This window comes from Alcaligenes sp. NLF5-7, from assembly GCF_024266725.1.
GTDB classification, from domain to species: domain Bacteria; phylum Pseudomonadota; class Gammaproteobacteria; order Burkholderiales; family Burkholderiaceae_B; genus Alcaligenes; species Alcaligenes phenolicus.
The window spans coordinates 2870240-2924394 of sequence record NZ_CP100755.1; the positions used below are offsets into that span (position 1 = coordinate 2870240).

Here is a 54155-nt window from a genome sequence, read left to right on the forward strand (position 1 = left end):
AGTTTTGGGTTTGCCTACGCCTTGGGTTTTCTGATTTTTGGACCGCTGTCGGATCGCTTGGGGCGCTGCAAGGTCATGGTTGGCGGCTTGCTGGCTTTGGCCGGACTGACTGCTTTGCTGGCGGTGGTGCAGTCACCTGCCGCCATTGTTGTTGGCCGGCTGTGTCAGGGGCTGGCTGCTTCTTCATTTCCTCCGGTGGCGATTGCCTATCTGGCAGGGCGGGGCAGTCCACGACAGAGGATGTGGAGTGTTGCCTGGATGAGCACCGCCTTTTTGTCGGCAGGCCTGCTGGGGCAAATATATGGCGGCTTGATTGCCGGTCGTTGGGGGCTAGGAGCGGCTTTCTTGCCCTTGAGTGGCATTTTCATGCTGACGGCATGGCGCTTATGGCGCAGAGCGGCTGATGAGATGGAGTCGCAGGGCCTGCACGGTTTTCTGCGCAATTACCGATCGGTGGGCCGACTGCTGGCCAACCCCGGATTGCTGCGTGTCTATGTGCCGGCCTTCTTTCTGCTGCTGTGCTTTGTTGCCTTTTATATGACGCTTGATAGCAAGCTGGCTGCGCAGTTCACACAGTTGGGCCTGTCTCCCATGATGACGCGCGCTCTGGTTGCCCCTGCCTTTTTGATGCCTTTATTGGTGGCGCTGGTCATGCCCAGAATGGGGCCTCAGCGAGTACTGAGCGCTGGCCTGGTGTGTGCTGCCACCGGCCTGGCACTCAGTGCGTTAGCCGGACAGGCCCATCCTTTGGGACTGCTTGGAGCCAGTTTCATCTTTGTGGCTGGGATTGGTATCAGTGTGCCGAGCCTGATCGCTCGAGTAGCCGGGCTAAGCGAATTGTCAGTGCGAGGTTTGGCGGTATCGCTTTACACCTTTGTGCTGTTCATCGGCGCAAGCCTGGGGCCTTGGGTGGCTCAGCAGATTGCGGCCTGGCCTTTGGAGGATACGTATTTATTGCTGGCTGGCTTGCTGGCAGGATGTGCGATCTATGCCCTTAGTGGATTAAGGCGCAGTGAGGTGCTCGTTAACAAGCAATAAGAAAAAAGACAGCTATCACGGAAAGATGAGAAGGGCTCAGTTAATAAGTGCCTTTGCAAAACATCAGCGTCAAGAATTTTTAAGGGAGAGTAGAAAAATGGAAGTACTTATTGTTGTTCCGAAGGGCTTTGACCGCTTTGCTCAGAATGAAAATTTATTGCTGTATGAGCGTCTGATGAAGCTGTTGCATGACGAGTCTCCTGAACGTGGACCGTTGGCTGGCCGGCAGTTGATCGCTGGCCAGGGTTTGAGTCAGGAGCAGGTCAGTCATGCCTGGTTTGTAGGTATCAGTAAAGGCCTGCTTCAGGAGTTCAAGCATTGGCACACATGGCGAGGGAAGCGCCTGGCTGCCAAGCCCCTGGTACATAAGCATCGCCCGGAAAACACTCTGATTTCCGTACCTGAAGTTGCGCAAGATGGTGGCTTTATTGCGGACTTGATGCTGGATGATCGGAACGAGCTGATGCTGGACCATCTGACTGGACAGCATGTGCAGGGAATGGTGCTGACAGAGGCGTGCCGTCAGATGTTTTTGGCGGTAACGGAGCGGTTTTGCCTGGAAGACTACCAAGCACCCAAGCGCTACTTTGTGATCAACACGATGACGATGCGGTTTCAGGCGTTTGCGTTTCCTTTGCCCGCTCAAATCCGCTATCACGTTCTGGAGCAGAAAAAGCTCAGGGCGGATCGGGTCTGGTTCCATGCTGACATGAATATTTATCAGGGCGGTGCAGTCGTTGCAGGTATGGAAGTCAAGTTCACGGTCTTTGATGATGTGCTGATTACTCAGAAGGAAAACCAGTTGGCCGCCAGTGTTGTCCAGCAGTATGTCAATGAGTTGGGCATGCTCAATGCCCAGAGCGATGTCACGGATGATGTCTCTGCCTTTCTATCGAATCAGGCAACGGCTTCTTGCCCAGAGCAAGCCTTGCTGTAGAGCGATTACGGTTTTTTGAAAGATCGTCGACCAGGATTTTGTCCTGGTCGAACTTAAGGAAAGGCAGGGGATGGGAACAATTCAATTTGCATTTTTTGATGTTGATGAAACTCTCATCAACATGAAAAGCATGTTCAGTTTTCGCAATTACTACTGGTGCAAAACGCTTGGACAAGAGGGCGGTGAGGCTGCTAGTCAAGAAGCTGAGCGGCGAATGCGTGGACAGATTGCCGATGGTACATCCAGAGACGAAATTAATCGCTTGTTCTGGCATGTGTTCAAGGGCTGCAGACAAACTGATTTACAAGCAGCGATAGCAGACTGGCATCAGCAAATGCGCCAGCAAGAGAACTACTACATTCAGCCAGCCATCCAGGCTTTGCGGGAGCATCAGCGCAATGGCGTTCAGCCTGTGTTTGTATCTGGCTCCAGTTGCGACATTCTGCAGCCCCTGGCTCGAGATCTGGACGTGCGCTATGTGCTGGCTAATCAGTTGGAGATTCTCGCGGGCAATTACACCGGTGAAATCATGGGAATACAGACCATTGGCGAAGGGAAGCGGCGAGCCGTTCAACGGTTTCTGGAGCGTCAGGCAGGATGCGCTGCGGATTGTTATGGGTACGGCGATCACATTTCTGATCTGCCCATGCTGGAGCTTGTCGGTTTTCCGCGGGTGATAGCAGGAGACCCGAATTTGATGGGTATAGCACAAGAGCGTGGCTGGCCCATCTTGAATCATTATTCCTTGTGATGAGGTAGGGATTATGTCGATACGTCTTATTGCGTTTAGTCGTTTGCTGATCCTGGGTGGCTTGGCTATGTGGTTGTCGATTGCCGTCATTAACAACGTCACGGATTCCGGGACTAATCGTTTACTGCTGAGCCATACGCTTTCTATGGATTTGGTGATGGCGGAGGAGCTGCTGGGTGCAGGCTTGTTGTGGAGGGCTTGGTCGGCGCAGTGGGCTCCGGTGGTTTTATATGTGGTGGCTGCTGTCCAGCTGACTTGTGCCATCTTGCTGTGGTGGGCCGCCCTCTCTTATGCAAAGGCTTTCTGGGTGCAAAAGGCTTGTGTTCTTTTACGTGCTCGCAATCGCGCGGTACTGGCTTTGAGCCTGTTTGTTTTTTTGTGGTTGTTTTTCATCTGCGGCGGTTTGTGGTTTGGGTATTGGCTCAAGCAGGGGCCAGTCCAGATGGTGCACTTTAGCTTGATCGTGATTGGCTTATGCGCTCTGAATTATGTTCAGACGCAAGCTGTAGAGCAAGGCCGCGCGCTCTAGCTCTTTAGACCTGTCTTGGTTTTACGGCCTTGAGTTACCAGCTGGAAAACTTGGCCGTTTTTCTGAAAGCTGATTTTGAGAACGGGCCCATGAAGTTCGTTTTCTCTAGCGTGATGCTTTCTTTTCACAGGAGTCCGCCTTATGCGAGTCCATCTTTCTTTGCCATCCTTGTTTGCCGCTTTGATGATGCAAACGGCCTGGGTTTTTCCTGCTCAGGCTCAACAGAATGTCCTTTCCATTTCGGAGAATGCCATGAGCACGCTTGCCAGCCCTTCTATTGATGCCTTTATTCCGGAAACCCATGCCCAGGTCATGAGCCGTCAGGTCAGTGCGGATGGTGAGGCCGTTGTGTTGACGCGCTATGAGCGCAAGGACGGACGTAATGCCGGTCTGGAAGGCGAGCACTTTAGTTCGGTAATTGCGCCGTCAGGTCGCCTTAAAGGTTTTGCCAATATCTCTCTGGACCTGGTGGGCCGTCCTTTGCCAGACAGCCAGCGCAGTGAGGAAATCGCACGTGCGTTCCTGCAGCAGTATGCTCCTGACTTGTTGCCTCGCATGGAAATTCATTGGATCGACAAGCATGACGAGCCGATTCGTGTGGAGCGTAATGGCCGTATGGAGACGGTCACCTTGACCGGGATGAAGGTGAAGGCTCGCAATCTGGAGGATCGTCTGTGGTTCTGGGTGATTGTGGGCCCGGATGAGCAACCTATGATCTTTGAACGTGACATCACATGGATTACCTTTCCCGGGCATAGGCAAACTGAAAAATGGCTGCATGACAGCTGGCTGAAGAAGCAGCCCAAGGAGAGTTCGAGTGGTTCCAAAGTGGGCTAAGGGCCTGCGCGGTGGGATCTGAATAGAACAGGGCGCGACTGCTTGCGGTCGCGTCTTTTTCGTCGGAGTACGTTTTTTTTTGCAATAAAGGCAGACAGCCAGCCCCGGACTTTTCCTGCGTGCCTTGGCAGGCTTTATTTCATATATGGAATATCGTTTCTTACAGCTTTTTTAGCTTGATGCCTTTTTAAGCGGACAAAACTGTCCGTATAATTTCGGAATGAAAAACCGGAATTTACCTAATCGTTCTGATGCCTTGGAACGCCGGGAACTGTTGCTGGACGCAGCTAACACGGTCTTTAGCAAGTGTGGTGTCACGGCCCCTTTGGATCAGGTTGTGTCGCAGGCAGGGGTAGGACGGGCGACGCTCTATCGCAATTTCCCAGACCGGGCTGCCTTGATGGAGGCGCTGCTGATACGGGCAGCAGACCGGATTGAAGAACGCTTTTCAAGCAAGCGCAAAGGCAATGCTCAGGATTTCAAGGTCTTGATGCAGGTGCTGGCAGGGTTCGCGCTGGAGTCGGCTCCCATGTCCGATTACTGGAAAGCGATTGATCCCAATCACCCCACCATTGTGGGGGTGCGTGCCCGTTTGGTTGATCTGGCGCGCGAACCCTTGGCAATGGGGCAGGCCGCCGGGCAGTGCAACCCGGCCTTGCAGCCCACGGACATTCCCTTGTTGATTGGCATGCTGGCTGCCAGCTTGCGGGGGCGCACGGACAAGGAAAGGCTACTGTTCGTAAAACGCTCGCTGAAGTTCTTGTGTGAAGGCGTGTTGTTGCAGGTGGACCGTAATGCTCCTGATTGGGAGCCTGAATGAGTCAGTACATCAAGCCGCATCCACATTGGGAAGAGCATGAAAAGCCCTTCATGCCGGGCTCGCCATCGGCACCTCATCATGAATCGCATATCCGTATGGCTTATGGTCTGGTTGCGATTCTGGTTGGTTTGACAGGTGGTTTGGGTAATGCCCTGGTGTCGGTGAATTTGCCGACGCTGCAAGGGGAGCTGGGGTTGACGCCCTCCGAGGCAGCCTGGTTGCCCGCAGCCTATGCCATGGTCAATATCACCGCCAATTTGCTGGTGTTCAAGTTCAGGCAGCAATATGGCATGCGCCTGTTTGCCGAGATAGGCCTGGGTTTGTATGCCGTTCTGGCTTTGCTTCATTTATCCATTAATAGTGCTGAATCGCTGATTTTTCTGCGTGGTGCCAGCGGGTTTTCTGGTGCGGCGGCTAGCACCCTGGGCGTCTTGTATATGCTGCAAGCTTTCCCCAGACGCCTGCTAGGTAAGGCTCTGGTGCTGGGAGTGAGTATCACGCAAATGGCGACGCCCTTGGCCTGGGTGCTGTCGCCGTCCTTGATAGAGCTGGGGAATTGGCACGGCCTGTATAGCTTTGAGGCGGGCATGGCCTTGTGCTCCTTTGCGGCAGTAGTGCTGCTGAAGTTGCCCCCCGGCTATCAGATCAAGGCGTTTGAAAAACTGGACTTCCTGGCTTTTGTCTTGTTTGCTCCGGCTGCCGGTTTGCTGATCGCATTCTTGACGCAAGGCTATATCCGCTGGTGGTTCAACGACACAAGCCTGGCTTGGATGGCGATGGCGTCCTTGTTCCTGTTCACCGTCTGTTCGTTTCTGGAATATCACCGCGTCAATCCTTTGCTGAAAGTGCGGTGGTTGGCGCAGGGTTCCACCATTTACTTTGCCGTCGGGGCCATGATTTTGCGCTTCATCACGACCGAGCAGAACTACGGCATGGTCAATATGCTGCGCAGTTTGGGCATGGGCTCGGAGCAGATGCAGCCTTTGTTCTGGGTGGTGTTTGTGGGCATTGTGTGCGGCATTGTGCTCAGCGCCATCACCTTTGGGCCCAAGACGATTCTGGTACAGGTGTTTGCCGCGATTTTGCTGATTGGCGTGTCCAGCTTCATGGATTTTGGGCGTACCAGCCTGGACCGCCCGCAGGATTTTTTCTATAGCCAGTTTGTGCTGTCCATTGGCGCGGGCATGTTCATGGGGCCCTTGGTGATGATTGGCTTCAAACAAGCCTTCAAGTATGGCCCCGACCATATCGTGACTTTTATTGTGCTGCTCAATGTTACCCAGACCTTGGGCGGATTGATGGGCACCGCGACCTTGAGCACGTTTCAGCAGCAGCGCCAGCAGCATCATTACGCGGCCATTGTCAGCCATGTGAATGTGGCTGAGCCTTTGGTGGCCAATCGTCTGAAACAGCAGCAACAGGCTGTAGGGCCAACGGTGACCGATCCGATGTTGAGGGCGGCGACGGGCACGGCTCAGTTGGCACAGATTGCCCGCCGCGAGGCCAGTGTCAGGGCGTACAACGATGTTTTTCTGTTGATTGGCATTCTGGCGACGGGCTTTTTGCTGTGGCCCGTGTTGCTGGCCGCTGGCCCCGCTATTCAGTCCAGACGAGCGCAAGCCGCTGCTGGCACTTCTTCGAATTCTTAAACCTGGTCCGTATTTATGAGTCAAGACACTTCATCTGAAAATCAGGATCGCAATAGTGAGCTTGCCGCGCCGACAGACTCGGATAACGATGGCAAGCTGGGTCCGAATACTGAATCTTCTCTGCCGCCCAAGATCATCAAACCCAGCAAACGCAGTGTCATTGCGATGGCCTTTGTATTGTTGGGAGGTTTGCTGTTGATCTTGTGGGCTTGGAACCTGGGGCCGTTCAACACCACTCGCGTCACTACCGACAACGCCTATGTACGTGGGCAGATGACGGTGCTGGCACCGCAGGTAAGCGGTTATGTGTCCGAGGTACTGGTGCAGGACTTTGAGCGAGTCCAGGCGGGCCAGCCTTTGGTGCGCATTGATGAGCGCATTTATAAAGAAAAACTGCATCAGGCGCAGGCTCAACTGGATGCGGCTTTGGCTGAGTTGGCGAATCTGGATCAAGCCCAAGCACAGAACCGCGCCAGCCTGGATGCTCGCAAGGCGGCCTTGGTGTCTGCTCAGGCTGAAGCCCGTCGCTCCGAGGCGGATCGTAATCGTGCCAGGGAATTGGCAAACAAAGGTTCGATCTCGGTACGAGAGCGAGATCAGGCTGTAGCGACTGCCGAGCTGGGGCGCGGCAATATGCTGCAAGCCAAGGCAAACATTGCGATTGCCGAAGAAACCATCAAGTCCACCGAGGTGGCTCGGGCGACCTTGCAGGCCAAGGTGAAATCCGCTGAAGCCGCCTTGGGTTTGGCTCGCATCGATATGGATAACACCGTGGTGACCGCGCCTGCAGCCGGTCAGGTCAGCGAAGCGTCTGTGCGTCAGGGGCAGTATGTGACGGCAGGTTCGCAACTGCTGTTTCTGGTGCCGGATACCCGTTGGGTAGTGGCGAACTTCAAGGAAACGCAGACGGCGGGTATTCATGTGGGGCAGTTGGCCCGATTCACCGTTGATGGTCTGGATGGCACAGAGTTTCAAGGTCATGTAGAGCGTATTGCCCCGGCCACGGGCTCCGAGTTTTCCGTGCTGCGCGCGGATAATGCCAGTGGCAACTTCACCAAGGTTGTTCAGCGCTTGCCGGTACGCATTGCTATCGATGCGGATCAGCCCGGTATGGAGCGTTTGCGACCTGGCATGTCCGTGATTGCCAAGGTGGATATTTCCGATAAGCCTGATCAAACAAAACAGGAGCGTGAACGATGATCCTGTTTGCAAGAACGTATGGCATGGCCATCTTAAGTGGCGCGGCGCTGTTGTCCGGCTGTATGCCTGCTTACCGGGTCGTACCCGAGCAGGCGCAGGTAGCTGTGCCATCCGGGTGGATAGGAGCATCCTCTGAAGGCACTGTGGTCGATTCGGCCTGGTGGAAAGCCTTTAACGATCCCGGCTTGAGTGCGCTTGTGGAAGCTGCCTTGGCACGCAATAACGATATCTTGAGTGCTGCTACCCGCATCGAACAGGCAAGGGCCGCGGTGCAGCTGGCGGATTCGTCCTTGGGCCCTTCCTTGTCCTTTGACACAGGCGCGCATGCAGAGCGGGCCCTGGGGCCTGGCGGTATGGCAATCAGCCGTGCGGTACAGCCTGCCGTGCAATTGAATTGGGAGCTGGATCTCTGGGGGCGCTTGAGTTCGCAGGCGAAAGCGGCTGAACTCAAACTGTCTGCTACGCAGGCGGATTATGATGCCATTGCCTTGAGCGTCGCCTCCGAGACAGCACGTACCTATATTGCCTTGCTGGGTCTGGATGCACAGTTGCAGCAGGCCAAGGCCACCTCTACCTCCCGGACAGAAGCCTTGCGCCTGGCGCAGGAAAAGTTTGATGCGGGCTATATCTCCCAGCTGGAGTTGACCCAGGCCCAGTCCGAGCTGGAAGCGGTAGCGCAGCATATTCCGCAGCTGGAATTGGCGATTAGCCGTCATCACAATGCTTTGCGCCTCTTGTCCGGGGAGTTGCCTGCGGCTTATGAACAGAACGCCAGTTCCACCTTGTCGGCTTTAGAGCTGCCTGCACCGGGCTCTGGCTTGCCGTCCGAGCTGCTACGCCGCCGTCCTGATATTGCGCGAGCAGAGCTCGGTTTGGCTTCCAAGGATGCGTCCATGGCAGCCAGCCGGGCTGCCTTTTTGCCACAGGTTTCCTTGTCGGCACGGGCAGGGGCTTTGTACGTCAGCGCCTTGAGTTATGACCCGACCAAGATCTGGAGTTTGGGTGGCAGCATTCTGGCACCAATTTTTGACCGTGGTCGTTTGCAGGCGCAGTTTGATTCTGCAACAGCCCAGCGCGATGAGGCGGTCTTTGCGTATCGCGGCGTTGTTTTGACGGCCTTTTCCGAAGTGGAAAACGCCTTGGCGGGCCAGCGTCGTTTTGCGGAAGAGTTAAGCCACGTGACCGCGCGTCGGGACGTCTTGAAGCGCTCCTTGGAACACGCCCGCAATCGCTATGAGGCTGGCTATGCGTCTTATCTGGAACAACTAGATGCGCAGCGGAATCTGTACGAGGCAGAAAACCAGGTCATCGCCGTGCGGGAAAACCAGTTGCAGAATATGGTGGATCTGTACAAGGCGCTGGGTGGCGGCTGGGATTATGAAAAGGCGATGAAGCGGGAGTAACGTGAAAGGGACGGTAGTGGGGCTTTGTCAGGTGGAACATGTGTTTTGCTGCTACTGCTCCCGCAAAATCCGCCGAATTTCCAGAATTGCCTCGGGCGTTTCCTGTACGCTGTGGGAGAAGGGAATCACCAGTTCCGAGGTCGCACCAGGTAGATGGGAGCTTTGATAGGGCACCAGCCCATCGTCCGAATACAGCAGGTCTTTTTTGGGCGTGTAATTGGCAATAATGCTGTGATACCGCACTTGCGTGGAGATCGGCATTTTGGAGGTGATCTGCATGAAGGGATCGCTGTCGCGCAGGCTTTCCACGCCATTGGGCAGGATCAGCATCTCGTCTTTGGCGGGCGTATTGCCAACCGCCACCTGGCTAAGCTTGTTGAGTTGCGTCACCACCGTAACTGGCAAGGTAATCAGCGCCGCTGCCAGACGTGAAATACGGTTTCCCGCAAACGGTGTGCCCTTGTGAGGCGCAGCAATAAAGATCGCTGTCGTCACCCCGGGCAGAGGAGAGAAGTGCACCACATTGCCAAACTCCCGATTCATTTTGGCGATGCTGACATCATCCATTTGATAACGGTCGCGGGCTGCGTCTTCCAGTAGATTGTCGGACGAGGACACCAGCAAACGTCCCAGCACACCGCCCATGCTATGGCCGATCACCACGATATTGTTTGAGGCAATGGCCTTCCTGTCCGGATCAAAATGCCGGAAGGTTTCTGTCAGGGCTTTGCGAATCTCGGCATTGTTGTAGGGCAGGGGCAGATTGGTTGGATAGTAGACCTGCCAGATCTGATAGCGATCCCGTAACTCCTCATCGCCCAGCACCTCATTGGCGACGTTAATCCAAGCTTCCGGGCTGCTGGCCAGGCCGTGCAGCATGATGATGACGCGGCGATTCGGGTCATAGGGTTGCAGCAGGAACACATGCGGGGATTCAATACCACCGTCCCGTCCCAGGACGGTGCGTAAAGCCTGGGTCGAGAAGTCCGAGCGCGCCAGCCATAGCCCGTAGGCAGAGGTGTAATTGGCCGCCAAGGGCACTTGCACGTCTTTCAGCTTGACGCTGGTTTGCTGGTACGGATCGTAGCCAATAATGGTGGCGTCGCGAGTTTGCAGAACCTGGGACAGGGTTTCGCCGGGGAAAGTAATAATCCCCGTGACAGCCTGGAAAGGCGGTTCGCTGTAGGTGCTTTGAAAGCTGTTTGGCGTGACATCCTTTGACTCGTTCACGACCACCATCTCGGCTCCAAAACCGTCGCGCCGATAAATGCTGCGCACCCCGCGGAATGTTAATTGGGAGGCCGGAATCAGCTCATGGGGCTGAGGGGCGGTGGCATCGCGTACCTGGGACAGATCACCACGAATACGCCACCGACCAATCTCGATAGTTTTCTGGAAGGCGTAGCTGGTGTCGTGATACTTGGCAAACAGCAGCATGGTCGCTTGCTGCACCGCGTAGTTGTAGTAGTCACGCACCTGGGTCTGGCGGTCTTCAAATGCCCGGTCTCCTGGCCTGCGATCCGTGAAGAACAGATAGGCGTAGGCATAGCGGGCGCTTTGCAGATAGGCATCGAACAGCTCGGTCGAGAAGTCTGGCCGGGCATTGCGCCGACCTTGCAAGCGCAAGGCCTCTTGCGTCCAGATCTCGGCCAAGGTGGCCATGCGCTGCTCGGTGTCCAGATTCCACAGCTCTGTCAGCCTGGAAGAGCAGTGGGGAATGTCCTTGGCGCATTGCTCGGGCGCGATAGCCAGACTGGTCAGCGTATCGCGTGCGGAGGCGCTGAGTTTATTAGTGGTAAGAATGTCGCCACGGCGCTGGGCAATGTAGTCCTCGGTGCTGACAGTAGCGATTTTGACGCCGGCGCAGCCGCTCAGCAGTATGGCCAGAACTGTGATGGCCCCAGCCTTGTATAGCCCGCTCCTATGCTTGCCAGATACAAGCCGCTTCAAGCTGGTCGCGACGGCTTGTACCGGTGCCAGGTCAAGCAGCGTGTTCCGTACAGGATTAATCAAGGCCATCACGTTCTACAGTGGGTTCGTTGACGGGTTTAGAGGAGCTTGGTGCCGTGATACGGACTCAAGCAGCTGTCCAACGGCGTCAAATCGGCAGATTTGCGGAATGTATCCGTGTGCGAAATGCGATATTAACCTAAAGGCCTGGTACTGGCAGCAGCCGGATCTGGGCTGTGCAAAGCGTGCTTGGTTTTCTTTGCTGCGGGCGCGGTAGGTGGCTGGTGTATTCAGTCTGTATGGAGGCACTGCGTTCGTAGGCGCAGCGTTCCAGGCATCGCTGCAATGTAGAGTGCTAATTCTTGATGAGGGGCTAGCTTTAAGCGTGTAGGGTGGACCCACATCAGAGCGTGGTGGAACTATCGGTTTGCTCTTATGGTGTTTTAGCTGCTCTAACGCTTGCCTGCAGCAGAAAAGAAAAAAGCCCAAACCGAAGTTTGGGCTTTTTGAATTTGGAGCGGGAAACGAGACTTGCACTAGGCGCGTAAGTCGTTGTTTCCCGAACAATTTCTTCGCCGAGGTGCTCAGCGAAGACCTCAATTGTAGCCTTGTTTTTGGTCCCCGGCAACAAGATCGTCCAAAGAGTGCCACTGACGTCCATAGAGCTGCACCGAGTACCGAGACTCGCACTCGACACTACATCTTCGGGGATGGCCTCGGACTGGCAGCCTATCCCACGCTCTCTGCTCCCGCATCCCCCTCGTGATGCCAACCGGGCCGACGTTTCAAGTACTGGTGCTACTGACGCTTTCAAGAGGCGGCACGCTCCGCAGCTTGCGGTGCCCATCTGCTCAAGTCACGCAGGACACGCACGCGCCCTAACCGTATGGCGTGTATGCGCGCGATTCTTTATCGCTATATCAGGATGCTGGGAAAGCATGACAGGCTCGGGTTTCACCACGTCCTTGTAGACGCTGGACAGCCATTGCAATCCCCCCGCGCCTTGTGAAACCGCTGGCATATCAGGCCATACCAAAACGGTTTTGCGTAGATCGCCGCAACTCATGACGCTGCCAGTGTGAGTGCCACTGTCGAGCCAGCTTGCCTGAGGCCCGACCTCCTTGCGCATCATGAATTCTTGCACATCAAGCACACGACGGCTACCAGCAAGAGCTGGTGAGAAGTGCTTAGGCCGCGATGACGAGCGGATCAGATGACCCGCTTCATGCCCATACAACAGGCTGACCGCGAGGTTGGCACTAAAGGAGTCGGCCATGTAGTTCTCCTGGAAGGAGATGGGAGCATGAACAACAATGCACCAACATCGAAGGTGTTCTACCGCCCGATCGAAGCCTCCATACGCTGGGCCGGTCTGCTGCGGTTCGAGCGTGTCATCCTGGCCTCGATTTCGTCGCCACGGAACCTGCCGCAATCGCTGGACTGCCCGCGCTGGGGCGAACTGCGGCTGTACACCGATCGCATCTACGACGGCATCCTCAATGGGGAACTGCCCTTTGGGAAAAACGGCATCACGACACGCGATACCGCGCTGATCGATTCCCCTGATCTGACGGTTCGTCATGTCGATTTGAAGCGCTGGATGCGCCAGCACTACCCCGAGCAGCGACCTGGCTTCATGTTCTCCCGCAGCGAGCGCATCGCCCATCCCTTCATCTCGCTGGAAACCGGCCAAGCCATGCTGGTCGAACGGCTGGCCCTGAAATCCGCCCTGGAGCAGTGCAAGCGTCAACTACGCGAACTGCAAGACAAGCACGACGCGCTACTCAAGCAGTCCACTGTCACCCCAGCCTGCGCGCAATGCTCCATCAGCGACCGGGCCGAGGCTACCTATTTGCACATCATCGGCACCATGCTGGAGCTGATGCTCGGCAAGTCCCCATCGGGCACACCTTACTCCAGCTTCAACAGCCAGGAAGCGATTGCTACCGCGATGATCGCGCATCACGGCGAACTCATGGGCATTACCGATCGCACGCTGCAAGCCAAGTTTGCGCAAGCCCGCCGCAAGCTGCGGGCCGCCGTTTCTTGATATTTGCAAGCCCGTATCTGCGGTCGCGGAAACCGCATTTGCGGTGGTCTGGGACAGAAGCCGACATTTGAATAGGTGTCACGCCAACAAACGCCACTGAGCGTTCAGGAGTGACCGCCATGTCGCAAACACCTGTACTGCCGCCCAACGAACGCCGCATCCTGCGCCTGGAAGAAGTCGAAGCGAAGTCCGGCTTCAAGCGCGCCCACCTCTACAACCTGATGCGCGCCGGCAAGTTCCCCAAGGCGCTACGCCTGGGCGTGCGCGCCGTCGGCTGGGATTCCATCGAGATCGATGAGTGGATCGCCGATCGCGTCAACAGCCGGGCCTGACCCGTTCTCCCACGGATTTCCCATCCTCACCCGGAGAACGCCATGCAGGTTGTATCCATTGTCTCAACCAAAGGGGGCGTCGGTAAAACGACTACGGCCGCCAACCTGGGCGGGCTCGCCGCCGACGCGGGGCTGCGCGTGCTGCTGCTCGATCTCGACGTGCAGCCCACCTTGTCCTCGTACTACGAGTTGGCCCACCGCGCGCCTGGCGGCATCTATGAATTGCTGGCCTTCAACGAGCGCGACCTCGGCCAGCTCGTGTCCCGCACGATCATCACAGGCCTTGACCTGGTGCTCTCCAACGACCACCGGGGCGAGCTGAACACCTTGCTGCTGCACGCGCCGGACGGACGCCTGCGACTACGGCACCTGCTCCCGGCACTGGCTCCACTCTACGACCTGGTGCTGATCGACACCCAGGGCGCACGCTCGGTGACGCTGGAGATGGCGGTGCTAGCCTCCGATCTCGCGTTGTCACCCGTGACCCCGGAAATCCTCGCCGCCCGCGAACTGCGGCGCGGCACCATGCAGTTGCTGGAGGACATCGCGCCCTACCGGCTCCTGGGCATCGAGCCGCCGCCGCTGCATCTGCTCATCAACCGCGTCCACCCGGTGTCGGCGAACGCCCGGCTGATCCAGCAGGCCCTGCGCGATCTGTTCCAGGAACACACCGGCATCCGCGTGCTGGCCACCGATGTGCCGGCGATCGAAGCCTATCCGCGCGCCGCGACGCGCGGTCTGCCAGTGCATCGGGTCGAGTACCGCCAGCCACCGGGCAGAGTCGCCCCCGCCGCGCTCGACACCATGCGCGGCCTCGCTGGCGAGCTGTTCCCGCAATGGCAACACCGATTTGCCACGGTGTCCGGCCGCCCGCCATTTCCTCTTGATACCGGGAGGCCCCATGGCGAACGCACATGAACTGGCCCGAGGCCACAAGCGGCTGCGCGCCCTGATCGAGTTCGCCGTCGGCGAGGGCTGGCACGTCAAGCGCACGCCAGGCGGCCACCTCAAATTCACCAAGGCAGGCTGCGCCGCGATCTACACCAGCTCGACCGCCAGCGACCACCGGGCGGCGCTCAACGCCCGCGCGCAGATCCGCCGCGCCGAGCGCGAGGCCCGGCCCCCAGCGCAGGGAGGCCGCCATGGCTGAGATGACCTCCCAGCAGATGGCCGGCAAGCTGCTCGCGGCCGGGTTCGAGCGCAGCGGCCCGTCCACCTCGGCCTTGAGCGACCCGATCGCCGACACGCCCATGGTCGTGACCCTGGACCAGTTGCGTCCCTACGACCACGACCCCAGGAAGAAGCGCAATCCGGCCTACGAGGACATCAAGGCGTCCATCCGCGAGCGTGGCCTTGACGCAGCGCCGGCAATCACCCGGCGCCCGGGCGAGGACCACTACATCATTCGCAACGGCGGCAACACGCGCCTGGCGATCCTGCGCGAACTGTGGTCGGAGACCAAGGAAGAGCGGTTCTTCCGCATACCGTGCCTGTTCCGCCCGTGGCCCAGCCGCGGCGAAGTCGTGATGCTGACCGGCCACCTGGCCGAGAACGAACTGCGCGGGGGCTTGACGTTCATCGAGCGCGCCCTCGGCGTCGAGAAGGCACGCGAGTTCTACGAGCAGGAAAGCGGCACCGCACTGAGCCAGTCCGAGCTGGCCCGCCGCCTCGCTGCCGATGGCTTCCCGGTCCAGCAGTCGCACATCAGCCGGATGAACGACGCGGTGCGCTACCTGCTGCCGGCGATCCCGACCGTGCTCTATGGTGGGCTCGGCCGCCACCAGGTCGAGCGCCTGTCGGTCATGCGCAAGGCCTGCATGCTCGCGTGGGAGCGCTACGTCAAGGGCCGCACGCTGGTACAGGATTTCGACGACTTCTTTCAGGAGGTGCTGTCGCAGTTCGACACGCAGGCCGACGAGTTCGTCCCCCAGCGCGTGCAGGACGAGCTGATCGGCCAGATGTCCGAACTGCTCGGCATCGACTACGACGTACTGGCGCTTGACCTCACCGAATCCGAAAGCCGCCATCGCGCTCTGGTCAGCAACCCAACCCCGCCATCGGCGCCGCCCGCGCTGCCTGAGCCTGGCACCGTGGCACGCCCGCCCGCCGCGCTGGCCCCATCGGTCCCGACGCCGGCGGCCACACCTGGGTCGCGCGAGCGCGAGGGCGGCTCAGGGACGGACGGCTCGCCCGCAGGAAGCCCCGTGGCGGCTCCTGGTGATCTGCTGCAGGGGCACATCGTTTCGCCTGCACCGACGACGGAGCGGCTGCAATCCATTCAGCGGATGGTCGCCGACGAGCTGGGGGATGCGCTGCCCGATTTTTCGGCCAACGTCTTGCAGTCCATTCCCGTCCAGGCCGGCGGTCTCTACCCGATCTCCGACGTCTGGCACATCGACACGGGCCTGGACACGCCCGATCGCCTGCGCATCCACATCGCGCAGTTCGCACGCGAGATCGCGGGTGAGGCAGGCCTTGATCAGTGCATCGAGGACCGCGCGGACGGCGTAGGCTTCGCATGCCGTGCCAGCGCGCAGCCCCCATCACCCCAGGGCCGTGGCGTGCTGGCATTGCTGGCGAGCCTAGCAGGGCAGAGCTTCACCGATGCCGATCTGGACGGCGGGCAGCTTGCCGCCGAGCTGCCGGCGCTGCTGCACGGCCAAGGCGATGCGACACGCCGCTTGAGCGACACCGCGCTGGTCAAGCTGTTCCGATTGCTGCGCCTGGCCCGGCGCCTGCTGGACCTGGAATCCGGTGTCGCAGGCCCTGGGGCATGAAGGAAGGAGACCCGCATGTCCGCCCCGCACCCGCTCAATCAAGCCGTCATCGCCCAGGCGCTCTACGACCTGCGCAACGGCCAACTGCGCCGCTGCAAGGCGATGGGCTTCAGCGAGGCCGAGCTGGATGCGCTCAAGCATCCTGCCATGGTGAGCGTGCTGGCCAACGCCAATGTCTCGTGGTGTTCCGTGTCCGTGAACCGCGAGGTGCTCCGGCGTCTGCTCTCGCAGGCGCAGGACGTGGAGAAGGAAATCGCGACCGTCGATCGCATGTTGCGCCTGGGGGCCAGCACGGAGATGGTCAGCCGCTTTTATGGCCTGACCCATCAGGAGGTCGCCCTGCGCCGTGAGGTGCTGGGCCTGCCCAAGCGCAAGGGGCGTCACCCTGTCCTGGACGAGAAGCAGGACGTCGAACTGTGGCGGCGCTGGAAAGCCATCACCAGCAGCAGGAATGTGGACCTGGAGGACGAGACCTCGATTCTCGACGCGGCCATGGACCTCGCCGAAGGCATGGATTTGCCGCTGTCGGTGGTCTGGGCCGCGATCAAGTCGTGGGTCGATCAGGGATTGGGTTGAGCCATGGCCGTGGACGACCCCGCACCACGCCATGGCCCCGTCGCCCTCGCTGACCTGTTCGACGCAGCGCTGAAAGACCTTGCGCCCAGGCCCAGCCCACCCACGCCCACCCCCATGCGCATGCCTATACCTGCGCCGTCACCTGCGACACCGGCCGCGTCCGGCGATGCGTTCCTCTTCAGCGGCAACCGGCATGAGACCGTACCGCGGCGGCTGTTCCTCGACCGCCGCCTGACGCCGCTGGAGCGCAACGCCTGGCAGGTGTTCCGGCTGATGCTCAACGACGACGGCGTGACCGCATTCCCCACCTATGAGCAGTTGCGGCCCTGGCTGGCCTCGATGCCCTGCGCCGGGCAGGCCTCGCACGAAACCGTGGCGCGAGCCCTGACGCTGCTGCGGCTGACCCGATGGCTGAGCCTGGTGCGGCGACGGCGCGACGCCAGGACCGGCCGCATCCTCGGCAACCTCTATGTCCTGCACGACGAGCCGCTGACCCCCTTTGAAGCGATGCAGCTCGACCCGGACTACCTACAACTCGTCAGCCAGGCGCTCGGCCATTCGGCCAAAGCCGTGCAGATCGTCGGCCTGCACACCCTCAGGGAAATCGGCGAAGACCCGATGCTGGCCGGGCGCACCCTGCCGTCGAGGCTGCAAGTCCTGGCCGAGCGCCTCGCCAGCCAGGGCGTCGGGGCACACGAAGGTTATCCACAGGAGGATGCCGCACACGAATCCGAAGAAGGGCCGACGAGCCTTCTTCGGAATCCCGATGACCCCACTTCGGAATCCGAAGCAGGGTCGAAACCCGCGCCAGACGCCTCTCTTCGGAATCCGAATCAGGCCCGTACAGTACGTAGTAGTCGTATGAATGAAGTACGTACTACCGCGCAGGCACAGGCGCAGGCGCGCGCGCTGGGCGACCTGCAATGGCCCAAGCGCTTCGCGGAACTGAAGGCAGAGCAGCAGACAGGTGCGCGGGTGGCATTGCAGCAGGTCGATGCCGCGCTGAGGCAGGCCGTGTTGGACGAATGGGCCGCACGATGCAGCAGCCATGGCATCCGCAATCCTGCCGGGTATCTGTTCGGCATCATCCAGCGGGCCATCCATGGCGAGTTCAACGCCTGGGCCAAGAAAGACGCGCCATCGGCACACGCTCCGCCGAATGAGCGGCCACCACCAGCACCGCCACCATCCCAGCCGCAGGGCAAGCCGGTGCCGCCAGAAGTCGCCAGGCAGCACATCGAACGGCTGCGCAACCTGCTCGCCAGCAAGTGAGCGGGCCTGCAAGGCGGTGAAGTGGATGCCAGTGGCTTCCAGTAGAGCTATCCCCAGGGGATAGTTCCACTGACGGCTACACGTCGAACCGCTGCACGCCAGGCCCCGATCGCCTGCGGCGGGAGCGGCCTTGTCCGGGCTTGAGCCGGGCGCGCAGCGTTCCTTGGCGCTCCATGGAACTATCCCCTGGGGATAGTTCCACTGACAGCTACGACGTCGAACCGCTGCACGCCAGGCCTCGATCGCCTGCCGCGGGATCGGCCCTGTCCACGCTGATCCAGGCGTGCAGCGTTCCTTGGCGCTCCATGGCGCTATCCCCAGGGGATAGCTCGCGCCGCATGCACCCGCCGCGCCCTGAACCGGGGACGGGCGGGTTTCGGTTTGTTGACTGACTGCCTTCCGGCACCTGCCGAAGCTGTCCGCTCTTTTCCAACAACGAGCGGACACCATGGCAACCACCAACGAACCCCTGCAACTGAATCTCGGCTCCCTGCGCAGCGCGATGTCGCTGACGCTGCACACGCACCACGCCTCGCGCATCTGGCACGGCCGCGCCGCCGCCGAGGGGCGACCGGGCATCGTCGGCCTGAACGGCTACATCGCCCAGATGAACAAGATGCGGCGCGGCTCGGAGCAGGACGACCCGTACAGCGACTTCTGGATGCTGCGCATCGAGGACAAGCTCGACCAGACGAAGGCCACGCTGCAATCGCTGCGCGAGCAGGTGGACCAGGCGTTGGCGAGCGTGCCGCCGGCACTCACCCTGGGCGAGAACCTCAACGTGCAGCCCGTCAAGCTGCCGCTATTCGTCAATGCGCAGTTGGGCTTTGCCGCGGTGTATCTGCTCGCCGACTACGACGACATCGCCCGCAAGTTGATCCTCGCGCACCACACCGCGCTGATCGATCGCTCGACGCTCGAACGCTGGCTCAACGAAGGCGCACATGCGCTGCGCAGTCTTTTCAGCCTGGCCCAGCAGTACCGCTACTCGGGCTGCACCCGCGACGACTTCGCTTCCAAGAATGCGGCTGCGCGGGCGGCGCTGGAGAAGTACGGCGAGTTGCCGCAGGACGTGCTGGAGGGCACGCGCCGCTCGAAGTTCGCGCCGCCCATCGTGCGCCGCGGTCTGCAACAGCGCGGTGAGGCTCCTGCCGCAACCGCATCGCCCAGCGACGAGGCCACCACCACCGAGGCACCCGAGACCACCGCGGGCGAGGACGCGCAAGCATGAGCGACCCGAACCGCGACACCCGCTACTTCCGCCCGCTGCAACAGACCGCCTTCATGCGGCTGGAACATGCAGGCTCTCTAAAAGGCCTTTTAAAGCCTTTTAAAGGTAAAGGGGACTTGGAGGCCTGGGCCAGCCAGTGCTTCGCCATGCGCGACGAGTTGATTGGCTTGGCGCAGCGACAGGTGCTGCCACAGGCGGTCGGGCATCCCTTCCACCTGCTGCCCATCGAACTGGCCCAGCAGACCACTGGCGCAGGCACGGTGTTTTTGCGCTGGCGCAAGCACGACAGGTCAGCCATGGGCGTGGCCCTGTGGCAGGAGCTGATGGCGAGCACCAGCACGCCGGTCAACCTCCTGGCCGACCTGCACGCGATCGAGCTTCAGCGCATCACGCTGAACATGCAGATCAGCCTGTTGCACACCTTGGGCAGGCAGGCCCAGGAGTGCGCCAGCAAGGCCGCCGAGGCGGAAGACGCCTACCTGCGCCGGCTCAAGTCCACACCGCCCACCCTGCGCGATCGGTGATCGCGCAGGGCACCCCAGCACGCGCCCGCCGCCAACCAGGTGCGGGTATTTCAACCACCACGGAGATTGCAACATGAGCACGCATTTTTCTGGCGAAGGCAACATCGGTTCGCCCCCCGAGTACCGGGAGTTCCCCAACGGCAACGACGAGCCCAGCCGCCTTCTGCGCCTGAACGTCTATTTCGACAACCCCATTCCCAAGAAGGATGGCACCTTCGAGGATCGCGGCGGCTTCTGGGCGCCGGTGGAAATCTGGCACCGCGACGCCGCGCACTGGAAGGACCTGTACCAGAAAGGCATGCGTGTGCTGGTCGTCGGCCGCATGGAACGCGAACCCTGGACGGACAACGAGGATCAGCCGCGCGAGACCTGGCAGATCAACGCGCGCAGCGTCGGCATCCTGCCGTTCCGCATCGAGTCCGTGACCCTCAGCCCCAGGCAGCAGGAGACCGCGCAGGAGGCGCAGCCGAAGCCCCAGGCCGCCCAGGAACCGACCGCGCCGAAGGAGCCGAAGCGCAGGAAGTGACCCGGCATGGGGCGACGGCAGTCGTTCGTCGCCCCATGCCCTCGCGAGCTATCCCCAGGGGATAGCTCCATCAACGTCCACCGGCTTCCACGCGCGCCCGAAAGCCGCGGCTCCCGAACCGCACACCCCCGGCCGCACGCCACTCCCGTCCCCGCCATTCCATCCCGTGAAAGTGGTCGCCACCGCATGCGGCTTGTTTGCTGCTGCCCCTGGTGGTGCTCGGCATCCTCGATTCCAGCAACTCAATGAACCACGGAAATCGGATGGACGGACATGCGGCTGTTCTTGTGCGAGAAGCCCTCCCAGGGCAAAGACATTGGCCGGATTCTCGGCGCGACGCAGCGCGGTGAAGGCTGTCTCAGCGGCTCCGGCGTCACCGTCACCTGGTGCATCGGCCATCTCGTAGAAACGGCAGCCCCCGAGGTCTATGACGCGGCGCTCAAACGCTGGTCTCTGGAGCAGTTGCCCATCGTTCCCCAGCAATGGCGGGTCGAGGTCAAACCAAAGACCGCCACGCAATTCAAGGTCGTCAAGGCGCTTCTGGCGAAGGCGACCCATCTCGTCATCGCCACCGATGCCGACCGTGAGGGCGAGCTGATCGCCCGCGAGATCATCGACCTATGCGGCTACCGCGGCCCCATCGAGCGACTATGGCTGTCGGCGCTCAACGATGCGTCGATCCGCACCGCGCTCGGCAAGCTGCGGCCGTCTGCGGACACGCTGCCGATGTACTACTCGGCGCTGGCGCGCTCGCGGGCCGACTGGCTCGTCGGCATGAACCTCAGCCGGTTGTTCACGGTGCTCGGGCGTCAGGCCGGCTACGACGGCGTGCTGTCCGTCGGCCGCGTCCAGACGCCGACCTTGAAGCTGGTCGTGGACCGCGACCGCGAGATCGCGGCCTTCAAGTCGGTGCCGTTCTGGGCCATCGACGTGTCCCTTTCCGCAGGTGGACAGGTTTTCAGCGCGCAGTGGGTTCCGCCCGATGGCTGCACCGATGACGCCGGCCGCTGCCTGCAGCAGCCGGTGGCCCAGCAGGCCGCGCAGCAGATCCGCGCTGCGGGCAGCGCCCAGGTCGTGTCAGTCGAGACCGAGCGCGTGCGCGAAGGGCCACCGCTGCTGTTCGAACTGGGAACGCTTCAGGAGGTTTGTTCCAAGCAGCTTGGGCTGGATGTGCAGGAGACGCTGGAGATCGCCCAGGCCCTGTATGAGACCCATAAAGCCACCACGTACCCGCGTTCCGATTCGGGCTACCTGCCCGAAAGCATGTTCGCCGAGGTGCCGACTGTTCTGGACAGCCTGCTCAAGACCGACCCCTCGCTGCGCCCGATCATGGGCCAGCTCGACCGCTCCCAGCGCTCGCGCGCCTGGAACGACGGCAAAGTGACGGTGCACCACGGCATCATTCCCACCTTGGAACCCGCGAACCTCTCGGCGATGAGCGAGAAGGAACTGGCGGTGTACCGGCTGATCCGCGCGCACTACCTGGCGCAGTTCCTCCCTCACCACGAGTTCGACCGCACGATCGCCGAGCTGTCCTGCGGCCAGCAGAAGCTGGTGGCCACAGGAAAGCAGGTGGCCGCCCAGGGTTGGCACCTGGTGTTGGCCGAGCCGCAAGCGGACGAAGACGGGGAAACCACCGCGCGCAGCCAGGTACTCCCCGCGCTGCGCGAGGGCCTGGCATGCCAAGTGGCCGAGGCCGAAGTCAAGGCGCTCAAGACGTTGCCTCCGAAGCCCTACACCCAGGGCGAACTGGTCAAGTCGATGAAAGGCGTGGCGCGCTTCGTGACCGACCCGCGCCTGAAGCAGAAGTTGAAGGACACGACGGGCATTGGCACCGAAGCCACGCGCGCCAACATCATCACCGGCCTGCTGACGCGGGGCTATCTCGTGAAGAAAGGACGCTCCATTCGCGCATCGGATGCGGCATTCACGTTGATCGACGCTGTGCCCGCGGCGATTGCCGACCCCGGAACCACCGCCGTGTGGGAGCAGGCGCTCGACATGATCGAGGCCGGACAGCTCACCCTGGATGTGTTCATCGGCAAGCAGGCCGCATGGATTTCGCAACTGATCGTGCAGTACGGCAGCACCTCGCTGTCCATCAAGGTTCCCCAGGGTCCCGCTTGCCCGCAGTGCGGCGCACCGACGCGCCAGCGCACCGGCAAGACCGGCCCCTTCTGGTCGTGCAGTCGCTACCCCGACTGCAAAGGCACGCTGCCGGTCGATTCCGGCACGTCCAAGCGCGGTGCCTCGCGCCCGCGCAGTAGCGGCCGCAAGGGCTCCTGACCGACCCCGCTCCCCGAGAGCCGTGCCCGCCATCGGCGGCGTGGTCCATGTCCCGCACGCCCTGCGGGACGCCCAGCGCGCAACGCCTTCTCTTGTCCGTGTGCGCGTCCCGCTCGGCCGCCCCCCGGCCGCGGGGCCTGAAGGTAGCTTCTCCGCGAACCGTGTCCGGGGTTTCCCGGCGTGTTCTGCTGATCTGCATTTTTCCGCCTCTGCGAAGGGTCCCCCGATGGCTTGCCAGGCTGCGAGCCACCCGGAGACCCTTCGTGGTCAGCGGTATTCGATGCCGTGCCCAACGGCGAAAAACTGGGCTCCTTTTGTGCGCGGATGTGCGCCAGAAGATGCCGGCGCCAACCACGACATGCGCCGGGTGCGATTGCTGACAGCAGACGGTTCTAGCGACGACCGGGCCTGCAACAGCCCACGGGTGGTTCTGTCCTCCCGAGCCGAAGGCCACACGGCCTTCGGCGCCTTTCTCCTGCCGATCAACGTCCCGGCCCGCCCTGGGCCACACGAACAGGAGACCCGACATGAACCCGCAACCTCGCACCCCACGCGGTGCGCCCCAGGCCGTGCCACTGCTGTACGGCAGCGTGTGCAGCGGCATCGAGGCCGTGAGCCTCGCCTGGCAACCCCTCGGCCTCGAAGCCGCGTGGTTCGCCGAAATCGAGCCGTTCCCGAGCGCCGTGCTCGCCCACCGTTACCCCCACGTGCCCAACCTGGGCGACATGACCGCGATCGCCCGCCAAGTGCGCGCCGGCACGGTGCCGGCGCCCGACATCCTGGTCGGCGGCACGCCGTGCCAGTCGTTCAGCGTGGCCGGTGCGCGCCGTGGGCTGGATGACCCGCGCGGTGCCTTGACCCTTGCCTATGTGGAGCTTGCCAATGCCATCGACCAAACCCGCCACCAAGCCCGCCGCCCGGCGGTCACGCTCGTCTGGGAAAACGTCCCCGGCGTCCTCAACGACCGCAGCAATGCCTTCGGGCATTTCCTGGGGGCACTGGCCGGAGAAAGCCGTGCGCTCCAGCCGCCAGGGGATCGGTGGGCGCACGCTGGTTGTGTGTCTGGACCCCGCCGCCGCATCGCCTGGCGCGTGCTCGACGCTCAATATTTCGGTGTCGCCCAACGCCGCAAGCGCGTGTTTCTTGTGGCAAGTGGTGGAGATGACCTCGATCCCGCAGAAGTACTTTTTGAGCGCGCAGGCCTGCTCGGGGATTCTTGTGCGGGCCGCGCGCCGTGGCAAGAAGCTGCCCGCGCTACTGGACCTGGTGCTGACCCAGCAGGCGGATATGCAGGACTGAAGCAGCTCTACGGCGAGGTCACGACGACGTTCGGATTCAGCAATGGGCGTGGTCCGACCAATCTTGCAGCCAGTTTGATGGCGGGCGGCCCTAAGCACGACATCTGCACCGAGACCTACTTGGTGCAGTCCGTCGCAGGCAGCATCAGCCACACCCTCGACACCGCCAACAACGGCAAGGGCAGCAGCGAGGACGGCACCGGCAAGGGTGTTCCGATCATCGCCTTCACTGCCCAGGGCAGCGGCGCGGATGCCACGCTCGACCTGACGCCGACTCTGCGTGCTGGCGGCCATCGCAACAGCCATGCGAACGCCGGAGTCGTACCCGCCATCGCGTTCGCGCAGAACAACCGCGGTGAAGTGCGCTTCGAGTCGGGCCATGGCCAGGTCGCTTGCACCGTCCTGTCCAACGGCAAGCCGGGCTACGGCGTGCCGATGGTGGCGTGCGTGTCCCTGCGCGGCCGCGAGCAGGGTCTTGCCGCCGAGCTGGGCGGCAACGTAGCGGCCGCACTGCGCACCAGCGGCGGCGGCGCGGACAAGCCCCATGTGCTGCTCCCCGACTTCGAGGCGCATTTCCGCTACGACTGGAACGACCCTGGCCCCGGCGACTGGTCGCACTGGCGTGTGCGGCGGTTGATGCCGGTGGAGTGCGAGCGGCTGCAAGGCATGCCCGACGACTACACGCTGATCCCGTACCGCGGCAAACATGCCGCGGATGCGCCGCGCTACAAGGCGATCGGCAACTCCATGGCCGTCCCGTGCATGGCATGGCTGGGCGAGCGCCTGGTGCAGTGCCTGCACAAGACGGGCTCGACCGCTTCGGATTGATCGGCGACGCAGCCTGCGGGGCGCGCCATTCTCACTCCTGCATTGCCGACGTATCGGCAGCAGCCTGCAGCCAGGGTGTCAAGGCTGCCGCGGGCTCCACCCGCGCCACCCGCCAGTTCGCCTCGGCATCTCACCGGCGAACGCTGCCCACCGGGGCATCGATGCCTCTTTTTCTCCAACCCACGGGATGGCGGCCACGTCCCGTCGGGGGCATGTCGCCACCCGGTCGATTTCAGGACTTCACATGGAAAACATCACCAAGCAAGACCGCATCACGCTCAAAGATCTCAGAGTGTACGACTTCGCCAGCGACGAAACGCTGTGCTTCACCGCCATTGTCGTATTCGACGGCACTCCTATTGCCGAGGCCCGCAACGGCGGGAACGGCGGTTCGACATTCCTGCGTGCGCTCGATGGCAAGAAGGCGCTTCTGGCTCAGGCCGAAGCCTTCGCCAAGGGTCTGCCGCCTGCTCCGCTCGACCTCGGCCAGGAGGGCGAAGACCCTCACTACATCGACATGACGCTCGACTTCCTGGTCGATGAACTGGCCGAAGCCATGCACGGGGAACGCAAGTTGCGAGCCGCGTTCAAGCGCGACATCGGCAACAGGGTGCTGTTCATCAAGGACGGCAAACTTCTGTTCATCAAGGGCATCAAGCTCAAGGCCATTGCCGACCGCAAGGCGTACTTCGCTTCGCTGCGCGCTCGGCAGACCCAGCCCATCATCATCCTTGCCGAGCTTCCGCCCGAGCAGGCAATTGACCTGTGGAAGAAGCATATCCTGGGCGACACGCCCGACTGACCCCGCACCGACGCTCCTCACAGCCCCGCACTCGATGCGGGGTTTCTTTTTCTCTGCACGCATCAATCGGGGCTGGGCCGAATGCCGTTTTCCAACTGACGCGGCACGGCCTGCGCACGAAGCTGCCCGCATGTTCGCTGATTCGTCAGCACATGCCAGCAGCCAGGGTTCCAGGCTGCCGCGGGTCTCTTCCGCGTTGCCCACCAGTCCGCATCGCATCCATTCCGCGGACGCGCGTCCCCGTGACGTCGATGCTTTTTATCAACCGCGTGCGGGAGCTGCCATCCCGTGAGGGACGAGGCCCCGCTTTTCCAAGGAGCCCGTCCATGTCCCAGCAAGCCTCTTTCGGCCAATTGGCCTCGACCTACTGCGGCAAGTTCCTGCCGCTCGAAGTCCTGCAAAGCGCCGCCGGTCACTACATCGGCACGCGCGATACCCAAGGCCCTGTTTCGCGGGAATCCCGCGAGTACTTCCGCAGCTACGCCGCCGCTCAACGTGCCCTCGAAAGAGGCGGCTGGTCCCAGCTCGCCATTCCCTGATCCAACTGGAGGAATCACGTCATGAACCAGCTACTGCCGAGGGAAGTTGTCGATCAGATCATGCAGGAAGAACAGCATTTCGCAGCCGCGCCCCAAGCCTTTTTCGAGGCCTGGAAGCGCGGCGTCGAGATCGCTGGCCCCGAATGGTTCGGCGACGGCACCCGCGAAGGTCTGAACCAGGCCAAGAGCAAGTGGGATCTGCGTCCCAACATGCTGCGGCTCAACGACGCCCTCGGCGTCCTGAGCAGCGGCGAACGCATGTTCCTGTCCGCCATGGTCAGCTTCTACAACGCGCGCGAGGGAGGTGCCATGCTCAAGCGCTGCCACTTCCACGGACTGTCGGATTTCGACGGTCTCGATCTGCAACGCCGCAAGGTCATCGCCGACCTGCTGGTGAACTACAACGGTTGGTGAGCCGGTTTCCGGCACATCACCGCGTTTCCGTTCACGCCCCACGAGGGAAATGCGCCTACGAGGCCATATCCCTCGATTCATTTCCCGTCGTCCAGCGCAGTGCTGGCACCGCCAAGGTCAGCGTTGCCTGACGCATTTTCCATTTTCAACCCACCGGGTCCAATTCCCGGTGGCGGGAATTGGCTCCATTATTCAATCTGGAGAGTTCCCATGTCCCAGAAACCCAATCCCTTTCTCCGTGGCTACTGGAATCTGAAAATCGTCCGCACGCTGTGCATCAGCTACGAGGACGGAAGCCCGCATGTCTGGCGAAACATCCATGCAAGCCAAGAGCACCTCTCCGACGAGGAACTGGTTTCATCGTCCTGCATCGTCACCAACGATTTCGCCGTGGTCTGCAATGGCCCCGAAGGCGTGAGCGCCGAGGTACTGGCCGAATGCGATGCCGGAGAAGGTGTCAGCGGCGAAGGTGTGATCGGCGCCGTGGTCTATGCCGTCCATGGCGACGACTTTGACGGTCGCCCGGTCCACATCGGTGACAGCTATTCGGCCGAGGCTGCGCGGGAAGTGGTGCAGCGCCTGACTTTCGAGACCGGCTACTACAGCCGGTGCTGGGAGATCAGCCGTGAGCACATCACGGTCGATACCTGGCACTACCTCGCCGACCTGGCGGACATCGCCACGCCGGAGGCCATGCTGTTCATCGCCTTCCGTGTGCCGTACAGCCCGGCGATCGGTGTGAAGCTGATCTCCACGCCCTGGACGGACCATAACCTGGAGCACGCCGAGGGCATCACCGCCGAGCAGCTTCGGCAGGAGCACCGCCACAAGGGCATGCCGGACGACCTGGCGAACATCCTTGAACTGGTCGGCCAGGCCGATGTACGCATCCTCATCCTCGATGCCGACGCACCCGCGCTGCTGGGCCTGCCGCTGGCCGAGTCCTAACAGCCGCGCGGCGCGCCAGTCTTCCTCTTTGTCCCCCCAATGCCAGCCCGTCTCCACGCCAGGAGCCGGGCTGGTCCATTTTCATAGGAGCAATCTCATGTTCCCCGACCTCATCTCGCACGCACCCGACTTCGAGCACCAGCTCGGAGCCTGCGTCAACGCCATGAGCCAGGACGACGCCATCGGCCAGATCCTGGTATTCGAGCGCACGCACGGCACGCTGCACATGCGCCATATCGCCAGCACCGATCTGGTGGACACCGACATTGACGACTACGAAATGGTCGTGTTCGACGGTGGCAACACCAGCGGCGGCACGTGGAAGCATGTCTTCTTCCCGCGTCAGCGCGAGCACTACTTCGTGTACGAAGCCTGACCCAACTAGCCCCTTTCGAGGGGCTTTTTTTTTGTCGAAAAAGGTCTAATTCATACTGACGACCATTGTTACTCTTATGTCTAATCGTCACTCCACTCAGCCGTCACCCAGTCGTCCATGTTCGACCACATACTCCTGCTACTTCTCGGTTTCGTCATCCTCGTCGCCGGTGCTGACCTTCTGGTGCGCGGTGCTTCGCGGTTGGCTGTGTCGATGGGCATTTCCCCACTGGTGGTTGGCCTCACTGTGGTCGCTTTCGGCACCAGCGCGCCGGAGCTAGCAGTGTCTGTGGACGCCACGCTCGCCGGCTCGTCCGATCTAGCTATTGGCAACGTGGTCGGCGGCAAAATCGCCAAACTCCTTCATATCCTCGGCATATCGGCACTCATCACCCCCTTGGTGGTCTCCGAGCAGGTCATCCGCCAAGAAATCCCCATCATGATCGGTGCGTCCTTGCTCTTGGTGGTGATGACGCTGGACGGTAGTATCAGCCGTATCGAAAGCAGTTTTCTTCTCTCACTGATCGTGGCCTACACCGCGTTCCTGATCCACCAGTCACGCAGCGTATCGAAGATGGCGAAAAGCCAGTTCACCAGCGAGATCCCCACATCGAACTGGGACCGTCACTGGAGCGTTCAAATCGCGCTCATCGCGGCCAGCCTCGGGATGCTCGTCCTCGGCGCTGACTGGCTGGTAGTGAGCGCAGAGGCGGTGGCTAAGGCCTATGGCGTGAGTGACTTGGTGATCGGCCTAACTATTGTCGCGATCGGCACGTCGATGCCGGAAATGGCTGCTTCAGTGGTCGCTGGCCTGCGCGGCCAGGGCGACATCGCGGTCGGTAACGTGCTAGGCAGCAACGTGTTCAACATCTTCGCCGTCATCGGAGCATCTGGCCTGGTTGCTTCGGGCAGCCTGCCAGTACCGGAAACGGCACGCAACTTCGACCTGTGGGTGATGCTCGCCGTGGCTTTCGCCTGCCTGCCGATCCTGACAACCGGCCGCAACATTGCACGCTGGGAAGGTGGTTTGCTCCTCGCCTACTACGCGATCTACATCGCTTGGCTGGTACTGTCGATCCAGCAGGCTACCCTCCTAACGGCCTTCTCCAACGTGATGCTTAGCTACGTGATACCGCTGACCGTCATTGCGTTGCTCATGTCGGTGGTGCGCCATTTCAGGCGTACATCGAGAAGCTAGACCCGAGCCAGTTCAGTGGACGAGAGTGACGCGGGCGCGGCCTGCGCATTTAACCAAGCGACGAGGGACGTTGCTTGGGTTCCCGGTCGCGAGCGATGGACATGAGTAAGCCTAGCCCCAGGCCCAACGTGACCATCGCAGTGCCACCATAGCTTACGAAGGGCAACGGCACCCCCACCACGGGCAGAATGCCGCTGACCATGCCCATGTTGACGAAGGCGTAGGTGAAAAACATGGTCGCCATACCACCCGCCAGCAGACGGCCAAAAACGGAATTCGCACGCACGCTGATCAGCAGCGCGCGGAGCACGAGGAACAGGAAGCTGCCTATCAGGATCAGGTTTCCAACGAAGCCAAATTCCTCCGAATAGACGGCGAAGATGAAGTCGGTGGTGCGCTCGGGGATGAAGTCCAGGTGTGTCTGTGTGCCACGCATAAACCCTTTTCCGTATATGCCGCCCGAACCGATAGCAATCATGCCCTGGATGATGTGGAAACCCTTGCCAAGCGGGTCGCGCGTGGGGTCCAACAGCGTGCATACGCGGGTGCGCTGATAGTCGTGCAAAAAGTACCAGCTCATGCCATCGGCGCATAGCCTGGGCTCGTTCCAGATCAGTAGGAAGATGCCCACCACGGTCAGCACCGCCGGGGGGATAAGCAGCTTCCACGGCAGGCCACCGAAGAAGATGACCGCCAAGCCTGCGCCCATCACGAGCAATGAGGTGCCCAGGTCGGGCTGTTTCATCAGGAAGCCGACGGGCAGCATCAGGAGCCCGAACGCGCCCAGAAAGGTGGGCCATCGGGGCATACCGTCACGCGACTGGAACCACCACGCCAACATCATGGGGACGGCGATTTTCGACAGCTCGCCCGGCTGAATCACCATGCCCACATTGATCCAGCGCTGCGCTCCTTTCTTGGTGATGCCAAACAACGCCACCATGACAAGCAGGGCCACTGCCACCACATAGATGGGCACAGCTAGCGCCGCCAGCCGCTGCGGCGGTACCTGAGACACCACCAGCAGGATGCCAGCGGCCAGCAGCATGTTGCGGCCATGATCGACGAAGTGCGTGCCATGGCCGAAGGCCGCTGAATACATGGTCACCAAGCCGATGCCGCATAAGATGCTCACAGGGAGCAGCAACAGCAAGTCGTAACCACGGACCAGTGGCAAGAGGCGCTGCTTGAGAGAGGTTTTGCTGAGCACAATAGACATACGGACTCTCCGTTATCTTGATGTCTGAAAGGCTCAAAACAGACCCTCCTTTAAAGATCGTTTCGCAAAATCTATGCCAGGTTTGAATCTCAGCGAATTCAATGGGTTGTGGATATTTTTTCGCTAGATGTGTTCATTTACCTGAACATCATGACTTTGGTTGTTCAGGTGATTGAACGCGACAATTCCTAGCGTTTCTGATGCTGTTTTGGGGCAGATCACGGCATAGGACCCTGCCAGATTTACCTCAGTCAGCACGGACAAAGGGAAACGTCCGGATGCCGTTTTATATGGGCGGGCAACCCGTTCCAGGGTCATCCTTGCCCCTATGTTCGTCGGCGTTGCCGACACATGCCCAGGCAGCCGAGACCTTCAAGGCTGCAAGCGCGGGAGACCGTGTTGGTCGTTTCTTCATACGGGCCGCACCTCGCCCACCCACCCACAAGGGATCTCTTCCTTGTGGGCTGGGAATCCCTTGTTCTTCCTCAAGGAGATTCCCATGGATCGCTCTCTCATCAAGACCCTGATGCCTTCGCTTGTTGCAGGCCATGTGCCCCGCAACGTGCGGTCGATCAAGTACCGCTTTTTCGATGATCAACCGCAGTCCTCGACGCTGGGCTTCGCCATAGACCCCAAGCCCTTCGACGGCAAGGTGGTCGCGGCCAACGACGACGCCATCGTCATCAAGCTCAAGCCCAGCGAGTTCGCGGTGCTCGATCCCAACCTGGTGACTGCCGTTCCCAGCGAAGGCGCCAAGGTGCATGTCCAACCGTATGCCCGCCGCCGCTTCGACGGCCTGCGCGCGGACACCCCGGAAGTGATCACCGAGAAGACCGCGGACGGTGTTCCCTACACCATCACCAGGCACATCCTCGGCTCCGCGCCTGCCAAGCTGCCCATCCCCGAGCCACAGTGCATGGAACTGGGGCAGCTCATCCAGCAGTTGGAGGAAATGCCGGCTCCCGACGGGTTCCGGCGCATCACCCACATGCTGGTTGATGCGGGTGCCCGCGACTTCACCTGGGTCGATCCTAAGCCGTCCAAGATCATCGAGACACCCCCGGCGATCAGCTTCTCGGTTTCGACCGCGAAGTTCGAGGGCCAGGTGACGATCCTCTACGACCGCGGCGGCGACACCTACGTGGTCGAGCTGCGCCGCGACGGCGAGCTGATCGATCGGCACGACGAGGTGTATTTCGACATGCTCGGTGAAGTGCTGGAGCGGCTTATCGACGACGGGCGCTGGCGCCTGATCGACGTGAGCGTGATCGACGCCAAGGCCAGCCGGCGACGCCAGGCGGTTGCGGCATGACGTGCGAGGCAAGCGACTGCTGGGTGGTGTATTCGCCCAATGAGTCCGCCATCAGCGACAGCGCTGGCTTCTGGTCCAACGAGTTCGGCTGGGTGCAGTTCGACCAAGCAACGCACTTCTCGCTCGAAGAGGCCTTGGACGCAGAGCTTCCAGTCTCGGTCGGCCGGGATGCACGCTTCGTCACATGGCAGGACGCCCAGCGCCACTACGGCTGAGTCCTCTACCTATAGGCAACTTGCCCCCAAGGCCTTCCATCCGTTCGGGTGGAGGGCCTTTTTCTTCAGGAGATCAATCATGTCACTGCGATTCAAAGGCTCCGACCTGCGCCCCGTGCTGGCCGAGGCCGTCGCCAACCAATGCCGCGTCGTCCTCGCCAAAGACCAGGGCGTGTACTTCCTCGCCGAGCAGGGAGAGCGCCGTCCCGATGGCCGCGTGAAGCTGCTGGCTTATGCCGTCGGCTGCAACCCGGATACCGACCCGTTTGACGACTGGTGGGAACTGGCGCGCGCCGAGCTGGGCGGCGACGACTTCGGCGAATTCTTCGACCCGAAGGAAGGCGTCTTCGCACGCATCTTGCACAGCACGGACGATCTGATGCTGTCCGCCACCACGACGCACCTGTCGCTGGAGGTGGTGTCATCGGCGTAGCGCGGCTACTCCCGTCCCCTCATGGCCCCCTTCATGGGGGCTTTCTTTTCTCCGCACCGCGGCCATTGCTGTGTGCACGCGTTCGTCTCCGGCCGCCTTGGCCCGCCTCGTCGGCATGCCCGCCGACATGCCCACGGAGACGACCGCATGCACGACCCGTTCAAGATCACTCAACCGACTTGCATCAGCTTCTCGGGCGGGCGCACCAGCGCCTACATGCTCTGGCGCGTGTTGCAGGCCAATAGCGGTCTGCCTGCCGACACCGTGGTCTGCTTCGCCAACCCCGGCAAGGAAGTGGAAGCGACCTTGCGCTTCGTGCGCGACTGTGCCGGGCACTGGCGGGTGCCGATCCACTGGCTGGAATACCTGTCCATCGAACCGGGCTTCACGCTGGTGGACTTCGACCGGGCCAGCCGCCAGGGCGAGCCGTTCGAGGCGCTGATCCGCAAGCGGCAGTACCTGCCCAACCCCGTCGCACGCGGCTGCACGACCAGCCTGAAGATCCGCCCGATGCACCGCTACCTGCGGCATCTGGGGTGGACGGATTGGGACCAGATGATCGGCATTCGCGCCGACGAGCAGCGCCGCGTCGCCAAGATTCGCGCGCGCGGACACTCCACCGAATCGACCCACGAGACCATGTGCATGCCGCTGGCGGATGCCGGCGTCACCGTGCGCGACGTGAGCGCTTTCTGGCAGGCGCAGCCGTTCGACCTCGACCTGCTGACGGTCAACGGGCGCACGCTCGAAGGCAACTGCGACCTGTGTTTCCTCAAGCCGCGCGGGCAGCGCCTGGCCCTCATCAAGGCTCGACCCGAGGCCGCGGTGTGGTGGATTCGCATGGAATCGCTGAACCTGGCGAGCAAGCCCAGCGGCGCCCGGTTTCGCGCCGATGGCCCGAGCTACGCCGACCTGGCACGCTTCGCCGCCGACCAGGGCGATCTGTTCGACGCCGCCGAGGAACCGATCGCCTGCTTCTGCGGCGATTGACGCACATGGGCGGGCCATCGACCTCGCCATCGCTGCAGCTGCTGCCGGTGTCCTTGCGCTGTGCCAATGCCTTCGTGCAGGAGCACCACCGCCACCACCGGCCGGTTCAGGGGGCAAAGTTCGCCCTGGCGGTCGCGCTGTCCGCCACCGATGGCATCTGCGGCGTGGCCATCGTCGGTCGCCCGGTCGCCCGCCACCTGGATGACGGCTGGACGCTCGAAGTCACCCGGCTCTGCACCAACGGCGCACCGAACGCCTGCAGCAAGCTCTACAGCGCGGCCTGGAAGGCGGCCAAGGCCCTGGGCTACACGCGGCTGATCACCTACACGTTGCCCGAGGAAGGCGGTGCCAGCCTGCGCGCCGCCGACTGGCGGCTGGTCGGCATGCGCGGCGGCGGCGCCTGGAGCCGCCCCAGCCGTCTCCGCACCGACACCCCCGACCACCTGCGCGGCCCCAAGTGCCTGTGGGAGGCGCCAGGCGGCGCGGACAAAGGGAAGCGCCCGGATGCCGATTGATTGCTGCCGCGCGCGCGAACCCCGCCCATGCTGCCCCCGTGCCTCGCTGACAGCCGTCAGCAGCATCCCAGGTAGCCACGATCTTCAAGGCTACGGCGCGGTTCCACCGCGTTGATCACCCAGCTCGCACCGCATCCGTCCGCGAGCGGCCACCAGTCTCTGGTGGCGGATGCTTTCGCCTTATCAACCCACCGCGGGGTTACGCACCTTTCCCCGCATGCGTGGGCCGGTGTGTCTCCGCTTCATCCCTATGGAGATTCACCATGAACACCGCGTCCAGCGAGAAATCGTATTTCGACATCCACACCTCGGGCATCGGATATATCCAGCGTGCCCGCGAGGTTCCCGTCCGGGGCGGCCGCCGTGCGCAGCCCTTCCTGGCATGCACCATCGCCGCGCTGGTCGGTTCCGCCAAGGACCCCAGCTACCGCTACTTCGACGTCAAGGTCTCGGGTGCCGAGGCCAAGAAGCTGGTCGAGCGCTACATCGGCGTTGACGATCCCAAGCAGCGCCCGCTGGTACGCTTCCGCCTCGGAGACCTCTGGGGCGATGCGTACATCCGCGACAAGGGCGAGCACGCCGGCAAGCCGGGCGCCAGTCTCAAGGCGCGTCTGCTCAAGGCCGAGCCGCTTGACCGGGCCGAACTGGCTTCGATCAGGCAGCACGATCTGATCACGCGCGGCATCGGCTACCTCAGCCGTCCGAAGGACGTCACCCCCAAGGATGGCGATCCGTTCCTGTCGTGCTGCGTCGCGGCACTGGCCGGGCCTGTCGGTGAACCGGAATATCGGTACATCGACACCATCGTCGCCACCCCCGAGGCCGAGCACCTGGTCCGCCGGTGCGTGCAGGCCATCGAGGGGGATCGCAAGGTGCTGATCGGCTTCAAGTTGAACGACATGAAGATCGATCCGTACATCCGCACCAAGGGCGAGCGCGCCGGGGAACCGGGAGCGAGCCTGGAATCGACGCTGGTCCACATCGGTCTCATCAAGATCGACGGCAAGACGGTCTATTCGCCGAGCCAGGCGCAAGCCGAGGCGCCGCAGGCCGAGGACGCACCCGCGCCCGAAGCCGAGGTTGCCGCCGACACCGCTGCCGACCAGCCTGTCGAGCCCGCCGAGCGCGAGCCCGCAGAGGAAGTCGAGGAGCGGGAGCCGGCGATGGCCGAGTCGTTCTGATCCGGCATGGCCCCTCACGGGGCCTTGCTTTTTCCTATTTCCCAAGGAGAACCATCATGGCAGCCACATCGGCACCTGCGAGATCAGTCCTGCCCATCGTCGTCCCGGGTCAGCTCACATTGCGGACCATCCGCGGCAAGAACGGACCGTTCACGGTCGGTCGCCTGACCACCCCCATCGGCGAGTTCGCGGTCAAGGACGCGGAGCTGGAGCAGTACCCCGAAGGCAAGTACGACGGGGAGTTCGTCATCCGCTACATCTTCGCGAAGTCCTATCCGGTCGCGGGTGGCGCGCGGTTTGAAGTCCGCGCCAACCTCGATGGCATGACGCTCAACGGCATCGAAAAACTGTCCCGTGACGAGGCCCGCAGCTTCGCCACGCAGGAAATCGATCCACTCGATGAAGAGTTGGGAGCGCAGCCAGCGGCAACGCCGGCCAAGCCCGCCAGAACGTTCAAACCCGCGAAGCCGGCACCCGTGCAGGCATCCGCGGACCCGCTGGTCGATACCACGCCCTTCGGCGTGGATGCGCCGACGCCCGCTGCGGCTGCTGCCACCGGCAGCACCGAAGACGGCGACGCCGCACTGTTCGGCATCCTGTGGCCGCTGGGCGAATCCGTCCGACTGGATTCGACCATCGATCGTCGCACCTTGCGCGCGCAGGTCGCCCGCTTGGGCGAACTGGGCTACAGGCACCAGTACCAGACGCAGGAGTGGAGCCGTCAGGCCGCACTGGAACCTGCGTGATCGCAAACGCCGCATCCGCGGTGCTCTTCATCCACCCGCCGGGGTTCCTTCCCCATGCGGGGGAGGCCTCGGCTTTTTTTGGAGGTCTTCGTCATGTCCACCATCGCTTGCGATACGCCCCGTTCCACGCTGGACGAATCCGTGTGGCAGGCCGTCTGCAAGACGGCCGCCGAGCACGCCCAGCGTGGTTGCGGCCTGTCCTGGGAGCACTGGGTCACGCTTTTCAGTTCGGAGATCGACGCGCAAGTCAGTCGGTTGCCCGAAAGCCAGCGCGTTCATGCCCTGGAAATCGCTGCCCAGGAATGGGACTACGCAACACCTGCCGAAAGGCAGGAAACGCAGGAGTGGCTCGCCGAAGACGGCTGCTGCTCGCACGGAATCACCCTCGGCTGTTGCCCAGCCGGTTGCGGTTCCTAGTCCGCACTGAGTTCCATCGCCGCACACGCGGCATTCCATCACCCGCTGGGGGTCTTCCCCACGGGGAGGCCTCCGGCTCCACTTTCCAGGAGGCCTCTCATGGGCTGGTATTTCTCTTCCCAATCGCGATCCGACCTGATCGCGGAACTGGTTGCATCCCAGGAGACCGAGCGCGTCAGCGCGAAGGTCATCGCCCACACCCTGCGCGGCAACGTGCTGTGGTCCGTGGTCGAAATGACCGCCAAGGTCGAAGGCGTGCATCGTGATCTTTCGCCGGGTCAGTCCCTGCGCTACATCCGCTGCGATCTGCTCGAATGCAGCGGCGGCCAGTGGGGCTACAAGCCGCTGGACGAATCCATGCACCCGTACTACTACTCGTGCCCGCTGTCCTATCTGGATCTCGCACCGGAGCAGTCCGCAGCCTGGCGTGCAGGCGTTCGCAGCTACCACGCACATCGGCATCTGAACCCGGCATCCGCCGAGGCCTGAATCTCTTCCTCCCACCCGCCAGGGCAGCACTTGCCCATGCGGGCGGTGCTGTTCCAGCTCATCCAAGGACACCACCATGAGCCAGCACTACTTCGAGACCCATCACAAGGGATTTCCCATCACCGTCATGCTCGGCTGGGATCGGCCGCTGCGCTATTTCTTCATGACGATCCGCAAGCCTGCCGAGCTGATCGACAGCGCCATGAAGGTCGAGGACGCGGATTTCCTGTACAGCAACCTGCACGAGGAAGACCCGTTCGGCCACGGCCTGGACTACTACCGTGCGGTCCTGGGCCATTTCCACATCGACGTGCCGAGCAGCATGTTCACCGAGGTCCAGAAGGACTACGCGGGGAACGTCGGCAATCGCGTCGTCAAGCATGAGGCCGATGGTTCGTTCGCCGAACTGGGAGCCTGACGTCACCTGCGACGCAGCCGAGGCATTCGCCCTGGCGCTGCGCGTTTTCATCCCCAACGGGGCATTCACTGCCCCTGCGGGCGGTGCGCCCCTCACATCGAGGAAACCACCATGCCTGCCATTTCATCCGACCAGCCCCTGTACCGCATCGACGAATGCAGCGACCTCATGGCCGATGCCTGCGTTTGCGGGGACCAGGGCGACTTGATCTTTCTCTCGGTCTGGGCGCGCGACACCGCCATCCAGCAGTTCATCGGACGGCTCACCCTGGGCCGTAGCGAGGACGGCCTGGATCAGTTCTACGTCGTCACCGACCAGGGCGGTTCGCTGCCTGTGTTCGTCGGCTCGGTCGAGCGCCTTGAAAAGCGCCTGACCCGCAGCTATCGCCGCACGCTGTTCGGCTCGATGGTCAATCTCTGGCTGTTCGACCGGCGCTGCATCCGGCCCGACAAGAGTTCGGCCAGCGCCCTGGCGCTGCTGCCGCGCTCCGCGGCCGATCCCACGTCACGCCTGTGGCACCTGGTCAAGGACACGTGCCCGCTGCCGCTGCTGGACCACTGGCAATCACCAGTCCTGGCGCTGCTGCGCGAGCGCGAAATGCTGTGCTCACTGCGCATGGCCCTCGGGCCGCTGCAAGGGTTCCGGCTCGCCATCGACGTGCCCGCGCTCACCGAAGCGCTGGGCGACCTCATCCGCCAGGGCGTGCTCACCGCCTATCCCTATCCGGCCAGGATTTGGACGCCGGAAGTGGAATCGGTTTGACCCACCGCGGAGGCATGCCTTGGCGTGCTTCCGTCCTTCATCCCCGCCAGACAGGAGACTTCCCATGGCACTCATGTTCCCCAGGCTCGCTCGGAATTTCGCCAAGAACGGGTACTACCCGACCGACGAAGCCACCCTCGAAAGAACCCTCAGCGCGCTCGCGCCCAGCGATGGGCCCATGTGCATTTGTGATCCCTGCGCTGGCGAAGGCGTTGCCATCGCCGAAGCCGCCCATGCCCTCGGGCCTGAGCTGGCCAGTGCCTATGCCGTCGAGTTCGATCAGGAGCGGGCCAGCCACGCCCGGCTGCTGGTCGATCATTGCATCCACGGTGACCTGATGGACACCATGATCTCGCGGCAGGCCTTCGGCCTCTTGTGGCTCAACCCGCCCTATGGCGATCTTGCAAAAGACGCCAACGGCAACCTGGGCTACGAAGGCAAGGGCCGTGGTCGGCTGGAAAAGCTCTTCTACCAGCGCACGCTGCCCCTGTTGCAGTACGCCGGAATCTTGGTTTTCATCCTGCCGTCCTATGTGCTGGATCAGGAGATGGTCGGCTGGCTGACACGCCATTTCGCGGACCTGTCCGTGTTCCAGGCGGTAGACAAGCAGTTCAAGCAGGTCGTGGTGTTCGGGCGTCGTGTCCGGCAGCGCGACCAGGCGGGCGATGACGTGAAAGCGTCACGCGTCCGGCTGCTGCAGATCGGCCTGGGCGAACAGGAGGCGGACGAGTTGCCGCCCGAATGGACGCTACTGCCGTATGTGGTCCCCCCGGCCCAGGCCGAGCCGGAGCATTTCTACCGGATCAGCATGGAGCCGGAGCAGTTCGCCGACGAAGTGCGGCGCCTCAAAGGCCTGTGGCCCGCGTTCGAGACCCATCTGGGCGCGACCCAGCAGACCTTGCGTGCTCCGGCACGCGCCTTGTCCCAGTGGCACCTGGCACTGGCCCTCGCGGCCGGCGCGATCTCCGGTGTCGTGCAGTCACCCACCGGCCGCATCCTGGCCGTCAAGGGCGACACGTTCAAGCAGAAGTCTTCCGCCGTGGAATACCGCGAGCGCGACGACGGCTCTTTGGCCGAGACCCGAATCCTGACGGACAAGTTCGTGCCGGTGATTCGGGCCTGGGACCTCACACCCAGCCCTTCCACGCTGGGACAGGTTCTCACCATCCACTGACCCCGCAGGCGGCCTGCCGCCTGCTCTTCATCACCTGCAAGGAGTATCCCCATGCTGTCCATCTTCCAGGGCCGCAAGCCCCAGGTTCCACCGCTCTTCGCACTGGGCACGCTCAAGCTGAGCGAGAGGGTGCATTGGCTGGCGAGCAAGAGCCTCATCGACCCTTTGCCCTACGTGCAGCGCCATGTGCGCGGCGACTGGGGCGAGGCCAGTGAGGCCGAGTGCCAGATGAACGACGTCGCGCTGGAGCAAGGCGCACCCATGACGTCGCGTTTCAAGATCACACCGAGGCTGTTCCTGCTCGTCATCACCAGTGACGACCAGCGCACCACGGTCGTGCAACTGCCCGAAGAAGGGGCCGTGAACTGATCGTCCAGCGCCCGCAGCCGCGGCGCGTTTTCTTTCCACCCACCGGGGTTTCTCGCCCCGATGGGGCGAGGTGCCTCTTTTCCTGAAGGAGCCATCTCTATGTCCACCGTTGCCCAACACGCTTTTCCCAGGTTCAACCCCGGCCAGGTCGTCATGACCTCGGGCGTCGCCAGCCTGGTTCAACAAGGCCAGCTCAATCCCCGTCCGTACCTGTTGCGGCATCTGTCCGCCGACTGGGGCGACCTCGACGACAGCGACCGGCGCCAGAACGACGCCGCGCTGAAGTCGGGAGAGGACCGCCTGTTCTCTGCCTACGAGGTCGGCCCGAGCCTGAAGGTCTGGGTCATCACCGAATGGGATCGCAGCGTCACCACGGTGCTGTTGCCCAGCGAGTACTGATCGTCGTCATCACCGGCCAGATCCCGAATCCGGCCGATCTCTCCTTCCCACCCTGGGGCATTCACCGCCCCTTGGGGAGTGGTGCATGCCCCGTTTTTCTTCTCGGAGCATCACCATGAACGCACAAGTCATCGACGCGGCCCCGGCCGCTGATACCTCGTCCCCGATGGACGACCTGCTCGAACAGGAATCGTCCGAGCTGTCCATGAGCCTTCAGGACTTCGTTTCCGAGTTCGGGGACGAACTGCTGGAATCCCTCAACCGGGCGAATCCCCCCGTCTATAGCGGCACGCCGCGCCCGCACCGGCAACTGGTGCTGGCCGGGCTGAAACGCCAGTTGTTCCCCGCCCAGGCCGAGGTCGTGCATGCGGCCTCGGAGCTGCTCGTCAACCAAGGCGAGCGGGCCGTTTTCGTCAACGGCGAGATGGGCACTGGCAAGACCACGATCGGCATCGCGCTGGCCGCGGTCCTGCATGCCGAAGGCTATCGCCGCACGCTCGTCCTGAGCCCGCCGCACCTCGTTTACAAGTGGCGTCGGGAAATCCTCGAAACCGTCGCGGGCGCGAAGGTCTGGGTGCTCAATGGCCCGGACACGCTGCTCAAACTGATCAAGTTGCGCGAGCAGCTTGGCGTGCCTTCGCCGGCGCAGGAGTTTTTCGTTCTCGGTCGTGTCCGCATGAGGATGGGCTTTCACTGGAAGCCCGCCTTCGCGCGCAAGCACACCCGCCACGGCGACGTGGGGGCCTGCCCGCACTGCGGGGAGGTCGTCACCAACCTCGACGGCGAGCCGATCAGTGCTCAGGAACTGGAGGCGGAAGAGTTCCGCCGCAAGTGCAATGGCTGCGGCGGCGCGCTGTGGACGCTGATGCGTCCGCGGTCACTGTCCGGCAGCGACCAGTCCTCGGCCGTGCTGCGTGCCTTGAAGCGAATTCCCACCATCGGCGAAGCCACCGCGCAGAAGCTAATGAAGACCTTCGGGGACAGCTTCCTGGCCTCGATGCTCGGCGACAACCTGCACAACTTCATCAACCTGATGGACGCGAGCGGAAAGCTGGTCTTCTCCGACCGCCAGGCGCACCGCATGGAGCGATCCATGGCGAACATGGAGTTCGGCTTCGGTGAAGGCGGCTATCAACCCAGCGAATATGTGAAGCGGTATCTGCCGCGCAGCACGTTCGACTTGCTCATCGCAGACGAAGCCCACGAGTACAAAACGGGCGGTTCGGCGCAAGGCCAGGCCATGGGCGTCATCGCGTCCAAGGTCCGCAAGACGGTCTCGCTCACGGGCACGCTGATGGGCGGGTACGCCGACGATCTTTTCCACCTGCTGTTCCGCGCGCTGCCGGGCCGCATGATCGAGGACGGCTACATCCCCGGCCGCAACGGCAGCATGAACGCCGCCGCCATGGCCTTCATGAGGGATCACGGCGTCTTGCGGGATATCTACTCCGAGTCCGACGGTCCGGCGCACAAGACGGCCAAGGGCAGCAAGGTTACGGTCAGAACGGTCAAGGCCCCCGGCTTCGGCCCCAAGGGCGTGCTGCGGTGCATTCTGCCGTACACCATCTTCCTGAAGCTGCGAGACATCGGTGGCGTGCTGCCACCGTATGACGAGGAGTTCCGGGACGTGGCGATGAGCGCCGAGCAAGGCGAGGCGTATCAGAAGCTGGCTTCCAGCCTGACGCAACAGCTCAAGGAGGCCCTGCGCAAGCGGGACACCACCTTGCTGGGCGTGGTCCTCAACACGCTGCTGGCGTGGCCCGACTGCTGCTTCAGGGCAGAGACGGTCCGCCATCCGCGCACGCGCGAGGTGCTGGCATTCACCCCGGCCCAGTTCAACGAGCTGGAGGTGATGCCCAAGGAACGCGAACTGATCGACATCTGCCGCCAGGAGAAGGAAGCGGGTCGCAAGACCTTGGTGTATTCGGTCTATACCGGCACGCGGGACACCACGAGCCGGCTGAAGATGCTGCTGGAGCAGGAAGGTTTTCGGGTGGCGGTACTGCGCGCGAGCGTGGATGCCAGCCAGCGCGAGGACTGGATTGCCGAGCAGATCGACCGGGGCATCGACGTGCTCATCACAAACCCCGAACTCGTCAAGACGGGGTTGGACCTGCTCGAATTCCCGACGATCGTGTTCCTGCAATCGGGGTGGAACGTGTACACGCTGCAGCAGGCTGCACGCCGCTCATGGCGGATCGGCCAGAAGCTCGCCGTGAAGGTGATCTACCTGGGGTACGCCGCTTCGTCGCAGATGACGTGCCTCGCGCTGATGGCCAAGAAGATCCTCGTGTCCCAAAGCACGTCCGGCGATGTACCCGAATCCGGGCTGGATGTGCTCAACCAGGACGGTGATTCCGTCGAGGTCGCACTGGCCCGGCAACTGGTCGCCGCCTGATCCCCACGCCAACGCCGGCCTCGCGCCGCCGGCTTTCCGTTGTTCCCACCTTGCAGCCACGCCCACGGTCTCCGTGGACGTGGCTGCGCATTTTTCATCCCAAGGAGATTTCTATGAACGCTACTACCCAAGCCACGCCCGAAACCGTCAATGCGCGCCTGAGACTGGACGTGACCTATCTGCTCAACGGCGAGGCCGCACCGGAATTGCTGGCACGGCTGGAACGCATGTGCGAACTCGCCATCGGCGAGGGTCTGCTGACCGGCGAAACCGCCGCGGAAGTGGACACCTGGTCGATCGATGTATCCGAGGTGCCTTCGGCGGCTAACCGCGATGCGCTCGAAGCCGAGATCGCCGCCTTCATGCAACAGCGCATCGAGGACGGCAACCTCGCTGCCGAGGACATCCCCGTGCGCCTGGCGCGCTATGGCCTGATGGCCCCGGAAGCATTCGCCGACGAAATGCGCGAGCGCATGGGCATGGACGACGACGCCCCCTTGGACCAAGCCTCTATCCCCTCGACCGAACCTGCCGACGGCAGCGAGATCGAGATGCAAGTCGCGGTCGCCTGCATCGGTGCCTCCGGCAGCCCCGACGTGCCGGTCTTCAAGGTCAGGATCACCCGAGAGGAATACGACCTGGGTATCCACTACGACAAGGCCAAGGACTTGGCCGAAGAAGCCCGGTACGAAGGGCCGTTCATCTGCTACGACGCTGCCGAATATGGCCCCATCCTGTCGGCCGCCCGCGAACTGGGCCTTGTTCCGCAGGTCGTCGTGGTCGATATGACCGACGGCCAGATCCACTCCATCCGCTGCGACAGCGGCGAGATCAAGGTCATCTGCTACGACACCAGCGACACCGAAGAGTATTCGGCGGCGGTGGCGAACCGGCCGGTCGGCGAGAACGGTCACTTCGTGCGCTGCTGGTCGCACACCCAACTGGCGCAGGTCGATCCCGGCCTGAAGCTGGCTCGGGATTGATCGGGCGAAGTCCGATGCGTTTTCACTGGCCCCTTCGGGGGCCTTTTTCTTTGGAGGGAGGCTATCGGTAAATCGGGCGCTGCCTGGTTCGCATTGTTTGCTGCCGCTCGCGGCCCGAGCGGCGATGGTGAGGGCTCGATGTTTCAGGACGACGCGCCATGTGCCCCTCTCCACCCTGGTTTCACCATCCCGAACGCCGCCTGCTAGCGGGTTTTCTCGGCCTGCTTTGGTCGGTGCTGGCTGGCGGCTGCGCGACGACGAACGTGCCGGTCGCGCCCGACACCATCGAGGAAGTCTCGGCCGTGCCCGCACCCGAGGCCCCCGAGTACATCCCCGTCGTGCGCTACGGCCGCTACACCCTCGTGGAACTGGCACCGACAGCAGCGCAGCGCGACCTGCTGTTGCAAACCATCGACGTGTCGATGCCCGAGGATGCCCGCGCCACGGTCGGCGACGGGCTACGGCATGTGCTCAAGCGCAGCGGTTACGGCTTGTGCCAGACGGCGCATGCGGTGATCGAGCTGTACGCACTGCCGCTGCCGGCGGCGCACCTGCACCTCGGTCCCATGACCCTGCGCGATGCGCTGCTCACCTTGGCTGGCCCGGCCTGGGACCTGCACGCGGATGACCGCGCGCGGCAAATCTGCTTCCAGCAGCCCGGCGACAGCATGACCGCCGACAACGTACCCGCGCCACCCGCCACCGAGGCGGTGCAGACGTTCCCGCTGGCGCCCACGGCATCGGGAGGCCAGCCATGAACGCCCCGCGACCCGCCCATCGTTCAACCGCCGCCGTGGTGGTACAGAGCCTGATGTGGCTCTGGCTGATCGGCCTCAGTGTTCTCGTGGCCCTGGGCTACCAGGCCATGAACGACCAGGCCAACCACGAACGCCTCGATTCCCGCCTGCAACGCCTCGAAGCGCAGGCGACAAGTCTGGCCGAGACCATCGAGGCCATCCAGCAGCGTCCGGCCGTCGCCACGGCCGCAGACCTCAAAGACACCCGCCAAATCCTGGAAGCACGCGCGGCCCAGGTCGAGCAATCGCTGAGCGCCTATGCCGCCGCCAACGACCTTCAGGCGCTACGTGCCGAGGTCGAGCAGCTCAAGACGCGCCAGACCGCAGCACGCGCCGCGGTACCCGCCCAGCCGCGCGCACCGAGCAAGTCAGCCGCCAAGCCCGAACCGCTGCCGCTCCCGTTCCGCATCGTCGGTGCCGAACTGCGTGCCGGCGAGCGCAGCGTGTCCGTCGCGCCGAGTAGTGGGGACTTCACGCCCGACCAGCTTCAGGTGCTGCTACCCGGCGATGCGGTCGGCCCGTGGCGCTTGCAGGCCGTAGAGGGCAACACCGCGGTGTTCCAGGCCGGTGACCAGACCCGCCGTGTGGCGATTCCCTGACCGGAGCAGATCGCATGAAGCCATCGATCATCCTTTCCGCGCTCCTGCTGGCGTCCACCCAGTTTCCCGCGTGGGCGCAGCAGCCGGCCACGGCGCCCGCCCGCAATGCGCAGAGCCAGGAGCGCCCGCTGGCCGCTCGCCTTCTGGACGACCGGGCGGCAAGCGACTGGGGCCTGCAACCGCAGGAGTGGGCGCGATACCGCGAACTGATGGACGGGCCGCTGGGCATCTACTCCCCCAATCTGGACCCGCTGTCGGCCCTGGGCATCGAAGCGCGCACCGACGAGGAACGGCGCCGCTACGCAGAACTGCAGGTGCAGGTCGAGGCGCGCCGCGTCGAGAAGCTGCTCGCCTACCAGAGGGCCTACGACGAGGCCTGGCAGCGCCTGAACCCCGGCATGCAGCGGGTGAATCTGCCGGACGACACGCCGGTCACCGGAGCCACGCGCGGCTCCGGCCGCACGGCCGTGTTCGTCAAGGACGGCTGCGAAGCCTGCGGGCAGCTCGTACAGCGCATGCAATCCTCGGGGACTGAGTTCGACCTGTACATGGTCGGCAGCCGCCAGGACGATGCGCGCATCCGCGACTGGGCCAAACGCGCGAACGTCGATCCAGCGCGCGTGCGCAGCGGCACCATCACGCTCAACCACGACGGCGGTCGCTGGTTGACCTTGGGGGTGCCCGGCGACCTGCCGGCGGTCGTGCGCGAGGTGAACGGCCAATGGCAGCGCCAGCCGTAGTCGCATCGCTGCGCGCACTGGTGCTCGTCGCTGGCTTCTGCGCCTGCGCCGCCCAGGCCCAGGAGGTTCCGCCACCGGCCTACCAGCTTGCGGCGCAGCGCGCAGGCATCCCCTCGACGGTGCTCTACGCCGTGGCCTTGCAGGAGAGCGGCATCCGCCGCAACGGGCGCATCGTCCCGTGGCCGTGGTCCCTCAACGTCGCAGGCCAGTCGCACCGCTACGCGACCCGCGCCGACGCCTGCGCCGGCTTGCAGCGGGCGATGCGCTCCACGCCCCACACGCGCATCGACGCGGGCCTGGGCCAGATCAACCTCGGCTATCACCGGCAGCGCTACGCCAGCGCCTGCGACTTGCTCGACCCGTACCGGAACCTTGCCATTGCCGCCGAGATCCTGCGCGAGCAGTACGCCCCCGGCGAGGACTGGTTGCTGGCGATCGGCCGCTACCACCGTCCTGCCGGGGGCGAGCCTGCCGCCCGCTACCGGCGCAGCGTATCCCGCCACCTTGCTCGCGTGCAGGGCGCGCGCCCAACCGCCGCGGTCCTCGCCGCGCGCCAGGAGACATCCCCATGACGACATCCCATCTGGCCTTGCGGGGCCTGCTCGTACTGCTGGCGGGCCTGCCGCTGGCCTCGCTCGCCGGCGAGCCGCTGATCGTGATCGAAGACCGTGGCGGCGCGTCGGCGCTGCCGTACTACGAAGCCCTGAACCTCCAGCCGCGCGCCAACGCGCCGGCCCGGCCGCCGATCCCGACGCCCCAGGTTCCCGCCACGCCGGCGGACGAGGCCGCGATGCTGCCGGTGCGCAGCGCCAAGCTCACGCCCGGCACCGTCGCGCGGCGGGTGATCGAGGCCCCGGGCCTGCGGCCTTTCGTGGTCGTCGGCGACGACGAAACTTCCCGGGCCTGGCTGCGCCGCCAGGCGGCAGCGCTGCGCGATCGCGGCGCGGTCGGCCTGGTGGTCAACGTCGAGACCGTGCAGAACCTGGCGCGGCTGCGCGCCCTGGCGCCCGGCGTGCCTCTCGCGCCTGTGTCCGGCGACGACCTGGCCGAGCGCCTGGGCCTGCGGCACTACCCGGCGCTGATCACGGCCACCGGCATCGAGCAATGAAGCCATGTCGGGGAAACAGCCGGTCGAGGTACTGCTTCGCCCAGCGGTGGAGCTATACACCGTTGCCGCATGCGCGGGCGCCGCGTTTCTGTCCCTGGTGGCCCCATGGTCGCTCGCGCTGAGCCCGTCCATGGGCGTCGGCAGTGCGCTGGCGTTCGGTGCCTACGGCGCCATCCGCTACCGCGATGCCCGCGTCATCCTGCGCTACCGGCGCAACATCCGCAGGCTGCCGCGCTACGTGATGACCAGCAAGGACGTGCCGGTCAGCCAGCAACGGCTGTTCGTGGGGCGCGGGTTCCTGTGGGAGCAGAAGCACACCCATAGGCTGATGCAGACGTACCGGCCGGAGTTCCGCCGCTACGTCGAGCCGACGCCGGCCTACCGGCTGGCGCGTCGCTTGGAAGAACGGCTGGAGTTCGCGCCGTTCCCGCTGTCCCGGCTGCCTGTGCTCACCGGCTGGGACGTGTCCTTCAACCCGGTGCGGCCGCTGCCGCCTGTGGGCGGTCTGCCGCGCCTGCATGGCATCGAACCCGAGGAGGTGGACGTCAGCCTGCCGCTGGGCGAGCGCGTCGGCCACTCCCTGGTGCTGGGCACCACGCGCGTGGGCAAGACGCGGCTGGCCGAACTGTTCGTGACCCAGGACATCCGGCGCGTGAACGCCGCGGGCGAGCACGAGGTCGTGATCGTCATCGACCCGAAGGGCGATGCCGATCTCCTGAAGCGGATGTACGTCGAGGCCAAGCGCGCGGGCCGTGAGGGGGAGTTGTACGTCTTCCACCTGGGATGGCCGGACATCTCCGCGCGCTACAACGCCGTGGGGCGATTCGGGCGCATATCGGAAGTCGCCACCCGCGTTGCGGGGCAGCTTTCCGGCGAAGGCAACAGCGCGGCGTTCCGCGAGTTCGCCTGGCGCTTCGTCAACATCATTGCGCGCGCCTTGGTGGAGCTGGGACAGCGCCCGGACTACATGCTGATCCAGCGGCACGTCATCAACATCGACGCGCTGTTCATCGAGTACGCCCAGCATTACTTCGCCAAGACCGAGCCCAAGGCCTGGGAGGTGATCGTCCAGATCGAGGCCAAGCTCAACGAGAAGAACATCCCGCGCAACATGATCGGGCGCGAGAAGCGCGTGGTGGCGCTGGAGCAGTACCTCTCGCAGGCGCGCAACTACGACCCGGTGCTGGACGGCCTGCGCTCTGCCGTCCGATACGACAAGACGTACTTCGACAAGATCGTCGCATCGCTGCTGCCGCTGTTGGAGAAGTTGACCAGCGGCAAGATCGCGCAGCTCCTGGCCCCGAATTACTCCGATTTGGCCGACCCGCGCCCGATCTTCGATTGGATGCAGATCATCCGTAAGAGGGCCATCGTCTATGTGGGCCTGGACGCGCTCTCCGACGCCGAGGTCGCCGCAGCGGTCGGCAACTCGATGTTCAGCGATCTCGTGTCAGTCGCCGGGCACATCTACAAGCACGGGATCGACGATGGACTGCCGGGCGCATCGGCCGGTGCGCGCGTGCCGATCAATGTCCACGCCGACGAATTCAACGAGTTGATGGGCGACGAGTTCATTCCATTGATCAACAAAGGCGGCGGTGCCGGCCTGCAAGTCACCGCCTACACGCAGACGCTCTCGGACATCGAGGCCCGCATCGGCAACCGCGCCAAGGCCGGTCAGGTCATCGGGAATTTCAACAACCTGTTCATGCTGCGCGTGCGCGAGACCGCGACCGCCGAACTGCTGACGCGGCAATTGCCGAAGGTCGAGGTCTATACGACCACCATCGTCAGCGGTGCGACCGACAGCTCGGACATTCGCGGGGCGACGGATTTCACGTCGAACACCCAGGACCGCATCAGCATGTCCAGCGTGCCGATGATCGAGCCGTCGCACGTCGTCGGCCTGCCCAAAGGCCAGTGCTTCGCGCTGCTGCAGGGCGGTCAGCTTTGGAAAGTGCGCATGCCGCTGCCGGCGCCGGACCCGGACGAGGTGATGCCGGCAGACTTGCAGCAACTGGCCGGGTACATGCGCCAGAGCTACAGCGAAGCGACGCAGTGGTGGGAGTTCACCAGTTCCCCGGCCTTGCAGGACACGGGCCTGCCCGACGACCTGCTGGATGATGCCACTCCGGCCGCTCCTGCCACCTCCGGCGCAAGCGATACGGATGGCGGCGAGGCAGCGCCATGAGCGACGCGGCCAGCACTACCCAGCGAGAGAAGAATCGCCGTCAGGGTCTGATTGTTGACACGATCACGCTGCCGTTCCGGCTGCTCGGAGTACTGATCGCTTCGCTGCTGTTCTCCATCGTGATGGAGTGCGTCGGCATGCACCTATTCTGGAAGGATCAGGGCTGGCGGCACTCGCAGGAGATGTTGCAGTACGAGCTGGGGCACTTGTCCAGCCATTTCACGCGCAGCGCCATCGTGCAGGAACCGGGCCGCACGGCACACGAGCTGGTGGACACAGGCTACGAATGGGTGTTCGTGCGTTCCGGGCTGCTGGAGCGCATGAGCCAGACCGCCGAGCGCGCCCGCGCACCCAGCCACGGGCAGACGCGCAACTTCCGCTACTACATCAGCCAGGTCTATGTCTGGACCGAGAGCTACCTGATCGCCGCGGCTTTCACGACGCTCACGTTCCTGGTGCGCTTGCTGGTTCTGGTGCTCACGCTGCCACTGATCTTCACCGCGGCGTTCGTTGGCCTGATCGACGGACTGGTGCGGCGCGACGTGCGCCGCTTCGGCGCGGGCCGGGAATCCGGCTTCATCTACCACCGCGCGAAGGCAAGCCTGATGCCGCTGGCCGTGCTGCCTTGGATCACGTACCTGGCCTTACCGATCTCGGTGCATCCATTGCTGATCCTGCTGCCGAGCGCCGCCTTGCTGGGACTGGCCGTGAGCCTGACCGCAGGCAGCTTCAAGAAGTACCTCTAGGTCATCAATCCGGTCATCCGCAGGTTCCTATTGTTTGCGGCCTAAATCAGCCCTGATCTCCACGATCTGGCCATTGCTGATCACACAGGAATGGCGCGATGTTGGCTCCGATCTGGCAGCGCGCCGCGCATCGCGGCGTGCCCATTTTTCTCGTGACGGCCCTCCTGCTGGGTCAGTCCCCGATGGCGGCGGCCGAGTCCCCCGCACAGCGCCAGGAGCTGGTCGCCGCACTGCGCCAACTCGATGCGCTGGAGCGCACCGTCGCCGACAGCGCCGCGCATACCCCCATCCAGCCGGGCGAGCGCTACCAATTCGATTACCGGCGGCTGCTGGCTGACCTGGCGCGCGTGCGCGCCGGCATCCAGGCCCATCTCACACCGTCGCGTGCCCAGCCGCGCGACCCCTCCGAACTGGCCGGCGACTACCGCACCGAGCGGGCCGCCTCGCCATCGCCGACGACGACTGCGGAGGGCAAGCGATGAACGGCGCCCAGGTCTCGGCATTTCAAGCCAACAGCGGCATCGCGCCTTCCGCGATGGCGACCGTCCTGGTCGGCGTTGTGTTCGCGGTCCTGCTGGTCTGGGGCGTCTGGGCCATCCGAACGGCCTACGTGGGGTGGTCCGAGAACCGCCTCAACCAGCGCCAGTTCCTCGGCGTCTGCATCCGCTTCATCGCGATGTACCTAGTCCTGAGCTTCTTCCTTCTCTCCTGACCTGAAAGGCACGACCATGCAAAACCGCATCCTCACTTCCCGCCTTGCACAGCGCGCCGCCGTGGCCCTGAGCGCCGCCACGCTGCCTGCGCTGTCGTTTGCGCAGGGTCTGCCGCAGATTGAGAACCCGACCCGTGGCACCGGCAACGGCATCATGGAAACGATCAGGAACTATGGCTACGACATCATCATGCTCGTGGCGTTGCTGGTGGTGGCATCCGCGTTTGTCGGCGTCTGCTACCACGCCTACGGGACCTACGCGGAAATCCACAACGGTCGCAAAACCTGGGGGCAGTTCGGCTTGACCGTCGCCGTTGGTGCCATCCTGCTGGTGATCAGCATCTGGCTGCTCACCGAAGCCACCGGCATCCTGTAAGGCGAGGCCGGTATGTCCGAACAGCAGCACGTCCGTGCGGACGGAACGGTGACGTTCCTTCCGCACCGGCTCAACCGCCACCCCGTTGTCGTCCGTGGCCTCACCGCCGACGAGCTGTGGATCTGCTGCGGCCTGTCCGGCGCCGCCGGCCTGCTGGTCGGCGCGCCGCTGTCCTGGGTGTTCCGCACGATCGCCATCGCGCCGACGTTCATTGTCCTGGGTGTGGCCCTGGGCGTCTTCATCGGCGGCGGCATCCTGCGCCGGCTCAAGCGCGGGCGTCCCGACACCTGGCTGTACCGGCAACTGCAATGGCGCATCGCCACGCGCCATCCGCTGATGGCGGGCTGGGTGGGCGGCCACGTGCTGATCTCGCGCTCCGGCTTCTGGTCCACCCGAAGGAGCGCACGATGAGCCGCTTCAAGAACGAGATCACCCATCTGCAGGCGCACATCAAGACGCTTCGCCTGGGTGCTGGAGCGCTGGTCATCGTCGCCCTGGTCATGGGCGGCGGCTGGTGGAGTGCGCCGCGCGACCTGACCATCCACGTCCCGCCCGACCTGCGCTCGGGCAGTACCCGCAAGTGGTGGGAGGTGCCACCCGAATCTGTCTATGCATTCACGTTCTACGTGTTCCAGACCCTCAACCGCTGGCCGACTAACGGCGAAGAGGACTATCCGCGCAACCTCCACGCGCTCTCGTCGTACCTCACCCCCTCGTGCCAGGCCTTCCTGCAGGCGGACTACGACTACCGCCGTTCCACGGGCGAGCTGCGCCAGCGCGTGCGCGGCATCTACGAAATCCCCGGCCGCGGCTACGGCGACGACCCCACGGCGCGCGTGCGCGTGGTCTCCGACCGCGACTGGGTGGTGACGCTCGACATCACCGCCGACGAGTACTACGGCGCCGAGCAGGTCAAGCGTGCCTTGGTGCGCTACCCGGTGAAGGTCACGCGGGTGGACATCGATCCGGCCCGCAACCCGTTTGGGCTGGCGCTCGACTGCTACGACGGCACGCCCCAGCGCATCAGCGCTCCGGAGCCGACACGCCCGGCGCCTGGCGGCCTGTCTCCGCAAGCACCCCAAGGAGGAAACACCCCATGAAGCATCCTGTACTCACGCTGCTGGGGCTACTGGCCGTCGCCGTGACCCCCGCTCAGGCGGTGGAAATCTTGCGCTGGGAGCGCATGCCGCTGGCGGTGCCGCTGAAGGTCGGCCAGGAGCGCATCGTGTTCATCGACCGGAACGTCCGAGTAGGTGTACCCGCAGGCGTGGGCGAACGCTTGCGGGTGCAGAGCGCGGGCGGCGCGGTGTACCTGCGCGCCAGCGAGCCGATCGAACCCACGCGGCTGCAATTGCAGGACGCCGATACCGGCGCGCTGATCCTGCTCGACATCGCGGCCGAACCGCCCAGGGACGGCGAGGCTGAACTGGAGCCGGTGCGTATCGTCGAGGGCAGCAGTACCCCGGCGCGCTACGGCGGTCAGGCAGGCGGTGCCGATGAGGCCCCCGCACGCGCCCAGGACCAAGCAGGTACGCGGGCGACCCGGCGCGAAACCCCAGTGCCAGTCGTCCTGACGCGCTTCGCCGCGCAGAACCTCTACGCGCCGCTGCGCACCGTGGAGCCGCTGCCCGGCGTCATGCGGGTGAACCTGCGCCGTGGCCTCGACCTCGGCACGCTGATGCCGACGCTGCCGGTGCGCGCGGTCCCGCTCGCGTCGTGGCGCCTGGAAGACCAGTGGGTCAGTGCCGTGCGGCTTACCAACAGCAGCAGCGGTTGGGTCACGCTCGACCCGCGCGTGCTGCAAGGTGACTTCCTCACCGCCACCTTCCAGCACGAAACACTCGGCCCCCGCGGGACGCCCGAAGACACGACCGCGCTGTACCTGGTAACGCGCGGGCGCGGCCTCGCGCAATCGCTGCTGCCGGCGATCCACCGCTTCGATCCGGCAGTGCATCTGCCCCAGCCGACCCCCCATGCCAAGGATGGCAAGGAGGCCGATCATGCGCAGTAATGGCTTGCTGAAGTGGCTGCTGATCCCAGTGGTCTTGCTGGTGCTGTTCGTCGCCATCCGTCTTTTCTCCGGCGGGAGCACGACGGCACCGCCGACCGCGGATGCCGGCACGCAGCTCACGCCCGAGGAAATGAAGGCGCTGGGCATCGAAGGCGATACCCCTCGCGACACCGTAGCCACCCTGGTGGCGCAGGTAAAGCAGTTGCGTACCGAGCTTCAGGGCGCGCTTTCGGACAACAGGTCGCAGCGCGAGGAAAACCAGCGCCTGCGTCAACGGGAAGCCTCCATTGACCAGCGCATCAACTCGGCCCTCGAATCCGAACGCTCCAACCTGCGCCGCGACCAGGAGCAGGCGGTCAGTGCGCGCCAGCAGACTGAAGGGTTGCTCGCCGACCTGCAGCGGCGTCTGGACAGCATCGGCGGACGCGGCGACCATGCCGATCTGCCGGTCGGTCTGGGGCTGCGCGACGGAGACGAGGCCGGCATGGAAGGCGGCATGCGTTGGATCGAGCCAGATGACGCAAAGCCTGCCGAGGGGCGTAACAGCAGCCGTGGCACGGGCAGCGGTATGAGCTTCCCGACGAGCTTCGGATCTGCGCAAAGCACGCTGGAAACCACCGCGGAAACCGTGGCGAACACAGGTGCCCGCGCTGCCGGGGTCAATACCGCGAAGGCCGTCTATACCGTGCCGACGAACTCCACGCTGATGGGCTCGGTCGCAATGACCGCACTGATTGGTCGGGTGCCGATCGACGGCACGGTAAACGATCCATATCCATTCAAAGTGTTGGTCGGCCCCGACAACCTCACCGCGAATGGGATTGATATCCCCGACGTGGCGGGCGCCGTGTTCTCCGGCACCGCATCGGGCGATTGGACGCTTTCTTGCGTGCGCGGCCAGGTGCGCAGCATCACCTTCGTCTTTCACGACGGCACGATTCGCACCATCCCCGAAGACCGCGACGGCAACCAACAGAACAACCAACAGCAGGGCCAGCAAGGGGGCTTGGGCTGGATCAGCGACCCTCATGGCATTCCTTGCGTCAGTGGAGTACGGCGCAGTAACGCCCAGCAATACCTGGGTTCGCAGGCCCTGATCACCGCAGCCGGCGCTGGCGTGGCTTCACTCATCGAGAGCGACAGTGGCCGGATGTCCTATGTCGGCTCGGACGGCTCCATCGGCACCGTCGGCATCAGCGGTCAGGAAGCGGTCGGCCAGATTCTCGCGGGCGGCGTCCGGGACATGTCGAGCTGGGTGAACAAGTTGTACGGGCAGGCATTTGCCGCGGTGTATGTCCAGCCTGGCGCGAAAGTCGCCGTTCATCTCGAAAAGCCGCTCGCCATCGATTACGACCCCGAAGGCCGGCGCGTCGATCACCGTGCAGGAGACAACCATGCGCTCGAACTCGATTAAGGGCCTCGCACTGGTCGCGGCCGTCGCCGTGCTTGGCGGCTGCGCCACCAGCAAGGAGGAACTGCTGACCCACAGCGACCGGACCATGATGGACATCTGGCAGCAGGAGGCTGGCGACGGCGGTGGCGGCACCGGCCAGGTGGCCCGCCGTCAGTTGCTCGATGTGCGCCAGAGCCTGCGCAGGCCGCTCACCGAGGCGGATGTGCTGGCTGCGCCCGCCGAGCAGATCCGCTACACGCGCACGGCGCGCAATGAGGTCTACCGGCAGTTCCATCGCCTGCCGAATCCCGATTTGGTCATGTACGTGTACCCACATTTGGCGGGTACAGACCCCGTACCCGTTCCGGGCTA

Annotated in this window: 61 protein-coding genes (2 of these 61 running past the window's edge); 58 read left to right on the forward strand and 3 right to left on the reverse strand. The window is 63.4% G+C overall.

The window, feature by feature from the left end; translation table 11 throughout:
- The 9 genes from MID00_RS13145 to MID00_RS13185 form a co-directional block, all read left to right on the forward strand.
- Positions 1-1038, forward strand: the 3' portion of a protein-coding gene (locus MID00_RS13145; RefSeq protein WP_254498939.1) for an MFS transporter. It extends 159 nt beyond the left edge of the window; 1038 of the gene's 1197 nt are visible here — the last part of the coding sequence; its start codon lies beyond the left edge, outside the window; its stop codon occupies positions 1036-1038.
- Between the two features lie 97 nt (positions 1039-1135).
- Entirely contained in the window at positions 1136-1975 is an 840-nt protein-coding gene (locus MID00_RS13150; RefSeq protein ID WP_009459752.1) for an AfsA-related hotdog domain-containing protein, read from the forward strand.
- Positions 1976-2045: 70 nt separating this feature from the next.
- Entirely contained in the window at positions 2046-2726 is a 681-nt protein-coding gene (locus tag MID00_RS13155; protein WP_254498940.1) for an HAD family phosphatase, read from the forward strand.
- Between the two features lie 13 nt (positions 2727-2739).
- Positions 2740-3255: a DUF2165 family protein gene (locus MID00_RS13160; RefSeq protein WP_009459748.1), complete on the forward strand. Its 516-nt coding sequence runs from the start codon at positions 2740-2742 to the stop codon at positions 3253-3255.
- Positions 3256-3396: 141 nt separating this feature from the next.
- The gene (locus MID00_RS13165) at positions 3397-4092 is read left to right on the forward strand and encodes a hypothetical protein (protein ID WP_009459746.1); all 696 of its coding nucleotides are present in this window, start codon (positions 3397-3399) and stop codon (positions 4090-4092) included.
- Between the two features lie 220 nt (positions 4093-4312).
- Entirely contained in the window at positions 4313-4912 is a 600-nt protein-coding gene (locus MID00_RS13170; protein ID WP_080748065.1) for a TetR/AcrR family transcriptional regulator, read from the forward strand.
- A complete protein-coding gene (locus MID00_RS13175; RefSeq protein WP_250755956.1) occupies positions 4909-6561 on the forward strand; it encodes an MFS transporter in 1653 nt (550 codons plus the stop codon). The genes MID00_RS13170 and MID00_RS13175 overlap by 4 nt, the downstream gene beginning before the upstream one ends.
- A 15-nt stretch (positions 6562-6576) precedes the next feature.
- Positions 6577-7761 (forward strand): HlyD family secretion protein, encoded by a 1185-nt coding sequence (locus MID00_RS13180; protein ID WP_342466868.1) that lies wholly within the window; start codon positions 6577-6579, stop codon positions 7759-7761.
- Entirely contained in the window at positions 7758-9164 is a 1407-nt protein-coding gene (locus MID00_RS13185; RefSeq protein ID WP_250755955.1) for an efflux transporter outer membrane subunit, read from the forward strand. The genes MID00_RS13180 and MID00_RS13185 overlap by 4 nt, the downstream gene beginning before the upstream one ends.
- Before the next feature lie 51 nt (positions 9165-9215).
- Here the strand turns inward: MID00_RS13185 and MID00_RS13190 are convergent, their stop codons facing one another.
- Positions 9216-11183 (reverse strand): triacylglycerol lipase, encoded by a 1968-nt coding sequence (locus MID00_RS13190; protein WP_254498941.1) that lies wholly within the window; start codon positions 11181-11183, stop codon positions 9216-9218.
- Positions 11184-11970: 787 nt separating this feature from the next.
- The gene (locus MID00_RS13195) at positions 11971-12390 is read right to left on the reverse strand and encodes a hypothetical protein (protein WP_042920652.1); all 420 of its coding nucleotides are present in this window, start codon (positions 12388-12390) and stop codon (positions 11971-11973) included.
- 27 nt (positions 12391-12417) lie between these two features.
- On the opposite strand from MID00_RS13195, the gene MID00_RS13200 reads away from it, so the two are divergent.
- From MID00_RS13200 to MID00_RS13285, 18 genes are all read left to right on the forward strand, one after another.
- Positions 12418-13164: a hypothetical protein gene (locus MID00_RS13200; protein ID WP_033947958.1), complete on the forward strand. Its 747-nt coding sequence runs from the start codon at positions 12418-12420 to the stop codon at positions 13162-13164.
- A 119-nt stretch (positions 13165-13283) separates the two neighbouring features.
- Positions 13284-13496, forward strand: coding sequence for an AlpA family transcriptional regulator (locus tag MID00_RS13205; RefSeq protein ID WP_033947959.1), 213 nt, complete (start codon positions 13284-13286; stop codon positions 13494-13496).
- A gap of 42 nt (positions 13497-13538) precedes the next feature.
- Entirely contained in the window at positions 13539-14414 is an 876-nt protein-coding gene (locus MID00_RS13210) for a ParA family protein (protein ID WP_033947962.1), read from the forward strand.
- A complete protein-coding gene (locus MID00_RS13215) occupies positions 14398-14646 on the forward strand; it encodes a hypothetical protein (protein WP_033947964.1) in 249 nt (82 codons plus the stop codon). The genes MID00_RS13210 and MID00_RS13215 overlap by 17 nt, the downstream gene beginning before the upstream one ends.
- A complete protein-coding gene (locus MID00_RS13220) occupies positions 14639-16273 on the forward strand; it encodes a ParB family protein (protein WP_033947970.1) in 1635 nt (544 codons plus the stop codon). Before MID00_RS13215 ends, MID00_RS13220 begins: the two co-directional genes overlap by 8 nt.
- A 15-nt stretch (positions 16274-16288) precedes the next feature.
- Positions 16289-16849: a DUF2857 domain-containing protein gene (locus MID00_RS13225; protein ID WP_021205172.1), complete on the forward strand. Its 561-nt coding sequence runs from the start codon at positions 16289-16291 to the stop codon at positions 16847-16849.
- A gap of 3 nt (positions 16850-16852) precedes the next feature.
- A complete protein-coding gene (locus MID00_RS13230) occupies positions 16853-18121 on the forward strand; it encodes an STY4528 family pathogenicity island replication protein (protein WP_033947976.1) in 1269 nt (422 codons plus the stop codon).
- A 448-nt stretch (positions 18122-18569) separates the two neighbouring features.
- Entirely contained in the window at positions 18570-19352 is a 783-nt protein-coding gene (locus tag MID00_RS13235) for a PFL_4669 family integrating conjugative element protein (RefSeq protein ID WP_033947978.1), read from the forward strand.
- Positions 19349-19876, forward strand: coding sequence for a DUF3158 family protein (locus MID00_RS13240; protein ID WP_033947980.1), 528 nt, complete (start codon positions 19349-19351; stop codon positions 19874-19876). Before MID00_RS13235 ends, MID00_RS13240 begins: the two co-directional genes overlap by 4 nt.
- 73 nt (positions 19877-19949) lie before the next feature.
- Positions 19950-20402: a single-stranded DNA-binding protein gene (locus MID00_RS13245; protein ID WP_033947983.1), complete on the forward strand. Its 453-nt coding sequence runs from the start codon at positions 19950-19952 to the stop codon at positions 20400-20402.
- Positions 20403-20675: 273 nt separating this feature from the next.
- Positions 20676-22688: a DNA topoisomerase III gene (locus MID00_RS13250; RefSeq protein WP_042920648.1), complete on the forward strand. Its 2013-nt coding sequence runs from the start codon at positions 20676-20678 to the stop codon at positions 22686-22688.
- 527 nt (positions 22689-23215) lie between these two features.
- On the forward strand, positions 23216-24814 hold the full coding sequence (locus tag MID00_RS13255) for a DNA cytosine methyltransferase (RefSeq protein ID WP_042920645.1): 1599 nt from the start codon (positions 23216-23218) through the stop codon (positions 24812-24814).
- Between the two features lie 244 nt (positions 24815-25058).
- The gene (locus tag MID00_RS13260) at positions 25059-25616 is read left to right on the forward strand and encodes a hypothetical protein (protein WP_042920642.1); all 558 of its coding nucleotides are present in this window, start codon (positions 25059-25061) and stop codon (positions 25614-25616) included.
- Between the two features lie 326 nt (positions 25617-25942).
- Entirely contained in the window at positions 25943-26155 is a 213-nt protein-coding gene (locus MID00_RS13265) for a hypothetical protein (protein WP_042920639.1), read from the forward strand.
- Between the two features lie 21 nt (positions 26156-26176).
- The gene (locus MID00_RS13270; protein WP_042920638.1) at positions 26177-26569 is read left to right on the forward strand and encodes a hypothetical protein; all 393 of its coding nucleotides are present in this window, start codon (positions 26177-26179) and stop codon (positions 26567-26569) included.
- Between the two features lie 210 nt (positions 26570-26779).
- Positions 26780-27517, forward strand: coding sequence for a hypothetical protein (locus tag MID00_RS13275; RefSeq protein ID WP_033947991.1), 738 nt, complete (start codon positions 26780-26782; stop codon positions 27515-27517).
- A 97-nt stretch (positions 27518-27614) separates the two neighbouring features.
- Positions 27615-27893 (forward strand): hypothetical protein, encoded by a 279-nt coding sequence (locus MID00_RS13280; protein ID WP_033947999.1) that lies wholly within the window; start codon positions 27615-27617, stop codon positions 27891-27893.
- 117 nt (positions 27894-28010) lie between these two features.
- On the forward strand, positions 28011-29090 hold the full coding sequence (locus tag MID00_RS13285) for a calcium/sodium antiporter (RefSeq protein ID WP_033948001.1): 1080 nt from the start codon (positions 28011-28013) through the stop codon (positions 29088-29090).
- A 49-nt stretch (positions 29091-29139) separates the two neighbouring features.
- Here the strand turns inward: MID00_RS13285 and rodA are convergent, their stop codons facing one another.
- A complete protein-coding gene (gene rodA / locus MID00_RS13290) occupies positions 29140-30309 on the reverse strand; it encodes a rod shape-determining protein RodA (RefSeq protein WP_033948003.1) in 1170 nt (389 codons plus the stop codon).
- Between the two features lie 499 nt (positions 30310-30808).
- Here rodA and MID00_RS13295 point away from each other — a divergent pair, with 499 nt between their 5' ends.
- From MID00_RS13295 to MID00_RS13445, 31 genes are all read left to right on the forward strand, one after another.
- Positions 30809-31621 (forward strand): hypothetical protein, encoded by an 813-nt coding sequence (locus MID00_RS13295; protein WP_033948005.1) that lies wholly within the window; start codon positions 30809-30811, stop codon positions 31619-31621.
- Positions 31618-31836 (forward strand): hypothetical protein, encoded by a 219-nt coding sequence (locus tag MID00_RS13300; protein WP_033948007.1) that lies wholly within the window; start codon positions 31618-31620, stop codon positions 31834-31836. Before MID00_RS13295 ends, MID00_RS13300 begins: the two co-directional genes overlap by 4 nt.
- A 79-nt stretch (positions 31837-31915) precedes the next feature.
- Positions 31916-32269, forward strand: a complete 354-nt coding sequence (locus tag MID00_RS13305) for a DUF3085 domain-containing protein (RefSeq protein WP_033948009.1) — start codon at positions 31916-31918, stop codon at positions 32267-32269.
- A 147-nt stretch (positions 32270-32416) separates the two neighbouring features.
- On the forward strand, positions 32417-33259 hold the full coding sequence (locus MID00_RS13310) for a phosphoadenosine phosphosulfate reductase family protein (protein ID WP_033948010.1): 843 nt from the start codon (positions 32417-32419) through the stop codon (positions 33257-33259).
- A gap of 5 nt (positions 33260-33264) precedes the next feature.
- The gene (locus MID00_RS13315) at positions 33265-33774 is read left to right on the forward strand and encodes an XF1762 family protein (RefSeq protein ID WP_033948012.1); all 510 of its coding nucleotides are present in this window, start codon (positions 33265-33267) and stop codon (positions 33772-33774) included.
- A gap of 263 nt (positions 33775-34037) precedes the next feature.
- Positions 34038-34955: a DUF3577 domain-containing protein gene (locus MID00_RS13320; RefSeq protein ID WP_033948013.1), complete on the forward strand. Its 918-nt coding sequence runs from the start codon at positions 34038-34040 to the stop codon at positions 34953-34955.
- A gap of 56 nt (positions 34956-35011) precedes the next feature.
- The gene (locus tag MID00_RS13325) at positions 35012-35701 is read left to right on the forward strand and encodes a DUF3275 family protein (protein WP_033948016.1); all 690 of its coding nucleotides are present in this window, start codon (positions 35012-35014) and stop codon (positions 35699-35701) included.
- A gap of 93 nt (positions 35702-35794) precedes the next feature.
- Positions 35795-36118, forward strand: a complete 324-nt coding sequence (locus MID00_RS13330; RefSeq protein ID WP_033948018.1) for a hypothetical protein — start codon at positions 35795-35797, stop codon at positions 36116-36118.
- A gap of 99 nt (positions 36119-36217) precedes the next feature.
- Positions 36218-36607 carry a hypothetical protein gene (locus tag MID00_RS13335; RefSeq protein ID WP_033948020.1) on the forward strand — a complete coding sequence of 130 codons (390 nt, stop codon included), beginning with the start codon at positions 36218-36220 and terminating at the stop codon, positions 36605-36607.
- A 76-nt stretch (positions 36608-36683) separates the two neighbouring features.
- Complete coding sequence (locus MID00_RS13340; protein WP_033948022.1) at positions 36684-37025, forward strand: hypothetical protein; 342 nt, start codon at positions 36684-36686, stop codon at positions 37023-37025.
- Between the two features lie 111 nt (positions 37026-37136).
- A complete protein-coding gene (locus MID00_RS13345; RefSeq protein WP_033948024.1) occupies positions 37137-37787 on the forward strand; it encodes a hypothetical protein in 651 nt (216 codons plus the stop codon).
- A 64-nt stretch (positions 37788-37851) separates the two neighbouring features.
- The gene (locus MID00_RS13350; RefSeq protein ID WP_033948026.1) at positions 37852-38961 is read left to right on the forward strand and encodes a DUF6094 domain-containing protein; all 1110 of its coding nucleotides are present in this window, start codon (positions 37852-37854) and stop codon (positions 38959-38961) included.
- Positions 38962-39012: 51 nt separating this feature from the next.
- The gene (locus MID00_RS13355; protein WP_033948028.1) at positions 39013-39330 is read left to right on the forward strand and encodes a hypothetical protein; all 318 of its coding nucleotides are present in this window, start codon (positions 39013-39015) and stop codon (positions 39328-39330) included.
- 99 nt (positions 39331-39429) lie between these two features.
- A complete protein-coding gene (locus MID00_RS13360) occupies positions 39430-39729 on the forward strand; it encodes a hypothetical protein (RefSeq protein ID WP_033948031.1) in 300 nt (99 codons plus the stop codon).
- Between the two features lie 115 nt (positions 39730-39844).
- The gene (locus tag MID00_RS13365) at positions 39845-42127 is read left to right on the forward strand and encodes a helicase-related protein (RefSeq protein ID WP_033948033.1); all 2283 of its coding nucleotides are present in this window, start codon (positions 39845-39847) and stop codon (positions 42125-42127) included.
- Between the two features lie 113 nt (positions 42128-42240).
- Entirely contained in the window at positions 42241-43110 is an 870-nt protein-coding gene (locus MID00_RS13370; RefSeq protein WP_033948035.1) for a hypothetical protein, read from the forward strand.
- A gap of 158 nt (positions 43111-43268) precedes the next feature.
- Entirely contained in the window at positions 43269-43868 is a 600-nt protein-coding gene (locus MID00_RS13375) for a PilL N-terminal domain-containing protein (protein ID WP_033948037.1), read from the forward strand.
- A complete protein-coding gene (locus MID00_RS13380; RefSeq protein WP_033948039.1) occupies positions 43865-44506 on the forward strand; it encodes a hypothetical protein in 642 nt (213 codons plus the stop codon). The genes MID00_RS13375 and MID00_RS13380 overlap by 4 nt, the downstream gene beginning before the upstream one ends.
- Before the next feature lie 14 nt (positions 44507-44520).
- On the forward strand, positions 44521-45246 hold the full coding sequence (locus MID00_RS13385; RefSeq protein ID WP_033948041.1) for a TIGR03759 family integrating conjugative element protein: 726 nt from the start codon (positions 44521-44523) through the stop codon (positions 45244-45246).
- Positions 45228-45818, forward strand: a complete 591-nt coding sequence (locus MID00_RS13390; RefSeq protein ID WP_033948045.1) for a transglycosylase SLT domain-containing protein — start codon at positions 45228-45230, stop codon at positions 45816-45818. The genes MID00_RS13385 and MID00_RS13390 overlap by 19 nt, the downstream gene beginning before the upstream one ends.
- A complete protein-coding gene (locus MID00_RS13395) occupies positions 45815-46354 on the forward strand; it encodes an integrating conjugative element protein (RefSeq protein WP_033948047.1) in 540 nt (179 codons plus the stop codon). Before MID00_RS13390 ends, MID00_RS13395 begins: the two co-directional genes overlap by 4 nt.
- A 4-nt stretch (positions 46355-46358) precedes the next feature.
- Positions 46359-48545, forward strand: a complete 2187-nt coding sequence (gene traD, locus MID00_RS13400) for a type IV conjugative transfer system coupling protein TraD (RefSeq protein ID WP_033948049.1) — start codon at positions 46359-46361, stop codon at positions 48543-48545.
- On the forward strand, positions 48542-49291 hold the full coding sequence (locus tag MID00_RS13405; protein ID WP_033948054.1) for a TIGR03747 family integrating conjugative element membrane protein: 750 nt from the start codon (positions 48542-48544) through the stop codon (positions 49289-49291). The genes traD and MID00_RS13405 overlap by 4 nt, the downstream gene beginning before the upstream one ends.
- A 98-nt stretch (positions 49292-49389) precedes the next feature.
- Complete coding sequence (locus MID00_RS13410) at positions 49390-49773, forward strand: RAQPRD family integrative conjugative element protein (protein ID WP_033948057.1); 384 nt, start codon at positions 49390-49392, stop codon at positions 49771-49773.
- Complete coding sequence (locus MID00_RS13415; RefSeq protein WP_033948059.1) at positions 49770-50003, forward strand: TIGR03758 family integrating conjugative element protein; 234 nt, start codon at positions 49770-49772, stop codon at positions 50001-50003. The genes MID00_RS13410 and MID00_RS13415 overlap by 4 nt, the downstream gene beginning before the upstream one ends.
- Before the next feature lie 16 nt (positions 50004-50019).
- Positions 50020-50379: a TIGR03745 family integrating conjugative element membrane protein gene (locus MID00_RS13420; RefSeq protein WP_033948062.1), complete on the forward strand. Its 360-nt coding sequence runs from the start codon at positions 50020-50022 to the stop codon at positions 50377-50379.
- 12 nt (positions 50380-50391) lie between these two features.
- A complete protein-coding gene (locus MID00_RS13425; RefSeq protein WP_033948065.1) occupies positions 50392-50790 on the forward strand; it encodes a TIGR03750 family conjugal transfer protein in 399 nt (132 codons plus the stop codon).
- Positions 50787-51479: a PFL_4703 family integrating conjugative element protein gene (locus tag MID00_RS13430; RefSeq protein WP_033948067.1), complete on the forward strand. Its 693-nt coding sequence runs from the start codon at positions 50787-50789 to the stop codon at positions 51477-51479. The genes MID00_RS13425 and MID00_RS13430 overlap by 4 nt, the downstream gene beginning before the upstream one ends.
- Positions 51476-52390: a TIGR03749 family integrating conjugative element protein gene (locus MID00_RS13435; protein WP_033948069.1), complete on the forward strand. Its 915-nt coding sequence runs from the start codon at positions 51476-51478 to the stop codon at positions 52388-52390. The genes MID00_RS13430 and MID00_RS13435 overlap by 4 nt, the downstream gene beginning before the upstream one ends.
- Positions 52380-53804: a TIGR03752 family integrating conjugative element protein gene (locus MID00_RS13440; protein WP_033948071.1), complete on the forward strand. Its 1425-nt coding sequence runs from the start codon at positions 52380-52382 to the stop codon at positions 53802-53804. Before MID00_RS13435 ends, MID00_RS13440 begins: the two co-directional genes overlap by 11 nt.
- Positions 53785-54155, forward strand: partial view of a TIGR03751 family conjugal transfer lipoprotein gene (locus MID00_RS13445; RefSeq protein WP_033948072.1) — the 5' portion only. Its footprint extends 70 nt past the window's final position; the window shows 371 of its 441 coding nt (coding positions 1-371); it begins with the start codon at positions 53785-53787; its stop codon lies off the right edge, out of view. Before MID00_RS13440 ends, MID00_RS13445 begins: the two co-directional genes overlap by 20 nt.

What these genes read in the sequence shown, in the direction of transcription:
- MID00_RS13150 (WP_009459752.1), top strand. Translation starts at nt 1,136, where the DNA reads ATGGAAGTACTTATTGTTGTTCCGAAGGGCTTTGACCGCTTTGCTCAG.
- MID00_RS13155 (WP_254498940.1), top strand. Translation starts at nt 2,046, where the DNA reads ATGGGAACAATTCAATTTGCATTTTTTGATGTTGATGAAACTCTCATC.
- MID00_RS13160 (WP_009459748.1), top strand. Translation starts at nt 2,740, where the DNA reads ATGTCGATACGTCTTATTGCGTTTAGTCGTTTGCTGATCCTGGGTGGC.
- MID00_RS13165 (WP_009459746.1), top strand. Translation starts at nt 3,397, where the DNA reads ATGCGAGTCCATCTTTCTTTGCCATCCTTGTTTGCCGCTTTGATGATG.
- MID00_RS13170 (WP_080748065.1), top strand. Translation starts at nt 4,313, where the DNA reads ATGAAAAACCGGAATTTACCTAATCGTTCTGATGCCTTGGAACGCCGG.
- MID00_RS13175 (WP_250755956.1), top strand. Translation starts at nt 4,909, where the DNA reads ATGAGTCAGTACATCAAGCCGCATCCACATTGGGAAGAGCATGAAAAG.
- MID00_RS13180 (WP_342466868.1), top strand. Translation starts at nt 6,577, where the DNA reads ATGAGTCAAGACACTTCATCTGAAAATCAGGATCGCAATAGTGAGCTT.
- MID00_RS13185 (WP_250755955.1), top strand. Translation starts at nt 7,758, where the DNA reads ATGATCCTGTTTGCAAGAACGTATGGCATGGCCATCTTAAGTGGCGCG.
- MID00_RS13190 (WP_254498941.1), bottom strand. Translation starts at nt 11,183, where the DNA reads ATGGCCTTGATTAATCCTGTACGGAACACGCTGCTTGACCTGGCACCG.
- MID00_RS13195 (WP_042920652.1), bottom strand. Translation starts at nt 12,390, where the DNA reads ATGGCCGACTCCTTTAGTGCCAACCTCGCGGTCAGCCTGTTGTATGGG.
- MID00_RS13200 (WP_033947958.1), top strand. Translation starts at nt 12,418, where the DNA reads ATGAACAACAATGCACCAACATCGAAGGTGTTCTACCGCCCGATCGAA.
- MID00_RS13205 (WP_033947959.1), top strand. Translation starts at nt 13,284, where the DNA reads ATGTCGCAAACACCTGTACTGCCGCCCAACGAACGCCGCATCCTGCGC.
- MID00_RS13210 (WP_033947962.1), top strand. Translation starts at nt 13,539, where the DNA reads ATGCAGGTTGTATCCATTGTCTCAACCAAAGGGGGCGTCGGTAAAACG.
- MID00_RS13215 (WP_033947964.1), top strand. Translation starts at nt 14,398, where the DNA reads ATGGCGAACGCACATGAACTGGCCCGAGGCCACAAGCGGCTGCGCGCC.
- MID00_RS13220 (WP_033947970.1), top strand. Translation starts at nt 14,639, where the DNA reads ATGGCTGAGATGACCTCCCAGCAGATGGCCGGCAAGCTGCTCGCGGCC.
- MID00_RS13225 (WP_021205172.1), top strand. Translation starts at nt 16,289, where the DNA reads ATGTCCGCCCCGCACCCGCTCAATCAAGCCGTCATCGCCCAGGCGCTC.
- MID00_RS13230 (WP_033947976.1), top strand. Translation starts at nt 16,853, where the DNA reads ATGGCCGTGGACGACCCCGCACCACGCCATGGCCCCGTCGCCCTCGCT.
- MID00_RS13235 (WP_033947978.1), top strand. Translation starts at nt 18,570, where the DNA reads ATGGCAACCACCAACGAACCCCTGCAACTGAATCTCGGCTCCCTGCGC.
- MID00_RS13240 (WP_033947980.1), top strand. Translation starts at nt 19,349, where the DNA reads ATGAGCGACCCGAACCGCGACACCCGCTACTTCCGCCCGCTGCAACAG.
- MID00_RS13245 (WP_033947983.1), top strand. Translation starts at nt 19,950, where the DNA reads ATGAGCACGCATTTTTCTGGCGAAGGCAACATCGGTTCGCCCCCCGAG.
- MID00_RS13250 (WP_042920648.1), top strand. Translation starts at nt 20,676, where the DNA reads ATGCGGCTGTTCTTGTGCGAGAAGCCCTCCCAGGGCAAAGACATTGGC.
- MID00_RS13255 (WP_042920645.1), top strand. Translation starts at nt 23,216, where the DNA reads ATGAACCCGCAACCTCGCACCCCACGCGGTGCGCCCCAGGCCGTGCCA.
- MID00_RS13260 (WP_042920642.1), top strand. Translation starts at nt 25,059, where the DNA reads ATGGAAAACATCACCAAGCAAGACCGCATCACGCTCAAAGATCTCAGA.
- MID00_RS13265 (WP_042920639.1), top strand. Translation starts at nt 25,943, where the DNA reads ATGTCCCAGCAAGCCTCTTTCGGCCAATTGGCCTCGACCTACTGCGGC.
- MID00_RS13270 (WP_042920638.1), top strand. Translation starts at nt 26,177, where the DNA reads ATGAACCAGCTACTGCCGAGGGAAGTTGTCGATCAGATCATGCAGGAA.
- MID00_RS13275 (WP_033947991.1), top strand. Translation starts at nt 26,780, where the DNA reads ATGTCCCAGAAACCCAATCCCTTTCTCCGTGGCTACTGGAATCTGAAA.
- MID00_RS13280 (WP_033947999.1), top strand. Translation starts at nt 27,615, where the DNA reads ATGTTCCCCGACCTCATCTCGCACGCACCCGACTTCGAGCACCAGCTC.
- MID00_RS13285 (WP_033948001.1), top strand. Translation starts at nt 28,011, where the DNA reads ATGTTCGACCACATACTCCTGCTACTTCTCGGTTTCGTCATCCTCGTC.
- rodA (WP_033948003.1), bottom strand. Translation starts at nt 30,309, where the DNA reads ATGTCTATTGTGCTCAGCAAAACCTCTCTCAAGCAGCGCCTCTTGCCA.
- MID00_RS13295 (WP_033948005.1), top strand. Translation starts at nt 30,809, where the DNA reads ATGGATCGCTCTCTCATCAAGACCCTGATGCCTTCGCTTGTTGCAGGC.
- MID00_RS13300 (WP_033948007.1), top strand. Translation starts at nt 31,618, where the DNA reads ATGACGTGCGAGGCAAGCGACTGCTGGGTGGTGTATTCGCCCAATGAG.
- MID00_RS13305 (WP_033948009.1), top strand. Translation starts at nt 31,916, where the DNA reads ATGTCACTGCGATTCAAAGGCTCCGACCTGCGCCCCGTGCTGGCCGAG.
- MID00_RS13310 (WP_033948010.1), top strand. Translation starts at nt 32,417, where the DNA reads ATGCACGACCCGTTCAAGATCACTCAACCGACTTGCATCAGCTTCTCG.
- MID00_RS13315 (WP_033948012.1), top strand. Translation starts at nt 33,265, where the DNA reads ATGGGCGGGCCATCGACCTCGCCATCGCTGCAGCTGCTGCCGGTGTCC.
- MID00_RS13320 (WP_033948013.1), top strand. Translation starts at nt 34,038, where the DNA reads ATGAACACCGCGTCCAGCGAGAAATCGTATTTCGACATCCACACCTCG.
- MID00_RS13325 (WP_033948016.1), top strand. Translation starts at nt 35,012, where the DNA reads ATGGCAGCCACATCGGCACCTGCGAGATCAGTCCTGCCCATCGTCGTC.
- MID00_RS13330 (WP_033948018.1), top strand. Translation starts at nt 35,795, where the DNA reads ATGTCCACCATCGCTTGCGATACGCCCCGTTCCACGCTGGACGAATCC.
- MID00_RS13335 (WP_033948020.1), top strand. Translation starts at nt 36,218, where the DNA reads ATGGGCTGGTATTTCTCTTCCCAATCGCGATCCGACCTGATCGCGGAA.
- MID00_RS13340 (WP_033948022.1), top strand. Translation starts at nt 36,684, where the DNA reads ATGAGCCAGCACTACTTCGAGACCCATCACAAGGGATTTCCCATCACC.
- MID00_RS13345 (WP_033948024.1), top strand. Translation starts at nt 37,137, where the DNA reads ATGCCTGCCATTTCATCCGACCAGCCCCTGTACCGCATCGACGAATGC.
- MID00_RS13350 (WP_033948026.1), top strand. Translation starts at nt 37,852, where the DNA reads ATGGCACTCATGTTCCCCAGGCTCGCTCGGAATTTCGCCAAGAACGGG.
- MID00_RS13355 (WP_033948028.1), top strand. Translation starts at nt 39,013, where the DNA reads ATGCTGTCCATCTTCCAGGGCCGCAAGCCCCAGGTTCCACCGCTCTTC.
- MID00_RS13360 (WP_033948031.1), top strand. Translation starts at nt 39,430, where the DNA reads ATGTCCACCGTTGCCCAACACGCTTTTCCCAGGTTCAACCCCGGCCAG.
- MID00_RS13365 (WP_033948033.1), top strand. Translation starts at nt 39,845, where the DNA reads ATGAACGCACAAGTCATCGACGCGGCCCCGGCCGCTGATACCTCGTCC.
- MID00_RS13370 (WP_033948035.1), top strand. Translation starts at nt 42,241, where the DNA reads ATGAACGCTACTACCCAAGCCACGCCCGAAACCGTCAATGCGCGCCTG.
- MID00_RS13375 (WP_033948037.1), top strand. Translation starts at nt 43,269, where the DNA reads ATGTGCCCCTCTCCACCCTGGTTTCACCATCCCGAACGCCGCCTGCTA.
- MID00_RS13380 (WP_033948039.1), top strand. Translation starts at nt 43,865, where the DNA reads ATGAACGCCCCGCGACCCGCCCATCGTTCAACCGCCGCCGTGGTGGTA.
- MID00_RS13385 (WP_033948041.1), top strand. Translation starts at nt 44,521, where the DNA reads ATGAAGCCATCGATCATCCTTTCCGCGCTCCTGCTGGCGTCCACCCAG.
- MID00_RS13390 (WP_033948045.1), top strand. Translation starts at nt 45,228, where the DNA reads ATGGCAGCGCCAGCCGTAGTCGCATCGCTGCGCGCACTGGTGCTCGTC.
- MID00_RS13395 (WP_033948047.1), top strand. Translation starts at nt 45,815, where the DNA reads ATGACGACATCCCATCTGGCCTTGCGGGGCCTGCTCGTACTGCTGGCG.
- traD (WP_033948049.1), top strand. Translation starts at nt 46,359, where the DNA reads ATGTCGGGGAAACAGCCGGTCGAGGTACTGCTTCGCCCAGCGGTGGAG.
- MID00_RS13405 (WP_033948054.1), top strand. Translation starts at nt 48,542, where the DNA reads ATGAGCGACGCGGCCAGCACTACCCAGCGAGAGAAGAATCGCCGTCAG.
- MID00_RS13410 (WP_033948057.1), top strand. Translation starts at nt 49,390, where the DNA reads ATGTTGGCTCCGATCTGGCAGCGCGCCGCGCATCGCGGCGTGCCCATT.
- MID00_RS13415 (WP_033948059.1), top strand. Translation starts at nt 49,770, where the DNA reads ATGAACGGCGCCCAGGTCTCGGCATTTCAAGCCAACAGCGGCATCGCG.
- MID00_RS13420 (WP_033948062.1), top strand. Translation starts at nt 50,020, where the DNA reads ATGCAAAACCGCATCCTCACTTCCCGCCTTGCACAGCGCGCCGCCGTG.
- MID00_RS13425 (WP_033948065.1), top strand. Translation starts at nt 50,392, where the DNA reads ATGTCCGAACAGCAGCACGTCCGTGCGGACGGAACGGTGACGTTCCTT.
- MID00_RS13430 (WP_033948067.1), top strand. Translation starts at nt 50,787, where the DNA reads ATGAGCCGCTTCAAGAACGAGATCACCCATCTGCAGGCGCACATCAAG.
- MID00_RS13435 (WP_033948069.1), top strand. Translation starts at nt 51,476, where the DNA reads ATGAAGCATCCTGTACTCACGCTGCTGGGGCTACTGGCCGTCGCCGTG.
- MID00_RS13440 (WP_033948071.1), top strand. Translation starts at nt 52,380, where the DNA reads ATGCGCAGTAATGGCTTGCTGAAGTGGCTGCTGATCCCAGTGGTCTTG.